The sequence below is a fragment of the Stenotrophomonas sp. GD03654 genome (genome assembly GCF_029845105.1).
GTDB lineage: Bacteria > Pseudomonadota > Gammaproteobacteria > Xanthomonadales > Xanthomonadaceae > Stenotrophomonas > Stenotrophomonas africana.
In genome coordinates, this window is record NZ_JAOCLC010000039.1 from 1 (window position 1) to 46,664 (window position 46,664).

The following is a 46,664-nucleotide window of genomic DNA, read 5'->3' on the forward strand; positions in this document are numbered from 1 at the left end:
CCGTTGCTGTTGCCGTTGCTGTTGCCGTTGCTGTTGCCCCCAGCAGGTGCAGGGCTGCAAGCCCTGCCGAACACCGCCCTTACTTCAAACGCAGCAGCAGGCTGCCGCCCGCACACACCACCGCCAGCCAGGCGACGCCGTGCCACCCCCATTGCGCCAGCGCCAGGCTGCCCAACGCACCGCCGGCGGCCATGCCGATGAACATGCCCGTAAACAGCAACGCATTGAGGCGGCTGCGTGCCGGCGGCACCAGGCCATAGACCAGGGTCTGGTGCGCCACCAGCGCCGACTGGAAACCGAAGTCGAACAGCAGCGCGCTCACCACCAGCAGCGGCAGCAGCGCGGCGGCCGGCAGCCAGGACTCGGTCAGCAACAGGCCGAAGCCCAGCAGCGCCACTGCAATCGCCAGCCGCGCCACTGCATGGCAACCCAGTCGATCAGCGAAGCGGCCGGCGAACGGTGCGGCCAATGCGCCGGCCGCACCGGCGATACCGAACGCACCCGCCGCCGCACTGCCCAGGCCCAGACGTGCATGCAGCATCAGCGCCAGGGTCGACCAGAACGCGCTGAAGCCCACTGCCAGCAACGACTGGCTGGCCACCGCACGGCGCAGCTGCGGCTGCTCGCGCCACAACGCCAGCAACGAACCCAACAATGCCGGATAGCGCAGCGTGCTGGTCGGTGCGAAACGCGGCAGCGCACGCGCCATCACCGCACCCATCGCCGCCACCGATACCGCGGCCAGCACGAACTGCGTGCGCCAACCCCATGCTTCGGCCACCACGCCACTGACCACGCGCGACAACAGGATGCCGAGCAGCAGGCCGGTCATTACCCGGCCGACGATCTGGCCGCGCTGTGCATCCGGCGCCAGCACCGCAGCGGCCGGCACGATGTCCTGTGCCAGCGTGGCCATCAGCCCGACCAGCAGGCTGGCCATCAGCAGGCCCGGCAGGTGCCCGGCCATCGCTGCGGCGCCCAGTGCCAGTGCCAGCAACGCGGACTTCAACAGGATCAGGTTGCGGCGGTCGAAGCGGTCGCCCAACGGCGCCAACAGCAGGATGCCCAGTGCATAGCCAAGCTGGGTCAGGGTCGGTACCAGGCCAGCGGCGCGTTCGCCTGCGCCGAGGTCCTGGGCAATCAGGCCCAACATCGGCTGGCTGTAGTAGAGCGAGGCGACCGAAAAGCCTGCACCGGCGGCCATCGCCAGCACCAGCGGGGTGGAGGGTGCGCTCGCGGGTGTGGCGGCGGCGGACAGCGAGGGGGTAGACATGGGGGAGTCCGGTGGAGGAAGTGGGCGTATCCTGCCCGTATTCGCCCAGCGTCTGTAGTAGGCTCTTGCACATAAACTTCATACGTGAAACGCATGAACGACCTCGCCACCGGCGCCGATCGCCTGGATCTGCTGCGCACCTTCCTGCGCATCGTCGATGCCGGCAGCCTGTCTGCTGCGGCCGTGCAGCTGGGCACCACCCAGCCGACGGTCAGTCGCCGCCTGCAGGCACTGGAACGGCAGCTCGGCCTGCGCCTGCTGCAGCGTTCCACTCACGGCCTGCAGCTGACCGAGGATGGCCTGCGCTGCCAGCGCCATGCGCAACGCGTGGTGGACGAATGGGAGTCGCTGCAGGCCGAACTCCACGGCGAGCCAGAAACGCTGCGCGGACGCCTGCGGGTGATGGTGCCGCACGCATTCGGCCAGGCGCAGCTGCTGCCGACCATGCTTGCGTTCCTCGCCCAGCACCCGCAGCTGAGCCTGGAGTGGATCCTGGAAGATCGACGCCCGGATTTCATCGCGGAAGGCATTGACTGCGCGGTGCGGGTGGGCCCCGTCGACGAACCGCGCATGGTCGCACTGCCGCTCGCCGAGGTACCACGCATCGTCGTAGCGGCGCCCTCACTGGTGGACGCCACAGCGGTCGGTACGCCCGAACAGGCACAGTCACTGCCGTGGATCTCGCTGGTCACCTACTACCGCGAACGCCTGCTGCTGCATGACGCGCAGGGGCGCGCGCATACCCTTTCAATCAGCCCGCGCCTGCTCAGCGACAACCTGTTCGTGGTGCAACAAGCCGCATGTGCCGGGCTCGGCGCAGCGGTGGTCTCGGCCTGGCTGGTGGCCGAGGACCTCGCACAAGGGCGGCTGGTGCAGCTGCTACCGGACTGGCAGGCGCCGGCACTGCCGGTACACGTGGTGTTTCCCGCCGCGCGCCAGCAGCCGCCACGGCTGCGCGCCTTCATCGATGCGATGAAGGCAGCGCTGCCGCAATTGCATGGAATGCGGCCGGCACCACGCTAGGTCACCGGCCGCATCACCCACGCGTGGCGTGGATCTGCCGAGGGTACGGATAGATCCACGCGATGCGTGGATTCCTTCCCCCCGCAATCAGTTGGCTTTGGCCGCCTCGGCATCCCACGTCGCAACCTTGGCCTTGGTGTCAGCCAGCATCTTGTCCAGCGCGGCGCGGTCATACACGTTGCCACGCAGGATCACGCTGTCGATCTTTTCGGTGGCGGCAATGTCATGCAGCGGGTTGGCGGTCAGCAGCACCAGATCGGCCGCCTTGCCCTGTGCAACACCACCGTAACGGTCCATCTGGCCGAACCAGGCCGGGCCGGAACGGGTTGCGGCCGACAGCGCCTGCGGTGCGCTCAGGCCCTCCTTCACGAACAGCTGCAGCTCCTGGTGCAGGGCGATGCCCGGGAAGTTGAACGAGTTGAGGAAGCCTGCATCAGTGCCGGCGATGATCGTCACGCCGGCCTCCTGCAGCATCGGCAGCACTGCGGCCACCTGGTGGTACTGCGCGTGGCGCGCTTCGATCTGCGCCGGCGTGGCCTTCGCCGCGCGGTCCACGCGCCACTGGTAGGTCGCGCGCAGGCCAGGGCCGATGTAGGCCAGGTACGGATCTGTGGCGTGGTCATCCTGATCAAGGAAGTCGAGGATGCGGCCACCGTTGAGGGTCGGGGTCACGAATACGCCACGCTTGGCGAAATCGCGGTAGGCATGCATCGCAGTGTCACGGTCGAAGCTGGCGTCGAGGCGGCGGTTGGCTTCGGCGCGATCGATGCGGCCGGCACCGAAGTCGGCGGCGATCTTCGCTTCGTCCTTGCTGCCGGCCTTGAATGCGTAGTCCAGATGCTCGATCGAAGCCAGGCCGGCATCGACCGCCTGCTCCACGGTCAGCGCCATCGGAATGTGACCCGAGGCCTTGAAGCCGGCCTTGCGCGCAGCACTGGCCGAGTACAGGAACAGCTCCGGCTTCAGCGTGCTGTCGGTGATCTTCACGAAATCGACCTTGTCGTGCTGCAGGCGGGCGATCGCCTTGTCGGCGTCGGCCTCGCTGCCCACTTCGATCGTGCCCTTCCAGACCGGCTTGATGCCTTCGATCTTCGCGCCCGAACTGAGCAGGCGTGGGCCGAACAGCGTGCCCTTGGCGATTTCGCCACGCCACTGCAGCACCTGCTCGGGCAGATCGCCGGAACAGTCGCGCACGGTGGTGATGCCGTGCGCGATGTACAGCGGCAGCAGTGCCTTGTTCTCTTCGATCAGCGCCGGGCCACCACCGAAGTGCACGTGCATGTCCCACAGGCCCGGGATCAGGTACTTGCCCTCGGCATCGATCTGGCGGGCCGCGCTCCACTGGCTGCGCAGCCGCGCGTCCGGGCCGACGGCGACGATGTCCTCGCCACGGATCACCACGCTCTGCCCGGCCAGGGTGCTGGCGTGCTCGACATCGACCACGGTGGCATTGCGGATCAGCAGGTCGGCGCGCTCGGCGGCAGACGCCGACAGAGGTGCTACCGCAAGGAGGATGGCAAGGGACAACGGACGGGAACGGAACATGGACAGCATCCTGGTGGGCACGCCCAGCGTGCGGGTGGAAGGGGTTTGCATTCAGCGCACCGCGCCGTGCTGGCGCAGCAGGGTTTCAATTCCGGTATAGCCGCGCTGGCGCGCATGCGCCAGCGGCGTCACGCCGTCGCCGTCGGCCAGCTCCGGGTCGGCGCCGGCCTCCAGCAGCAGCTGCACGATCTGCACGTGACGCGCACCGCCGTCGCCGAGCAGGATCGCTTCCAGCAGGGCGGTCCAGTGCAGGCGGTTGACATGATCGACCGCCACGCCCGCGCGCAGCAGTGTACGTACGGTGGCGACGTGGCCGCGCTCGGCAGCCGGAATCAGCGCGGTGCCGCCATAGCGGTTGGTACTGCGCAGATCGGCGCCATGCGCCAGGGTCATCGCCAGAATCTCGTCCAGGCCGCGCGCACCGGCATACAGGTAGGCACTGTCCTGCAACGCATCCTTGGCATTGACGTCGGCGCCGGCTTCGACCAGCTCACGCGCGGCATCAACATTGTTGCCATGCGTGGCCAGCAGCAGCGCGGTGCGGCCCTGGCCATCGCGCGCCTCCAGCGCGGCGCCATCCTCGATCGCCTGACGCACCGCATCGGCGTCGCCGCGGCTGGCGGCATCACGCAGACATCCATCGACGTCGGTTCTGGACGTTGCGGTGCAGGCCGGGGTGACCATGGCCAGCAGGCACAACAGCAGCGCGCGCGCGAACGGCGCAGGCCAGCCAGGGGAACGATGGACGCGCATGACAGTGTCTCCTCATGTCCTTCGCCACGGAACGCCGTGCGACGGTAGCAGCAGCCGGGCATTGCCGGCCCCTGCCCCGCATGGTAGAAGTCGGCCCGGGTATCCAGAAGTGAAATGTTCAAATGCAAGACAGTGCCAAATCGAATAGAACCCTGTTCGAACTGGACCTGCTGCGGGCGCTGGTGATGGTCGCCGACTGCGGCAGCTTCACGACGGCGGCCACGCGCCTGCATTCGACCCAGTCCACGGTCAGCCAGAAGGTACGCCGGCTGGAGGAACTGGCAGGGCATCGCCTGCTCGAACGCGGCCACCGCGACGTGCACCCCACTGACGCCGGCCACACGCTGCTCGGCTACGCGCGGCGAATGCTCGACCTGAACGAGGAAATGGCGCAGGCGCTGGCCGGCGCGACGGTGGAAACCGCGGTCCGCATCGGCGTACCCGAAGACTTCGTCAACGCGCAGACCACGCGCATGCTGGCCGCCTTCAGCCGCCGCCACCCGCAGGTGAAGCTGGAGATCAGCAGCGGCCTCAGCCGCGACCTGGCGCAGGGCTTCGATCATGGCGAATTGGACCTGGTGCTGGTCAAGCAGCGCCGCAACAGCCGCCAGGCCGTGCACTGCCGCCGCGAGCCGATGCACTGGATCGACAGCCTGCGCAGCAGCTGCCTGCAGCAGGACCCGCTGCCGCTGGTCACCTTCCCGCCGCGCGGGCTGTACCGCGATGAGATGATCCATGCCGTGGAAGCGCTGGGCCTGCGCTGGCGCATCGCCTTCACCAGCTCGTCGCTGAGCGGCATCCAGGGCGCGGTGGCCGATGGCATCGGCATCAGCCTGCTGCCGCGCCGCGCGGTCAACCGCGATCACCGCATCATCGATGGCGAGCGCGAGCTGCCGGTAATCGACAACTACGAGATCGGCCTGCTGCATCGCGCGGACGCCGATGATGCCGTGCGCGCACTGGCCAGCGAGCTGTGGCGGCAGGTGCAGCGCGAACCGGACTGACCACAGTCGACCCACGCCATGCATGGATGCCGTTCGCGCATCAGGCATCGAAACATGGTCAGTCCGGCCGCACGGAGGGCAACGTCGCCTCGTAGAGTGCCTGTTGTTTCCGTGTCCCATACGGCGCCTTGCCATGTCCGATGAAATCCCCACCCGCTTCGATCCCCTGCCCGCTGCCCTGCAGACGCATCTGCAGCACCAGCGTTCGCTGATCGCCGCGCGCGTGGCCGCCGGCTTCCCGACGTTGCCGGTGCAATGGCCGCTGGCGGCCACCACTCTGCAGCGCGTGGTCGATGCCGAGCTGATCGACCGTGACGACTGCGATGGCTGGGAAGCGCTGGGCGTGGCGTTCGGTGACACCCTGGCCCAGCGCGTGCCGGGCCTGGCCTGGATGCAGGTTACCGATGCCTGGGGCATCGACGCGGTGCTGCGCTATGCCGACAGCAGCCTGCAGATCGGCGCCAGCACGCTGCTGCTCAAGCGCGTCGAGCAGGGCGAGATCATCGACATCGCCCACCTGCTGGCCTGGCTTGAGGAATTCGTCGCCACCCGCGCCGACGATTACGTCTGAAAGGCCGCCGAGCATGGCTCGGCACTACAGGGGATTGCGCGGCGTGGATCTACAGCCAGCGGCCGTCGACCACCACCCGGCGCTCCACCGGCACCGCTGCCACGGCAGCCGGGCCGTGGTCGGCACGCACCGCCACGAAAGTGGCTGGCTGGCCTTCGGCAATACCATGCTGCGGCAGGCCGATCGCCTGCGCGGCGTGGGTGGTGACCATGTCCAGCGCCAGCATCAGGTCGGCATCGGTGTAGAAGCCGGACCGGTAGCCCAGCAGCATCGCTCGCTGCAGCAGGTCGCCGTTGCCGTACGGCCACCAGCAGTCACGGATGTTGTCGTTGCCTGCGAACACGCGCACGCCGGCATCATGCAGCGCGCGCAGCGGCGGGAATGGATGATCGCCCGGCGCGTTGCTCATGATCGCCACACCCGCCGTGGCCAATGCTTCGCCCACCTGAAGCGCGCGCGCCAGCGGCACCTCGCCCAGTGCATAGGCATGGCTGACCGCAACACGCCCCTGCAGACCGGCGGCCCGGGTACGCGCAGCGATGCGCAGCAGCTGGGCCAGGCCGGTTTCGCCGGGCTCATGCAGATGGATGTCCAGCTGCACACCGTAGCGCTCGGCCAGAGCGAACAGCAGCGCCAGTTGGCCTTCGGCGTCACCATCGAGCGTGGTGGGGTCGATGCCGCCGAGCACTTCCACGCCCGCAGCAAGCGCCTGCTCCAGCACGGTGGCGGTACCCGGACAGGACATCACCCCGGCCTGCGGGAATGCCACCAGCTGGATGCGCATGATGTCGGCACAGCGCAACGCCGCCTCGCGTACTGCCTCGAGATGGCCAAGCCCAGTGCTGGCGTCGATATCGACGTGGCAGCGCATCGCCACCGTACCGAACGCACTGCACTGGCGGATCAGCGCCTCGGCACGGTCCACCATCGGTGCCGCACCCGCCACCGCCGCCTTCTCCACCGCCAGCCGCTCACGCAGGCTGTTCACCGGCTGATGCGGGTGCCAATGGTCGCCAACGAAGCTTTTGTCGAGATGGATGTGCCCGTCGACCAGCCCCGGCAGCATCGCGAACCCCTGCAGGTTGACGCATTCCGCCCCTTCGGCCGGCGCGGCCTCGCCATTCAGGCCGCTGATGCGGCCATCACGGATATGGAAATGCAGTGGCGCGCCGTCGCGGTCTACACCGCCATGGACGAACTGGAGGGTCATCGGGGACTCCCGGAATGCCAAGAAGGGCGCCATCGTGCCCCTCGCCGCAGCTATCGGCCAACGAAATATCTGGATGGCACGCATTCATCATAACGATGGCTACTCCTGCGACAACCGGTCGCAGCCACGCCGTGCACACCCCTGAACGGGTAACATGGGCGCCTGTCTCCGCTGTGAAGCCGCATGGGCCCGTCCGACCGCCACGATCGTCTCCGCCGCTGGCAGGCCGCGTCCCTGCTTGCCGCCGCCCCGATCGCCAGCCTGTCAGCCACTGATGCTGCGGCGGCTGCGCCGCTGCAGTCCCCGCCGGGCCAGCAGCGCATCGCCCCGGCTGCACTGGTCGAGCGCCTGCACCAGCGCGTGCTGTCCGGGCAGAGCGCCACCGCCACGCTGGAACACTGGTGCGCCGAGCACGGCCTGGCCGAACAGGCGCGGGTGCGCGCCGTGCGCATACACGGCCAGGACAAGCCCGCGCCCGCCGACGTGCTGCAGGCGCTGGGCGTGAAGCCGGGTGCCGACCTGCGCTATCGCCGCGTGCAGCTGGTCTGCGGCAGCCGCGTACTGTCCGAGGCCGACAACTGGTACCTGCCCGGCCATCTCAGCCCGGCCATGAACCAGGTGCTGGACAGCACCGATGAACCGTTCGGTCGCGTGGTCGGCCCGCTGGGTTTCCAGCGCCAGACCCTGGCCGACCAGACGTTCTGGCCGCCGCGGGGCGAAGGCGATCACGGCGTGATCCTGGAAGTGCGCGCCCTGCTGCGCGACCGCCAGCACCAGCCTTTCAGCTATGTCATCGAGTCGTACCTGATGCAGGCGCTTCCCTAGCTTGATGTATCGCCGGGCGTGGTCCGGCGCTACCGCGTCGTAATGCCATTCGCCGCCGGGTCGGTGGAAAACACGAAACGGCCGATCGACTGCCCCCCGCCCTGCAGGAATTCGCCACTCATGAACGCGTACTGTGGCGCGGCACTGTCGTCCCCGAACGTTCTGGTCCAGTGGCTGAATCCGTCGGCATTCCCGTTGTGGATTTCGCCCATGCACAGGCTGTAGCCACAAGCGAAGGAGGCCAGCGCCATGTCCGGCCCCAGCGTGCGTGCCACTGCCGCGCGGTACAGCGTGGTCAGATCCTGCGCTTCGGGATTGCCCGCGGCATCACGCTCGAACTGCAGCAAGGCCCGTGCATAGGCCTTGCTGGAGCCGATGACCTTGCCGGCCTCCTGGTCGGACAGTGCACCCTCACTCATCAGCATGTTTTCACCGTCCAGGCTCCCCCGTGTCGTGGGCTTCCTGCCATGGGCGGTCAATGCAGGTGGTGCAGCACCGAGCGTCTGGTCTGCTGCCTGCGCCGAAGCCGCCGGTCCCGCATCGGGCATGTTGCCCAACGGTGCCTTCGACGCAACGGCTGTTGCCGATACCGGCGCTGCGGCAACATCAGCACTGCCCACGGCCGCCCCGGCATTGTCACCGCTGCACCCCGCTGTCACCAACAGCACCCCCGCCAGTAAACACGCTCTTCCTGCGCCCATGACTGCCATCCTTGGTCTTGATGGCCGAAGCATGCCAGCTCGCGCGCCTTCGCACATGTGCACACGCACAAAGAAAAGCCCGGCAATGCCGGGCCTTTCGTTCGCCTGCCGGATCAGCGGAACCGGTAGTCCAGCTGCACCCAGTACTGGCGGCCATACGGGTCGTAGTTGCCGACCGGGTAGAACGGCCAGCCGCCACCGTTCTTGTCCGCCGGCGGGCGGCTGTCACGCAGGTTGTTGACGATCACGCCCACCGACAGGTTCTCGCCGAACTGGCGGAACACGCTGGCGTTGTAGGTCATGTACGGCGCGATGCGGCCACTGCCATCGGTCTTCGGCAGCGAGCCGAAGCGGTTGCCGTACAGCGTTGTGGTCCAGTCACCCTGGTTCCAGGTGATGCTGCCGTTGGCCTTGCTGCGCCACTGGTAGTCATCCAGCGAGTTGCGGATGTCACGCTCCGGATCATCGGAGAACTGCCGGTATTTGTGCTCCAGTACCACGGTGTAGGCCAGGCGCGTGGTGAAGCGGCCGTAGCGGCCGGCATCGAAACGCCAGTTGCCCTTCAGGTCCAGGCCGCGCACCGATTCGGAGGCGGCGTTGATCGGGTTGATCAGCACACGGGTCACCTGGTCCGGCTGCACGGTCGCATTGGACGGGTTGCGGATCACCCGCGACAGCGCGTCCTGGCACAGCGGTGAACCGATATCGCGCGCTTCGCCGCCCAGCGTGCGGCCCAGGCGGCAATCGGCCTCGTCACGCAGGATGCGGCTGGTATCGAGGCTGGTCACCTCGTTGTCGATGCGGATGTCGTAGTAGTCGGCGCTGAAATCCAGGCCGGACAGCGGCGACCAGACCACGCCGAAGCCATACGACTTGGCAGATTCCGGCTGCAGCTGCGCATTGGCGCGGTTGCTGTAATCGATCGACAGGCCGTTGTAGTCGCAGTTGTCGTACGACTGGCCTGCGGTGCGGCAGCGCCAGTAGTCGGTCATGCCCGGGTTGTAGCCGCGGGTTTCGGTGGCGAACACGTAGTTCATGTCCGGCGCACGGAAACTGGTCGCCGCCGTACCGCGGATCAGCAGGCTCTCGACCGGACGGAACTCGACGCCGAAGCTCCAGGTCGCCTTGCCGATGTGCTCGCCACCAGCACGGTACTGGTCATAGCGACCGGCCAGCGTGGTGGTCAGCGACTGCAGCAGCGGCAGCTGAAGTTCCACACCTGCGGCATAGCGGTCACGCTCGCCGCCGGCACCGATACCGGCGCTGGTATTCCAGAACTCGCCGCTGCCCAGGCGCGGGTCCGGGCGGTTGCGGTAGCCTTGGCTGCCGGCTTCGACCACCGCCGCCAACGCCGCATCGCCCCCAGGCAGCGCGAACAGGCGGCCGTTGACGCTGGCACTGAAGGTCTGCAGCCATGCCGCATTGCGGCTTTCCTGGTAGTCGGACAGCCCCTCGTACTCGTTCGGGGTCAACGGTTTGAACAGGCGTGCCGGGTCGGGCGCATAGATCTCAACGCCGTTGCGTACGCCCAGCTTCGGGCCGAGCAGGTATTCGTTGATGCCAGCCAGCAGCACCGGGCGGCGGGTGCGGTTCTCGTAACGCGAGCGGCTGTAGACCGCCTCATAGTCCCAGCCACTGTCGCCAATCTGGCCACGTGCGCCGACATTGAACGACCACGAGTTTTCCAGGAAGCGGTTGGCATTGCGCGGCAGGCCGCCGATTTCCTCCGGCGCGAAGCGGCGATACCAGCTTTCCAGGTTGCCGGTGGTCTGGTTGTAGAAGTAGTTGCGGGCCGAGGTCCAGGTCGGTGCACGCGTGTTGTTGTAGATCCCCGCGCTGCCCACGGCGACATCGGCGAACAGGTCGGTGGTCTCGTTGACGTGGAAGGTCAACAGGCCGTAGCCGTTGAGGTTGCGCTTCTCGGTCTGCACCGTCCAATAGCTGGCCGCTGCCTCATTGCTGCCGCAGTACCAGCCCTGGCGCGGGTTGTTGGCGCGGAACACACTGCCGCCATAGATGTCCGACGCTGCCTCGCAGCCGTTGACGCCCGGATCGATGTTGCGACCGGTGGCAGCATTGCGGCGATAGGCGATCGCGGTCGCCTGCGGCGCCTTGCCGGCCGGGTCATCATCCAGCGAATCCATGAAGTCGCGCTGGCGCGCATGGATCGCCTTGCGCACATCGAACTCGAAGCCGAACAATGCATCCCAACGCTCGCCGGAACTGCCACCGACCACCTGCGCGCGCTGGTTGTCACCACCGCCCTGCTGGGTGCCGCCGGCGCGCACGTTCACGTCCACACCCTCAAAGCGGTCCTTGAGGATGATGTTGACCACGCCGGCGATGGCATCGGAGCCGTACACCGCCGACGCACCCGCAGCCAGCACCTCGATGCGCTCGATCAGCGCGCTGGGAATGTTGGCCAGGTTGACCACGTTCACCGAGCCCTCGTAGGCCAGCGGGTAGTCGGCCTGGCGGCGGCCGTTGACCAGCACCAGCGTGCGGTTCGGGCCCAGCCCGCGCAGGTTGATGGTGTTGGCGGCCGGGGTGAAGGTATTGCCGAAGTCCTCGCCCTGCACGTTGCCGGTATTCTCGGTCAGCGCGCTCAGCGCATCGAAGGCGTTGCGGTAACCCTGCGCGTCGATCTGCTCGCGGCTGATCACCGTCACCGGCGACGGTCCCTCGACACTGGCACGTGGAATGCGCGAGCCGGTGACCTTCACTTCCTGCAGTGAGACGGGTGCGCTTTCCTGCGCGAAGGCCGGCAACGAGACCAGCATCAGGGACGACAGCGCGAGCACCAGCGGACGCGGGCGCAGCGCCTTGTGAAAGGCGGACATGGGCTTCCTGGGGGAGTGGGTGGTGGTACGGGAGCAGCGGCCTGAGCGGCGCATAACGATCCCGTAACGAAAGTGTCCTGAATGGATGGTTTCAACGGAAATGACCAGCCCTGATGGGCTTATGCCTGAACCGAATCAGGGCCGGCCCGATGCCCGGCATGTTTTTGCAATGTTTTGAATGGTCTGGCGCTGCTGGCACGGTCATTGTTGCTGGGATGACGACCCCGTACCCGACCCCCGCTCTTCCCCCGCTGCGCCCGGTGCAGCGCCGCCATCTGCTGCAGCTGCAGGCGGCGCCGGTCACCTTGCGTCCATTCCTACGCACCGATCTGCCACGCTGGCGCTTGTTCGATGACCGCCGCCGGCGCGGCCGCCGTCAACCCGGCGACATCGACGAAGAGGCACGCTTTCTCGCCCACATGCATCGCTCACGGCTGGAGCAGGACAACGATCAGCTGCTTCTGGGGGTGTTCGACGACGAACACGGCACGGTGCTGGATCAGCTGCATATCCGCCTGCAGTCGCTGCACGCGCGCAGTGCCGAGTTGCTGTCGCTGCAGCACTGGCACCCGCATACCGACGCCGCGCTGCGGGCGCTGTGCCCGTTCCTGTTCGAGGATGTCGGCCTGCATCGCCTGTTCGTGATGCTGCCACCAGACTGCAATGACCCGTTCGCCACTGCGCTGCACGCCTTCGGCTTCGAGCAGGAAGGCCTGCTGCGCGACCATCATCTGGATCTGGATGGCTGGCAGGATCGCCAGCTGCTGGCATTGACCGCGCCGATGTGGCGCGGCCAACATCGCGTGCTGGACTAGCGCACCCGCTCCAGCGCATTGCCGGCACCGGTCAGCACCGAACACGCGTGGTCCTGCAGTTCTTCAGCGCTGGCCTCGTTGCCGGTTCCGGCGTCCACGCGGGTGGCCAGCAGAATGAAGCCCGGACCGCCCTGCACGGCGTCCCGGCCGGCCACGACCAGGCTCCACTGGCCCACGTCGTCCACGCCAGCGAGGTCATAGGCCAGCAGATTGAGCGGATTGGCGGTCAGTTCCTCGCCCGGCAGCAGGCGGGCCTGGTACTGATGGCCGCGCAGCAGCACCGGCAACGGTGCCCAGCGGCTGCCGACGGCGGCAGCATGCGTGTCCAGCGCCTGCAGCACGTCGGCACGCAGGCAATCCACATGGATATGCAGCTGGTGCTGCGAACGGCCGTGCGGCGAGTTCAATGCCAGGCTGGCGACGTTGCGCGGCAGCGGTTGCCGCAAGGCCTGTTCGGTGTGGCTGCGCGCCTGCCAGGCCGCAGCGAAGTAGTTCGGTGCACCGCGCTGGTACAGGCTGCGGTTCTCGATACCGCTGACCTTGTCCAGCGGCATCAGCAGGAACTGGTAGTCGCCGTGCGCGTCCTTGACCAGCACATCGCGGCGGTCTGCGGCCGTCTCCACGCGCAGGCAGTCGCCGCGTGGACCTTCGGCGCCCCGGCAGTCACGTTCGATCAATCGCCACAATGCATCGGAATGGGCCGGCGCCGGCGGTGGCGCGCTGGCACAGGCGGACAACAGCAGCAGGGACGGCAGCAGGAAGGAGCGCAGGGACACGGAAACGACTCACGGAGCAGGCACGGCAGACAGCGCCGCGCTGCATTCTAGCCAGTGCAATGCTGCAATCAGTAGGTGCCGAACGGCACTTCAACCACGATCGGGGCGGCACCCTCGCCGGCCTGCAGGCTGTAGCGGTCCAGCGCGCCGTCGTCGTCGGCGTGCGGCTGGCGCTGGAAATGCAGCGGGTAGCGGGTGTCCCCCAGGCGCACGGCGCTGCCGTCGGCCTCCAGCGCGGCGCCTTCCGGAATCAGCAGCCCGCCCAGATCGCTGTACGCGCCAGGCACATCGGCGAAGCTGTAGTCGGCCAGCTCGTCCACCCGCTGCATCGCATAGACGTGCGGCACATAGGGGCGTGCGGGGCTGCGGCCATTGCTCAGGTCGGTCACCCAGGCCTGCGGCAGGTGGTACTGCTCACGCAGCGCAGCCACGCCCAGCGAGGGACTGGCCACCTGCAGGCAGCACACCGTCCGCTTGCCTTCACGGTCGAGGATGGCGAAACGATCGCCTCGGGTCGCCGCCTGCGGCAGCATGGCAAACGCCAGGTTGCGCTGCGCAGGCTCGTAGCCCGCTTCGGTCTGCAGGTTGCGCCAGGCACCGAATACCGGGGTTTCGAGCGGCGCGGGTTCCGGATCGGCAGCGGAGGCGGCAAACGCCACGCCCAGCAACGACAACACCAGCGCCGTCATCGTCCTGTCTTTGCCGCGGAAACTGCCTGCCGTCATACCGTATCCAACACCTGCGCCGGAAAGGCCCGGCCTGCCCGCCGGCGTTCTGCCAGCCATCCCTCCCACTATGCAATGGCCGCGCTGTGCCGGCAATGACCGGGACGCTGACGTCTTTCGCACGCCGAGTGCTATCGTTCCCGCCATCATCCCCTGCGCAGGAGCGCTCGCATGTCTGCATTCCGTCTGTCCCTGTTGCTGCCGGCCTCCGCCCTGCTGCTGTCGGCCTGTGTCAGCACGCCTGGCCCGGAAGTCAAAGGCAGCGGCCGCTGCGACGCCAGCCAGCTCGGCTGGGCGATCGGCCAACCGGCCAATGAGCCCAACATCCGCCGCCTGTCCCGCGAGAGCGGTGCCGGCCTGGTCAACCCGATCGGCCCCAGCACCATCACCACCAAGGACATTCGCCAGGACCGCCTGCGCGTGTTCGTGGACAAGGACAACATCATCACCGCCACCCGCTGCGAGTAAGCGCCGCCACCGCTCTTGTAGAGTCGAGCCATGCTCGACTGGCTTTTCGTGCGGCCCATCCGAAGACCAGTCGAGCATGGCTCGACTCTACATTTCAGGGTTCGGTATAGCCGGCACAGTCCGGCAGCGCCTGGTCAGGATGGAACATCCCCTCCGCGAAGCGGAACAGCCGCGTGTAGCTGCACGCCGGATCCTGCTCGGTGCGCAGATCCTTCTTCTTCAGCGGCCCCTTCGCCAGCGAATCCTCGAAGCGTGAGACACCGGCAGGAAACCGTGTCGCCACGGTCTGGTAGCGCAGCACCGGCATGCCCTCGGCAGCCGTATCCAGCGCCAGCTTCGCCGAGAAGCCGTATTCGTCGTGGCAGGCACCCGCGCGCTGTTTCACGTCCTGCTCGCTGAAACAGGCGCGGATCATCGCATTGCCCAGCCATGGCACGGTCAGCACGTCGTCGTCCACCTGGATGTCGTCCTGCAGGTGGCGTACGCGTGCCAGCTGCAGGGTGGACGCGTCAGCACCTCCACCGGAGTACATGGTGCTGAACGTGACGATGCCACCCACCAGCACATTCTGGCGGGTGCGCTGCTGCGGATCGGTCACTGGTTCACCGCTGCCCACGCCTGGGGCCAGCCGCACGATCTACGGCCACAGTGACAGCTCGCTTTCCTGCGGCACGTCGATGCTGACGTGGTAGGTGTGCGGCTTGCCCGGGCCCGGCGCCTTCTCAAGCACTTCCAGCACGGTCGGCCGGTCACCCTCCTCGGCGACCGGCTGCACGCGCACGCACCAGTTGCCGTCCCGCGTGCAGTCATAAAGCCCCGACGGCCCGGTCTCACTCGCGATCAGCACCTGCCCCAGCGGCTCCATCACGTTGCCGGCGGCATCGCGCTGCTGCGGCAGGATCGAGCCTTGGGCCAGCACCAGCACCGGGGTAGCCAGCAGTGCAGCGTACAGGGTGGCACGGGCGGTAGCGGTGGGCATGGATGGCTCCTGCGGCTGGGCTTTCGATGGTAACCGTTGCCCGCCATCACCTTTGTAGAGTCGAGCCATGCTCGACGGCTGTTTGTCGGGAAGAGCAGCCGAGCATAGGCTCGGCTCTACATCATCCGCAGTCGCAGCTCCCCCAGCCCTTGGCTTTCGACGTCTGGCCGATGCCCGGATTAAAGGTATTGCTCGGGTCCAGCTGCTTGTAGAACCCGGCCAATGCGGGCTTGGCCGGGTACAGGTGGCCGACGTTGTGCTCGGCCGGATACTCGGCGCCACGCCGGTCCAGCAGCGCCCACATCGCGTGCTCGATCGCCATCGGGTCTTCGCCCTTGCGCGCGATGTAGTCCTGGTGGAACACGTGGCACAGGAAGTGCCCGTAGTACAGCTTGTGCAGCAGGCGGCCGTCGATATCGGCCGGCAACTGCTCGAACCAGTCGGCATCATCTCGGCGGAGGGCAATGTCCAGCGCCACGATGTCCTGCACCTGGTCGCGATGCACTTCGCGGTAACGCACCGCGGCACCGGCCACGGCGAAGCGATGCAGGAACGCCTTGCGCCCCTCCTCCGCCGTGCAGTGGAAATAGCCACCTTCGTGGCCAGCGAAGAAGTCGCGCAGCCAGGCCTCGGTTTCTGCTGCATCCTGCGCGGAGACCTTCAGCAACAGATGATGCTCATAACGCTGGCGGAACTCGCCCATGCGCTTGGGCAGGTGCGAAGGCAGCAGGCCGGTCAGCACCTGCATCACCCGGTCGGTCACCCCACGCAGGCCCAGCCGTTCGAACCAGCCGTCGACCCGGCTCTTCAACGCGAACGCGGCGGGCACGCGGGAAGTGCCAAGGCGGTCGATCAGCAGGAAGCTGTCCTTGCCGTAGCGCTCGCCGATGTCATAAGCATCGCGGTGGATGTACTCACCGGCAATCGGCAGGCGCTCGAATCCGGTCAGCAGCTGGCGCCGGATCGCGGTCAGGCTGTCGGTGCGGTTGCTGCCGATGTAGAAGACCTCGGCGGCCTCCTTTTCGAAGGTATCCAGGCGCACCGCGAACACCGCCAGCTTGCCGGCCGAACCGGCCGCTTCGTAGTGGCGGCTGGGATCAGCGTTGAAGCGCGCCGGGGTATCGGCATCGACCCGGCGCACTTCGTCGGCGTAGCGTGGATCGGAGGCCGCGCGGCCGTCGCCGTCACCCACGTCGGCAGCCGCATAGTCGCCAGCCTGCAGTCGCTGCAGGATCTGCTCGGGTGTATCACCCAGCGCGATGCCCAGATGGTTGACCAACTGCAGCTGGCCCTGCGCATCGACCTGCGCGTACAGGGCCAGCTCGGTGTAGGCAGGGCCACGGCGCACCAACGCGCCGCCGGAGTTGTTGCAGATGCCGCCCAGCACCGAGGCGCCGATGCAGGATGAGCCGATCACCGAATGCGGTTCACGGCCCAGCGGGGCCAGCGTCTGCTCCAGGCGGTCCAGCGTGGCGCCCGGCAGGCACAGCACCTGGCGGCCCTCGTTCAACAGCTGGATGCCGGTCAGGCGCAGCGTGCTGACCAGCACGATCGGCCGCCCGTAGTCGTTGCCATCCGGGGTCGAGCCGCCGGTCAGGCCGGTATTGGCCGCCTGCAGGATGATCGCCGCCCCACCCTGCACCGCCACCTGCAGCACGTGCCACAGTTCCAGGAGGGTACCCGGACGCACCACCGCCAACACGGGGCCATCACCGAAGCGGTAGCCGCGACGGAAGCGGCGCGTGGCCTTGTCACCGATCAATACATGGCGGCTGCCGACCGCGTCGCGCAACTGCGCCAGCACGGCATCGTGGCCAATCATGGCAGGTTGACCAGTGAATCGCGGCCGATGTCGGCAATACGGTGCGCACCGGTCAGTGTCATCGCCACGCGCATCTCCTTGGCGATCAGGTCCAGCAGGTTGGCCACGCCGGCTTCGCCCTGGGCGGCCAGTGCATAGACGAAGGCACGGCCCAGCAGCACGGTGTCGGCACCCAGCGCCAGCATGCGCACCACGTCCAGGCCGGTGCGGATGCCCGAATCGGCGAGAATCTTCAGGTCGCCCTGTACCGCGTCGGCAATCGCCGGCAGTGCGCGTGCGGTGGACAGCACGCCATCCAGCTGGCGACCACCGTGATTGGAGACCACGATGCCATCGGCACCGAACGTGACCGCATCGCGCGCGTCATCCGGGTCGAGGATGCCCTTGATCACCATCGGGCCTTTCCAGAACTCGCGGATCCACTCCAGGTCCTTCCACGAAATGGAGGGATCGAAGTTGCTGCCCAGCCAACCGATGTAATCCTCCAGCCCGGTCGGGTTGCCGCGGTAGGTGGAAATATTGCCCAGATCGTGCGGGCGGCCGAACAGGCCCACGTCCCACGCCCAGTGCGGGTGGGTGATGGCCTGGCCGATGCGGCGCAGCGAGGCGTTCGGGCCGCTCATGCCCGAGTGGGCATCGCGGTAGCGCGCACCCGGTACCGGCATGTCCACGGTGAACACCAGCGTGGTCACGCCCGCGGCCTGTGCGCGCTCCAGCGCATTGCGCATGAAGCCGCGGTCGCGCAGCACGTACAGCTGGAACCACATCGGCCGCTGGATGGCCGGGGCCACTTCCTCGATCGGGCATACCGATACGGTGGACAGGGTGAACGGGATGCCACGACTGTCGGCCGCGCGCGCCGCCTGTACTTCACCGCGCCGGGCATACATGCCGGTCAGGCCGACCGGCGCCAGCGCCACCGGCATCGCCAGTTTTTCGCCGAACAGCTCGGCTTCCAGGCTCAGGTCGGACATGTTGCGCAGGATGCGCTGGCGCAGCGCGATGTCGGACAGATCGGAAACGTTGCGCTTCAGCGTGTGCTCGGCATACGCGCCGCCATCGATGTAGTGGAACAGGAACGGCGGCAGCCGGCGCTCGGCAGCAGCACGGTAATCGGTGGAGGCGGAGATGATCATGGGGTCAACCGTGTGGGGAAGGTAGACGCGAGGCCCGCGCACGCCGGGCTTCGTTGTCATCGAGGGTGCGCAGCGTGGTGTGCACGAACTCGAGGTGGGCATGCGCGGCGGCGCGCGCGCGTTCGGGGTCGCCGGCCAGCACCGCGTCCATCATCTCGCGGTGCTGGTCGGACAATGGCGAGAAGGTCCTCGCCGAGGTGTAGAGCTTTTCGCGGCTCTGCGAGATGTTGGTCTGCAGCAGTTCGAACAGGCCGCGCATCACCTGCAGAAGGACCAGGTTGTGCGAAGCCTCGGCGATGGACAGGTGGAAGGCCGCGTCGGCCTCCGCTTCACCGGTGGGGTCGTCCTTGCCGTGCGCGTCCATCATGGTCTGGAAGGCCTGCGCGATGCGCGTGCGGTCCTCGTCGGTGGCACGCAACGCTGCATGCCATGCAGTGGCACCCTCCAGCGCGTGACGGATCTCCAGCACGTCGAAGCGATACTCCGGGTCGCCCTGGAACAGCGGCAGATACGGCGCCAGCGGTTCATCCAGCGCCTGCCGCGCGCGCGCCGCAGGTTCGGCCACGTAGGTACCGCCACCAACCCGTGCGGTCAGCAGACCCTGGCTGGCCAGCTGCGCGATGGCCTCGCGCAGCGCGGTGCGCGAGACCCCCAGCTGCACCGCCAGGGCGCGCTCGGCCGGCAGCCGGTCGCCCGGCTGCAGCCGCTGTTCCTGCACCAGGCCGCGCAGCTGCGCGGCCACCTTGTCCGAAATACGTTGCGTGCTCATGGCGCCATTGTGGCCCGAAGCGCGCAGCAGAGGGTCAGGCCGCGCGGCATGGCTCAGGGAATCATCCAGGTCAGCCAGTAGGCCTGGGCCAGGGTGATCAGGCCGACCATCGTAGTGAAGATCAGGCTGTGCTTGACCGTGAAGCGGAACAGGTCCGATTCCTTGCCGGCCAGGCCGACCGCAGCACAGGCAATGGCGATCGACTGCGGCGAGATCATCTTGCCGGTGACGCCGCCGGTGGTGTTGGCCGCCACCAGCAGCACGTCGGACACGCCGATCTGCTGCGCAGTGGTTGCCTGAAGGGCCGAAAACAGCGCATTGGACGAGGTATCCGAGCCGGTCAGGAACACGCCCAGCCAGCCCAGGAACGGCGAGAAGAACGGGAACGCGTCACCGGTGTGCGCCAATGCCAGCGCCAGCGTTGCCGACAGGCCCGAATAGTTGGCGATGAAGGCAAACGCGAGCACCATGCCGATCGAGTAGATCGGCATGCGCAGCTCACGCACGGTTTCGCCGAAGGTCTGCAGTGCCGACCGCGCCGGCATGCGCAGCGCGATGATCGCGATCACTGCGGCGAGGATGATCGAGGTGCCGGTGGCCGAGAACCAGTCGAATTTATAGACCGCCTCATAGCTGAGCGGCGCGTCCACGATCGGCGGCATCTTCTGCACCCTCTGGTCGAGGCCGGGCACCGGGAGCTTCAGCACCCAGCTTTCCAGCGGGCCGCCCGCCGCGAACAGCGACTTGAACGGCTTGATGCTCCACAGCGTGACCATCGCGGTGAGGATCAGGAACGGCGACCACGCCTTGGCGATCTGGCCCACGCTGTAGCGCGGCGCCTCCAGTGCCTGTGCGGCCGCCTCGGCGCTGGTTTCGGTATCGAAGCGGAAGATTCGTACCGGCTTCCAGCGGCGCAGGAACAGGGTCAGGCAGACCAGCGACGCCAGCGAAGCGGTGATGTCCGGCAGCTCCGGGCCGATGAAGTTCGAGGTCAGGTACTGCGCGATGGCGAACGAGCCACCGGCCACCAGCACTGCCGGCCAGGTTTCCTTGATGCCACGCCAGCCGTCCATGATCGCCATGATCCAGAACAGCACGATGAGGGTCAGGAACGGCAGCTGGCGACCGGCCATCTGGCCGATCTCGAATGCATCCAGGCCGGTGACCTGCCCGGCCACGATGATCGGAATGCCCATCGCGCCGAACGCCACTGGCGCGGTGTTGACGATCAGGCACAGGCCGGCGGCATACAGCGGCTTGAAGCCCAACCCGACCAGCAATGCCGCGGTGATCGCCACCGGCGCACCGAAACCGGCCGCGCCCTCCAGGAAGGCACCGAAGGCGAAGCCGACCATCAGCATCTGCAGGCGCTGGTCTTCGGTGACCGACAGGATCGAAGCCCGGATGATGTCGAACTGACCGGTCTTGACCGAGACCTTGTAGAGGAACACCGCGCCGATGATGATCCAGGCGATCGGCCACAGGCCGTAGACGAAGCCGAAGCCGGCCGCACCCAGCGCCTGGGTCAACGGCATGCGGTAGAACAACAGGGCCACGCCAAGCGCGATGGCCACGGTGATCGTGCCGGCCAGCCAGCCCTTCATGCGCAGCACGGCCAGGGCAACGAAGAAGAACGCGATCGGCAGCAGCGCGATCAGGCTGGACAACCACAGGTTGCCGGCGGGGTCGTACAGGTGTTGCCAGGGCTGCATGAAGACTCTCGACTGGATGCGGAAGGTGCCCCACCGCAGGCGGTGGATCGCCGTGGTCACCCATTATTGGTACTACCAATAATGATTTCGATCAGACCACTTGCGGCGGATTTAACCGCCACTCCGACGAAGAGCCTATTAGACCATAGAGCTAGATGGCGTATTGGTACGACCATTAGGGTAGTCACCGTAGTGCCGGCCTCTGCCCGGCAACTCGGGCTTCCCTAAGAAATCCTTTTCTCCAACCGCCGCATCACCGCCAGCACCAGCACGCACAGCACGCTCACCCCGATGGCGATCACGTACTTGCTGATCCCCACCGCAATCCCGATGGCCGCCGCCATGATCAGCGAGCTGGCCGTGGTCAGGCCGCTGACCTGGTCTTCGCGCGAGCCGCGCAGGATGGTGCCGGCAGCAACGAAACCAACGCAGGCCACCACCGCCTCGATCAGGCGCACCGGATCGACCTGCAGCAGGTCGCGGTAGCGCTCCTGCTGGAAATGCTCGGCCACCGAGTCGCCCAGGCCGACGATCAACGCGGCAGCCCCCGCGATCAGCATGTGCGTGCGCAGGCCGGCGGCGTGCTTGCCCATCTCGCGCTCGACGCCGAGCACGCCGCCGAACAACATGGCTGTGGCCACGCGCAGCAGGATCGAGACGTCCTGGGTAAGTTCCATGGGAAAGCTCCGGGATTTTCCCGGAGCGTCGCTCGGCAGCCGTGGCACAACGGTGAAGGTGGCACCACAGCGCGTTCACCTGATAGCGCCAGGCATGCCCGGCGTCATCGTCGCCTGCGATCACCGCATCATTGCGCCAGATAGCCACCATCGATGGCGTAGTACGCGCCGGTCGCGAACGAGGCATCGTCGCTGGCCAGCCAGGCCACCAGCGCCGCCACTTCCTCGGCCGTACCCAGCCGCTTCAAGGCGTGGCGGCCTTCCAGCGTGGCGCGCACCTTCGGGTCCATCTTCTCCAGCAGCGGTGTGCTGATGAAGCCTGGACCGACCGCGTTGACACGGATGCCGTCGGCGGCATGCTCCCACGCGGCGGTCTGGGTCAGCCCGACCACGCCGTGCTTGGCCGCCGCATAAGCGGTGGAACCGGCATAGCCCACCTGGCCCAGGATCGAGGCCATGTTGATGATGCTGCCGCCGGTTCCAGCAGCGCGCATTGCCTGGATCTGCGCACGCTGACACAGGAACACGCTGGTGAGGTTGACGTCGATCACGCGCTGCCAGCCATCGATCGGATAGTCACCGCTGCTGGCGGCTGGCCCACCGATACCGGCGTTGTTGACCGCCACATGCAGGCCGTCGAGCTCCTTGATCGTGCGCTGCACCGCTGCCTCCACCGCAGCGTCGTCGGTGACGTCCAGCGCGATGCCGATGGCCTGCGCACCGGCATCGCGCAACTGCGCCACGGTCGCATCGACCGCATCCTCCTTCAGGTCCCAGACCGAGATCCGCGCGCCGGACGCGGCCAGCGTCTGCGCCACGGCCAGGCCGATTCCAGATACGCCGCCGGTCACGATCGCGGTCTTGCCGGTGAGCTGGTAGTCAATCATCTGCGTTCTCCATCAGTGGGGGTATCGAAGTGGCCTGCAACAGCCAACTGCCCCACCCTACGCGTGCGCCCGTGATGACCTGGCTGACATCGCGCCTACGGATGATCGTTCCAGCCATGAAACCTCAACTCAAGTTGATGTATGGAATTGCGTACGGATATGCATGCAAAACGCCGGCGTATGTTCGGCGGCATTTTCACTTTGGCCGTAATCGTCAATCGTTTTGACCCTATTTAAATCAAAAGCGCGCGAATCGAGGCGACAATGTGAAACGTTTCCAGTTTCTGCGACACATTCCATTCAATCTGGTGTTCCCCCACCATCCGGAGTGCCCACGCCACTGCCTTCCAGCACGTCTGCACGGGTAATGACCGGATCTGCATCTGCGTTGCAGAGCGCGTGGGCGAGGTAATGCCAGCGTCCACCTCCAAAGCACGTGCCGAGCGATGTCCCGATATTTCACTTTTGCCGATTACCGCCGCTTCGGCCACCGTCATGGCTTCGATTACCGCGCCGACCCGGAACACCTGCGCGACGACCAGTGGGCCGGCCATGGCGAGGTCAACGAGCAGTTCCTGCGCGGCGGCATGAGTCTGATCGCCTCCGACGTCCATAATCGCTTTCCATATGTCGCCACGGCCCAGCAGAGTCCCGGCCTGGCCATCCGCGTGATGCTGCTGGGCGAGGTCGATGTGCGCGTTCCGCGACGCGCTGGTTTCACCCTTCGCGCTGGCACGGCGATGACCGCACACCACCGCGAGGAGGTCGAGATGACTGGTACGCATCCCGGCGAAACGCGCATGCGCGGCGTCAGCGTCATGGTGCCCGGCAAGATCGATCCGGACCTGTTCCATCTGCCGCAGCTGGAGACCGCGCTCAACACCCACCTGGAATGCCGCCATTGGGCCATTCCGCATACCCTGCTGCCGGTGCTGGGCCAGCTGTTCGACAGCCCATGGGAGGACGGCATCGACGCGTTGTGGCGCGAAGGCGTCGCACTGCAGCTGCTGGCCGTTGGCCTGAAGGCCGAGGATCTGCAGACCGACCCTGTACGAACGCTGCGGGCCGGCCAGCGCGAGCGGCTGGAACGTGTGCGTGCCTACCTGCATGATGACCCCAGCCATGCCCACAGCCTGGTCGAACTGGCCCAGCTGGCCTGCATGAGCCCGAGCTCGCTGCGCCGCCATTTTGCCCAGCAGTACGGCTGCTCCGTGTTCGATTACCTGCACGAACAACGCATGCGCCACGCCGAACAGGGCCTGCGCGAGGACGGATGGACGGTTGAACAGGCCGCCGCCGCCAGCGGTTACCGCCACCCCAGCAACTTCGCGGCTGCATTCCGCAAGCGTTTCGGCCTGGTGCCCAGCCGCTGGCGCACGGGCCCCTCGAAGGTGGGCTGAAGGCTGGTGTTCTGGTAGGTGTCGACCTTGGTCGACACGCTCCTGCCCCATCGCGGATGCCGGCCAGCGGCCGGCACTACCACGTGCTGCCGGGCTATGCCCGGCGTCGTCCTCTCCGCCTCAGTACACCGGCAGATCGATGTAACTGGCCTGCGCCGCGCTATGCCAGACCCGCTGCGTGGCCTTCTGGTAATCGCCTGGCTTGGCCAGGTAGACGTTAGGCACGTAGGTCTGCGGGTTGCGGTCGTACAACGGGAACAGGCTGGACTGCACCTGCACCATCACCCGATGCCCCTTCTGGAACGTGTGGTTGGCGTTGGGCAGGTCGAAGCGATACGGCAGCACCTGGTTGGCCGCCAGCGGCTTCGGATCGCTGAAGCTCTCGCGGTAGCGGCCGCGGAAGATCGCCAACGACACCGGCAGCTCATAGCCCCCCATCTCCGGCGTCGACGCTTCCTGGTCCGGATACACGTCGATCAGCTTCACCACCCAGTCGCTGTCGGTGCCACTGGTCGAGGCCTGCAGATGCACCACTGGCGCGCCGCCGATGCGCAGCGGCGCGGTCAGCGGTTCAGTGATGAAGGTCAATACGTCCGGGCGACCATCGACAAAGCGCTGGTCCTTGACCAGCCAAGTGGTCCACATGTCGCGGTCACCGAAGCGGACCGGACGCGGCACGAACGGCACCGGCTTGGCCGGGTCGGACACGTACTCCTCGAAGTCGCCCTCGCCCGCCGCCGGCGCCTGGAATGCCAGCTTGCCGCCGGCCCGCAGGTACAGCGGCTTGCTGCTGGCGGCACAGCCCTTGTCGCAGCTGCGCGGCCAACCCTTCAGGCGATCCCAGTGGTTCTCGCCGGTGTTGTAGATCAGCACCGGCGGCGTGTCGGCCTTCGGCGCACCGTCCACCAGGTACTGGTCGAAGAACGGCTTGAGTACATCACGGCGGAACTGCAGCGCGGTATCGCCGTCGAACTTCAGCGCGCCCAGCTCGCTGCCGCTGTAGTTCACCTGGCTGTGCCGCCACGGGCCCATCACCAGGTAATTGCGGTTGTTGCCACTGTCGCGCCCTTCCATGGCCTGGTAGGCGTGGTTGGCACCCCACATGTCCTCCTGGTCCCACAGGCCCTGCAGCCACATGGTCGGCACCTTCAACGGTGTTTTCGCCATCACCGCGTCCAACGCCTGGCCCTGCCAGAAGCCGTCATAGGCCGGGTGCTCGACCAGCTTCTTCCACCAGGTCAGCTGGTCCACGCCGGTGAAGCGCGCGTAGTCGCCAGCCGAACCGATCCGGAGGAACGTGCTGTAGTCGTCGTAGCCGAGGCTGGGCAGCGGCGTACCCTTGCCGCGCTTCTCGGTCTGCATCGCGAAATAGTTGAAGTTGACCTGGCGGAACGCGCCGTAGTTGAGCCAGTCGTCCCCCATCCAGCCATCGACCATCGGGCTCTGCGGTGCCGCCACCTTCAGCGCCGGATGCGGGTCGGTCAGCGCCATCACCACGGTGAAACCCTCGTACGACGAGCCGAGCATGCCGACCTTGCCATTGCTCTCCGGCACGTTCTTCACCAGCCAGTCGATGGTGTCCCAGGCGTCGGTGGAGTGGTCGACTTTGGTGTTGTTCAACGGCCCGCGCAGCGGCCGGGTCATCACGTAATCGCCTTCGGAGCCGTACTTGCCACGGATGTCCTGGAACACGCGGATGTAACCGCCGTCGACGAACACCTCGTCGCCCTGCGGCAGCAGGTCGCGCATGCGCGGCGAATCACTGCGGCTGGCGCGGCCAGCGGCATCGTAAGGCGTACGGGTCAGCAGGATCGGCGCGTTGCGGGCACCCTTGGGCACCACGATCACGGTATGCAGCTTGGTGCCATCACGCATCGGCACCATCACCACGCGCTTGTCGTAGTCACGACCGACATCGGGGGCAACGAAGGGCTTGCCGCTGATGTCCGGGGTCATCGGCGGGGTATCGGCGGCCAGCACGGTGCTGGACAGGCAAAGGGCAATGGCTACAGCGACGGCACGCACATGCATGGACAACCCCTCCCGGCAGGAAAGCCTCAAGCCTACTCCTGCCCCGAGCCGTGAAGTGTGGGCGGGCTTTGCATTCTGGGGCGGATGCAGGCAGGACTGATGGCACATGTGCCCCCGGTGCCGCTGCGCTCACCGAAGACCAGTAGTGCCGACCGTTGGCCGGCAACTTCATGATCCCGGGGTGCGTTACGCGGTTGCCGGCCAGCGGCCGGCACTACCGGTCAGGCCACCGGCACTTCATGCAGCGCCAACCAGCGCCAGCGACCCTGCTCCTGCCGCAGCACGGCCAACGATTCGCGCCATGTGAGCTGACCGCTATCGAGCGAATGCCCTTCGCGATAGCGCAGCACCGCCAGCGGTGATGGCGCTTCCACCGCCTGCACGGCGTCGATGGAAATCTGCAGTCCTGGACGCGCGCCATGACCGCCCGCGAACAGTGCCTGCACGGCCTTCCGGTCCAGCCTGCGACCCGCGATGCCGACCATGCTGAAGTCTGCACAGAAGTGCGCCATCAGATCCGCCAGCGCATCGGCGCCGACATCGGCACGGAACCAGGCCTGCAGCTTGTCGTGCAGGTGGTGGACTTCATGTTCTGCGGTGATATCCATCAGGCATTCTCGGGTTGCGAAAGGGAAACAGAGTGCGAGTGGCGCAACAGCGCCATCGGCAACAGCGTCATTGCGGCGGCAAGACCCAGCGCCACGCTGGTGGCGCGTGCTGGCAGCCACTGCATGGCCAGCGCCAGCAACAGCGCAATGGCGGCAGTACCAAGGCAGAAACTGAGCTGACGGTTGAGGTTCCAAAGGGCACTGGCATCGCCCAACGCTTCACCCTCCACGCCGTGGAAAGCCAGTGTCTGCGCGGTACTGCTGCACAGGCTGCCACCGGCGCCCATCAGCGCGAACAACAGCGCAGCCAAGGCGAAGGCCGGCTGCGGCAACAGCGCCATCAACAGCAGGCCGCTGGCCTGCAGCAGCATGCCGGCACGCAGTAGCGTGGCCGGGCCGAAGCGAGCCAGCAGGCGCTTGCTGGCGGTGATCGCAATGGCCGAGGCCAGCGCCCACGGCAGCATCAACGCGCCGATGCGTGCCGCGCTGTAGCCGGCCTGGTGCAGCTGCAGGGTACTGACCAGCTGGCTGCCGATGAATACACCGGGTACGGCCAGATAGATCAGCATCGCCAGCCGCAGCCCGCGATGGGCCAACAGCGACCAGCGCAGCAGTGGCTGCGCCTGCCGACGTGCGTGCCGCAGGTGGGCCGCCGCCAACAGCATTGCGATCAACAGCAGTACGGCACCGGCGGCCCGATGGCCGGGTTCACCCAGCCAGGTCAACGCCAGCAGCAGCGCGCCCAGCGCCAGCATCGCGGTGGACAGCGCATAGGCCTGCAGGCGCGGCGCACTGCGCGCGCCATCGGTCGGCATCCAGGCCAGCACCAGTCCGATCGCCACCACCGCCACGGGCAGGCTGGCCCAGAGCACGCCGCGCCAGGACAACCACTGCACCAGCAGCCCGCCCAGCGCGGGCGCCAGTGCCGGCACCAGCAGCGCCACCAGCAGGATGCGCCGGGTCAACGCGCCACGCTGCTCGGGCGTGCACTGGCGGTAGGCCGCGGCCTGGGCCACTGGAATCAGCAGGCCGCCGGCCAGCCCCTGCAGCAGGCGCCAGCCCAGCAGCCAGCCGATCCCCGGTGCGGCGCCGGCCAGCGCAGCGGCAACCGCGAACAACAGCAACGCCACCAGCAGCAGGCGACGCTCGCCGCAGCGCGCAGCCAGCCAGGGCGCCAGCGGAATCACCACGCTCAAGCCCAGCATGTAGGCGGTGCCGACCCAGGCCAGGGTACCGACATCAGCGTGCAGTTCCGCTGCCAGTGCCGGATAGGACACCGTGGCGATGAACATGTTGACCAGATCCAGTGCGAACACCAGCAGGAAGATCGCCTCATGGCGCAGGCGGGGGGACGGCATCGGCGGCGCTCCAGCGGAGAAGTCGCCAGCATGCCGTGCGGGCCTTGTTGGAAAAACACGACGACAGCTGCAACACTGTCAAATCTGTTTTGACAATGGATCGCCATGGTCAGCCTCGACCGCTTCGATATCTTCCGCGCCGTGGTCGAGGCCGGCAGCCTGACCGCCGCCGCCGATCGCCTCGGCCTCAGTCGCGCGGTGGTCAGCTTCAACCTGAAGCGGCTGGAACAGGAGCTGGGCGTGACCCTGCTGCTGCGCAGTACCCGCCACCTAGCGCTGACCGAGGCCGGTGAACAGTTCCTGCAGCACTGCGTGCAGGCACTGGATGCCGCACAGGCAGCCATCGATGCCGCGCGCCGCGACCAGCATCAGCTGCAGGGCGTACTGCGACTGACCACTACTCCGGAATACGCGCAGCTGCGCCTGATCGCAGCGCTGGAGGCCTTCCGTGCGCGGCACCCGGCGCTGCAGCTGCACCTGTCGACCTCACCGGCACCGGCCGACCTGATTCCCGAACGTTTCGACCTGGCCATCCGCCTGGGCCGCCTGCCGGATTCAGGCCTGCATGCCAGCGAACTGGAACGGCATCCGCTGTGCGCGGTGGCCGCGCCCTCGTTGCTGGCCCGGCTGCCCTCCGCGGATGCAGCCGATGACCCGGTGCAGCTGGGCGCCCTGCCCCGCCTCGGCTACCCGCGCCTGGCCGATGTACCGGTGGTGGCGCCGGATGGCAGCGACGCATTGTTCGCCACCAACCCGGGCAATGCGGTGGTGCGCGTAGATGGTGCCAGCAGCCTGCGTGCCTTCGCCGTGGCCGGCGCCGGGGTCACCGTGCTGCCACGCTGGCTGATCGAGGACGACCTGGCCCAGGACCGGCTGCGCCCGGTACTGCGCCAGCACCGCTTCCCGCAGCAGAGCGTGTACGCGGTTTACCCGCACAGCGCGCAGCCCTCACCGAAGATACGGCAGCTGATCGATTTCCTGCGCGACCGGTTTGTCAGCCCGCCGGTGTAGAGCCGAGCCCATGCTCGGCTGCTCGTCGGCTCAGCCTTCACTGTTCATCAGCCGAGCGTTGGCTCGGCTCTACAGAAGCAGCACAAACAGACACGGCCCTGTGCGGGCCGTGTCTTCAGGCATCAGCGCAGCACCTGCTCCACCAGCTGCACGTCCACTGTCTGCAGTGGCTCGGCCGCATTGCGCGACAGCTGCACCTGGTAGGTGCCGCCGTCGATCTTCCACTGGCGCGCCTGTGCATCGTAGTGGGCCAGGGTCTTCGGCTCGGCTTCGATGCGGATGCGGCGCTGTTCGCCCGGCTGCAGGTTCACCTTGTCATAGCCGATCAGGCGGATCGGCGTGGTGCTGCCGGCGGGCAGCTTCAGGTACAGCTGGGCCACATCGGCACCGGCGCGCTTGCCGGTGTTGCGGATGTCGACGCTGGCAACCAGGCGCGAGCCTTCCACGCTCACCTTCAGGTTGTCATAGGCGAACGAGGTGTAGGACAGACCATGACCGAACGCGAAGGTGGGCGTCAGGCCCTTGGCCGCCATCCACTTGTAGCCGACGTTGGCGCCCTCGATATCGAAATCGAATACATCACCGAACGGCTTGGCCGGCTTGAAACCGAGGCCGTCGATGTGCGGGCGCGGCAGCTGCGATTCGTCCGTCACCCAGGTCACCGGCAGGCGGCCCGACGGATTGACCTGGCCGGTCAGCAGCGCGGCGATGCCTTCGCCACCGCGGATGCCCGGGTACCAGGCCTGCAGCATCGCCGGCACCTGCGCCAGCCACGGCGTGCGCACCGGGCCATTGGTTTCCAGCACCAGCACGGTCTTCGGGTTGGCCTTGGCCACCGCCGAGATCAGCGCGTCCTGGTTGTCAGGCAGCTGCATGTCCGGCAGGTCCACCGATTCGGCGGCCCACTGGGTAGCGAACACGATGGCCACGTCGGCCTGTGCTGCTGCCTCGGCCGCAGCGGCGGCATTGGTGCCATCCACATACGCAATGGTCGCGTCCGGGCGCGCCGCACGCAGCGATTCCAGCGGCGAGGACGGGTGGAAGATCACCGGGCCCGGCCAGGTGGTCGGCATCACGCCCGGTACCGCGTTGGTGCCCTTGGCGGTCACGCCCACCATCGACGAACCACCGCCACCGATCACGCCCTTGTCGGCGTGGCCGCCGATGATGACGATGCGCTTCACGCTGTCGGCCAGCGGCAGCAGGCTGCCTTCATTGCGCAACAGCACGCTGCCCTCTTCCACCGTCCGCTGGGCGACGGCGAAACCGGCCTCGGCATCGACCTTCTGGTGCTGCGGCGGGTTGTCGAAATTGCCGTGCAGGAACATCGTGCGCAGGATGCGCGCCACCATGTCGTTCAGGCGCGCCTGCGGCACCACACCGCCGTGCACGGCCAGGCGCAGCGGCTCATCGAAGAACACCGCCGCATCGAACACTTCACCGGCCGACTGCTGGTCCAGGCCGGCCAGCGCCGCCTTCGAACCGCTGTGCACGCCGCCCCAGTCGGACATCACGAAACCGGGGAACTTCCATTCCTGCTTCAGCACCTGGTTCATCAGGTAGCCGTTTTCGCAGCCGTAGGTGCCGTTGATCTTGTTGTACGAGCACATCGCCACGCCCGGGCGGCCGGCTTCCAGCGCGATTTCGAACGCCAGCAGGTCCGACTCGTGCATGGCCTGTTCGCCGATGCGCACGTCGTGGAAGTTGCGGCGGGTCTCCATGTCGTTCAGCGCGAAGTGCTTCATCGAGGAGATCACGTGCTGGCTCTGCACGCCCTGGATCAGCGCGCCGACCATCGAACCGGCCAGCAGCGGGTCTTCACCGGCGTATTCGAAATTGCGGCCGTTGCGCGGGTCGCGCTGCAGGTTGACGCTGCCTGACAGCAGGATGTTGAAGCGCTGCTGCCATGCCTCACGGCCCATCGTGGCGCCACCGGCGAAGGCCACTTCGCGGTTCCAGCTGGAGGCGGTGGACGGGCCGGACGGCATGGCGGTGGCGAAGTCACCCGGACGGATACCACCGGGATTGGTCACGCCGACGCCGGCATCGGCCGACTGCTGCGACGGGATGCCCAGGCGCGGCACTGCCGGCACGAAGCCGGCCGAACCGACCGCACCTTCCGGCAACGGGCCACCGTCCTTGCCCAGCCCGAAGTAGCTGTGCAGCATCTGGAACTTCTCATCCTCGGTCATCGCCTTCAACAGCAGCGCAGCGCGTGCGTCGGCATTGAGGGTGGTGTCCATCCAGGGCTTTTCGCTGTGCTTGTCGGCGGCATAAGCCAAGGTCAGCAGGGTGGCGTGCAGGGTGCTGCCTTCCACCTTGAACGGTGCGCTGCTGGCGGCCTGGAAGCCATCGCTGAAATAGCTTGCGTCGGCTTCCAGCGCCACACGCGCCGGATCGAAGCCTGCGGCCTTGGCCGATTCACCGGCCACCGCGCCGAGCAGCACCGCCGGTGCACCCAGCCGCGAACGGGTGACCAGTGCCGGCAACTGCGCGGCGCCTGCACCGGCATCGGTATAGACCGCCACCGTGTGGCGCCCATCATCCAGGCGCAGGTAGTTCAGGCCCGGCTGGTCGGGGCCGGATTCAGCGGCGATCGGCAGCCGGGTCAGCACGGCCTGGCCGCGCTGGGTCTGGCCATCATCCTTGCCGGCAGCAATGAAGCGGTACTCGTAGCCCAGGCCATCGGCCAGCACCTGCAGCGGATCGACCTGACCGATGCCGCGCTGCACCTGGCGCACGCTCACCGCGTCCACGTTCAGGCTCTTCAGCTGCGCGGCCAGGGCCGGCATCGCCTCGGCGTTGGGCGCCTGTTCCAGGGTCAGCACAGTGAACGCGGCGGGGTCGGCCCAGGCCGGAGCGGCCAGTGCGGCAGACAGGGCCAGGGACAGTGCAAGCGGCTTTGTAAACGTTTTCATCGGCAGGCGTAATTCCGTTGCCAAGGCAATCGGTCCAGGGAAAGTGCCGCCGAAGGGTGCAGCGTTCATGCCGCGCAGGGGTTGCCAGGCAACGTCCCACAGGCCGAAGGACGGGCCGGTCTGCGCCTGGGACCCTCCTCCCGGCGTGACAACCTGCCTGTCCGGGCCGCGCAGGGCGACCCAATCCTGTGAAGATTGTGCGAGGGCGTTCACACCTGTCAACAGGACCTAAGTCACAGGGGCAACCCGGCCAGCAGTTATCAGGCCATCACCGGCGGTCATCAGCAGGCCGCGTGGGGCTGCCGATAATGGAGATCCCTGGCCACGAACCGAGCCCATGACCGTCCACCGCGACTTCGACCATCTCTGGCGCGACCGCTGCGATACATCCAGCCAGCGTGCGCCGCGCGTGCTGATCCGGGTGTTCGTGGCCCCCGGTGAGCTGGAACGCAGTGTGGCCTTCTACGAGCAGCTGCAAGGCGTGGTGGCCGATGCGGGGTTCCCGTTTCCGGAGGCCGGGCTACGTCTGGCGATGGTCGGTGCGTTCCTGCTGATCGAGGGCAGCGAGGCGGCGCTGGCGCCGTTCACTTCGACCACGGGGACACTGCTGGTCGATGACGTTCGGCCCTATCACGACAAACTGGTCGCGGCTGGCGCCGAGATCATCTTCCCGTTGCAGGTGGTACCGACCGGAGCGGCGTTCAATGCGGTACATCCCGATGGCACGGTGGTCGAGTACGTGCATCACCGGCCCGACCCGCACGGGCGGTGAGGGTACGCACGGCCGGGCTGCGCCCGGCACCCGCAGAGGCAACGGCCGAAGCAACAGCAGAAGCGAAAGCTGGGCTCCTGTGGGGTGGCGGGGTGGGTCCGGTTGCGGGGGACGCCGTGAATCCATCCATGGAGGCTCGGTCGCCGCTTGCTCGTGTGCGCTGTCCTGCGCACACGGCAAGACCGGGGTTGGGCATCCTGCCCAACCCGCCCGAGGCATGCCTCGGGCCCATGGCGCTCACGCCCCCGCAACCGGACCCACCCCGCCTTCGACAATTCCCTGCACAGCCTGCTGTAGAGCCGAGCCCATGCTCGGCTGCTCTTCGTTCAACTGTCGGAATATTCGATTTCGATGGAGATTCATCCACGTATGACGTGGATCTACAATCCCTCCATGTCCTCTCCCGCCCTGCCCTGGAATGGCACGCTGCTGCTGGATGCTCACGTGGCTGTGCTGCAAGGCCACGCTGGTGGCAGCGATACGCACGCGCACTACGCCCATCAACTGTTGCTGAGCGAAGCCGCTCCCTGGCAGGTCGAGATCGACGGCGTACGGCAGCAGGGCCAACGGCTGTGGCTGCCGTCATTCCAGCCGCACGCAATCCTGTCGGCGCCGGAAGCAGGCTGCACGGTATTCCTCGAACCCGCGCATGCCAATCCCGAACAGATCCAGCAGCACCTGCACTCGCTGCCCGGCACTGCGATGGAACTGCACGACTGGCTTCCACGACTGAGCCGCCCGCAACCGCTGGACCGCCGCGTGCAGGCGGCGTTGGCCCGTATCGCCCAGCACTTGCCTGGCCCGGTGCCGGCTGCCGACATTGCCGCAGCCGCGCATCTGTCGACCAGCCAGCTGCACCGGCGTTTCCAGTCCGAGCTGGCGGTCACCCTGCGCGGCTGGGTGCTGTGGCAGCGGCTGCGCAACGCGCTCATGCATCATCTGCGCGGGCACAACCTGACCGACAGTGCGCATGCCGCTGGATTCGCCGATCTGGCCCATCTGTCACGCAGCCTGCGCCGCATGTTCGGCATCGGTGCCGCGCAGCTGCAGGGCCTGCAGCTGCACGCGGCCTGACACGGCCCATCATCCGCGCCTGCGCAGACCTTCCGGCAGCTCCGGCACCTCGCCATGCGGCAGTTCGCGGAACGGCGCCAGCAGCTGCCCCGGATAGTCGCGCGGATAGTCCGGTTGGCTGCCGATGCCGAGGTCGCGCTGCTGCAATCGATAGCCTGGCGCGTCGAAGACGGTCCCCAGCAGGTGATCCCAGACGGTCAGGAACAGGCCGAAGTTGACGTCGCCAGCGGTGCCGTAACGCATGTGATGGAAGCGGTGCAGCGGCGCCCAGGCCATCATCCGGCCCAGCAGGCCGGGACGCATATCCACGTTGGAGTGCTGCAGCAGCAGCTGGATGGCAATGGCGAGGGCCAGCACCGCAGCGACCGGCATCGGCAGGCCCAACAGCAGCAGCGGCAGTACGCCGCCCACCGCTTCGGCCGCCTGGTGCAGCGGGTGTTTCATCAGGCCGTTGAAGCCGTACATGCGGGTGACGCTGTGATGCACGGCATGCAGGCGCCATAGCCAGCCGATGCGATGGCTGGCGTAGTGCACCAGGGTGATGCCGAGATCAGCGCAGACGATGGCCAGCAGCACCTGCAGCGCGAATGGCCACTGCAGCGGCCAGGCCTGCCATGGAATGATTGCCGCCAGCAGCGGCACCGCCGTGATCGACAGCAGGTTCAGGCTTTCATTGACCAGTGCATGCAGGGTGTCACGCAGGCTGTCGCCGTGGTCGTGGTTGAACGCGGGATCGTACGGCCAGGCCCGCTCGGCGGCGAACGAGACCGCGATGGCGGCCGCCAGCAAGGCCAGCAGCCACAACGGACCACCGTGACAGTGGCCGACCCAGACGACGGCAGTGGCAACGAAACCCAGCAGGAACAGTGGGGCATACAGGCGGAGCATCCAGTGCTTCATGGGCAACCCGGAAAGTGAGGGGCCTGCATGCTGGCGTGGCATGCGGGTTGGCGGCTTGAACAAACGGCGCAAGCGCGTGCCGCGGGTGGATGCCGATCTTGGTCGGCGCCGTGTTCCTGTATCCACGCACGGCGCGGCTCTACAATGGCGCCCTCATCGCGCCCGGGGCCGGCATGGATTCCTTCAACCTGATGCGTGCCTTCCGCCGCATCGTCGAACGCGGTGGGCTGGCCCGTGCCGCCGAAGACCTCGGCATGTCGCCGGCCGGCCTGAGCAAGCAGTTGCGCACGCTGGAAGCGCATCTGGGCGTGGTACTGCTGCAGCGGACCACGCGGCGCATGAGCCTGACCGAAACCGGCCACGCCTATTACCGCGAATGCTGCCGCCTGCTTGACGAACTGGAGGCGCTGGAACGCGGCATCGCCGAACAGCGCGGCGACGTGGCCGGGCGCCTGCGCGTGAACGCGCCGCAGTCGTTCGCGCTGAGTACGTTGTCGCCGTTGCTGCCACGCTTCCTGCAGCAGCATCCGCAGCTGTCACTGGACCTGGTGATGGAAGACCGCCTGCTCGACGCGGTCGGCGAAGGTTTCGATGTGTCGCTGCGGCTGCGTGCCGAGCTGGATGATTCACGCCTGGTGGCACGCCGGCTGGCCTCGCTGCAGCAGGTGCTGTGCGCGGCCCCGTCCTACCTGCGGCAGCATCCGGCACCGCAAGCGGTGGACGATCTGCAGGCGCACAGCGTGCTGGCCTACAGCCTGTCCGACTCGCCCGGCAGCTGGCCGCTGCTCGGCCCCGATGGCCAGGTAACGATCACCCTGCCGGCGCGTGTCACCGTCAACAACAGCCTGCTGCTGCGCGACCTGCTGGTGGCCGGCATGGGCATCGGTGCCCTGCCCTCGTTCCTGGCGGCACCGGCGCTGGCCCGTGGCGAACTGCAGCAGGTGCTGCCCGACCACCGCTATCCGCCGCGCTTCGTGCATGCGGTCTATCCCACGTCGCGCCACCTGCAGCCCAAGGTACGCGCCTTCATCGATTTCCTGCACGCCGAGCTGCCCGGCTGCGCCGGCCTGGATTCGTAACCGCCAGCGAAAACTGAGCTGCCCGCGGCGTGCTGTTTCGGCCACGCCGCGCTGCCTAACCTGCCGCCTCCCCTCTCACCGATGGCAGGCAGATGTCTTCCGTTCCTTCCCCCGCCACCGCAGCGCCGGTGGTCGATTTCTTCCACGACGTGGTCTGCGGCTGGTGCTTCGTGCTGGCCCCGCGCCTGCAGCAGGTCTCGGCCGAACTCGGCATCCAGGTGCGCCACCGCAGCTTCGTGCTGCAGGACTCGCGCGCGCAGATGGTCGAGGTGTTCGGCTCGATGGAGCGCGCCAAGGCGATCATCCTGCGCCACTGGACCGACTGCGCCGCGCATGAAGACACCGCGCGCATCGATATCGAAGGCATGCGCGCACAGGACTTCGAGTATCCGTCCGGCTGGCTCGGCGCACTGGCCTGCCAGGCCGCCGGCATGCTCGGTGGCAACGACGCCCATGGCGCGATGTTCGATGCCGTGCAGTGGGCGCACCTGCACCAGCACCGCAACATCGGCGATGCCGAAGTCCTGCTGGATATCGCCGAATCGCTGGGTCATCCACGTGGCGCCTTCGCTGACCACATGCGCAGCGACGCAGTACGCCAGCGCGTGCAGGCCGACCGTGCCGAAGCCGCGACCCTCGGCATCCGTTCCATTCCCACCGTGATCGGCGGCAACGGCCTGCGCCTGCAGACCCTGCCGCTGCCACACCTGCGCCAGGCCCTGGCGCACCTGGTCGCGGCCTGAGCCGCACCCTCCCCCACCCTGCAAGGAGATTCCCCATGACCCCACGTACCCTGGCCACCGCGCTGGCCCTGCTGCTGGCCGGCACCACCGCTTCCACCACCGTGTCCGCGCACGAACGCGTTCCCTCCGGCCAGCAGGTCGGCACCAGCCCCTGGGGGCCGAAGGACGAGATCGGCCGCCTCAACCTGATCACCGAGGCCTCGCGTGCGGCGATCCTGTCGCGGGTCAGCGGCGGCAAGGCCTATGACCTGGCCACCGACTACTACGTCGGCATGCCCAGCTGGCAGGATGCCGGCGACCCGCACTACCAGTTCTGGATGACCCACACCCCGCGCGGCACGGTGATGGATGATCCGATGGGCGTGGGTGACACCATGAACCTCACCCGCAGCTACACCGGCACCGCGTTCTCGATGTACAGCCATACCGGCACCCACATCGATGCGCTGAACCACTTCGGCATCCACGGAAAGATCTGGAACGGCTTCGAGGCCGACAAGCATCTTGGCGACCGTGGCTGGAATGTCACCGGCATCGAGAAGTTCCCGCCGCTGATCGCGCGTGGCGTGCTGATCGACGTGGCCGCCGCCAAGGGCGTGGACATGCTGCCGGACAGCTACCGCGTCACCCGCCAGGACCTGAAGGATGCGCTGGCACGCCAGAAGGTGAAACTGCAGCAGGGCGACGTGGTGCTGATCCGCACCGGCCGCATGCGCCTGTTCGAACAGCCCAAGGCCTACATGGCCAACCCGCCGGGCATGGGCCTGGACGCGGCACGCTTCCTGGTCGAGGACAGCGGCGCGATGATCGTCGGTGCCGACAACCTCAGCTTTGAGACCTTCCCCTCGGAGGTGTCCGACGACTACGTGCCGCTGCACACCTACCTGCTGGCCCAGCAGGGCGCGCCGATCATCGAGCTGGTGGCGCTGGACGAACTGGCCCGCGACAAGGTCTACGAGTTCGCCTTCATCGGCGGCCCACTGAAGATCCGCGGTGGCGATGCCGCGCCGCTGCGTCCGGTGGCGCTGCCAGTCCGCCCGTAACCGGGCCTGTGGGTGCCGACCCTGGTCGGCACTCCTTACCCCCTTCAGCAACCTGAAACCGGACCCTCCGATTTCATTAGTAATTCTACTCACAAGGCGAGTAGCATGTCCGGTCTCAGCCCCTGATACCGGCCTGTCGATACTCGCGCCATGCCCGCCGTTTCCGCCCGTTCCTGCCGCTTCCAGCCCACCCGGCGCCTCCTCTGGAGGACCGGCTGATGGGTGCGGTCGTCGCCCTCGACCGGCTGCTGGACGGGCGCCAACTGTGGCGCGGCCCGGCCCGCCAGGGGCCGGCCAGCGACCACTTGGCCAGCGGCCACCCGGCACTGGACGCACGCCTGCCCGGCGGTGGCTGGCCCACCAGCGGGCTATGCGAGGTACTGCAGGCGGCGCCCGGCGTCGGTGAGCTGGCGCTGGTCTGGCCAGCGCTGGCCAGGCTGAGCCAGCGCGACCGCCCGATCGTGCTGGTCGCCCCCCCCTATCGCCCGCATGCCCCGGCCTGGGCCGCGGCCGGGCTGGATCTGGCCCAGCTGCAGATCATCCACGCTGCGCCGAAGCAGGCGCTGTGGGCCGCCGAACAATGCCTGCGCTCTGCCGCCTGCGCGGCGGTGCTGTGCTGGCCGCACCAGGCCGACGATCGCGCCCTGCGCCGGCTGCAGGTCGCCGCCGACAGCGGCCAGTGCCTGGGCTTCGTGTTCCGCGAGGCGCAGGCAGCGCGCAACCCCTCCCCGGCCAGCCTGCGCCTGCAGCTCGACCACGGCCAGGTGCGGGTGCTGAAGTGCCGAGGCGGCCTGCCGCCGGCGCAGCCGTTGCCGCTGGCCATCGCCCACTGAGGTCGCGCCATGCACTGGGCCTGCCTGTTGTTGCCGCAGCTGGCGCTGGACAGCGTGCTGCGCCTGCAGCCGGATCCGCAGCGGCCACTGGTGCTGCTGCAGGGGCCGGCACAGCGTCGCGTACTGCGTGCGGTCAGCCCGTCGGCACGCGCAGCGGGGCTGCGTCCGGGCATGCTGCTGTCGGCTGCGCAGGTGCTGGTGCAGGACATGCACCTGCACGATTACGATCCCAATGCCGAACAGCACACCCGGCAGCTGCTGGCCAGCTGGGCCTACGCCTACAGCTCGCAGGTCAGCCTCGATTTCCCGCATGCACTGGTGCTGGAGATCGGCGCCAGCCGCGCCCTGTTCGGTGACTGGCTGACGATCCAGCAGCGGCTGCGCAACGAACTGCACGAACTCGGCTTCCGTCACCGTCTGGTGGCCGCACCGACCCCACAGGCCGCGCGCGTGCTGGCCAACGTCCACGACGGCCTCGGCATCGATGCACAGCAACTGCCAGCGGCACTGGCGCAGCTACCCTTGCCGCGCTGCGGCCTGCCCAGCGACGCGGTGACCGTGCTCGGCCGTTCCGGCCTGCGCACGCTGGGTGCGGTGCTCGAGCTGCCGCGTGACAGCCTGGCCCGGCGCTTCGCACCGGAGGTACTGCAGCAGCTGGATGCACTGCGCGGCCTGCCCACCGCGCCGCTGCGCTACTACCAGCCACCGGACCGTTTCGATGCGCGCATCGAATTCGAATACGAGATCGAATCCAGCCAGGCCCTGCTGTTCCCGCTGCGCCGCCTGCTGCTGGACCTGGCCGCCTTCCTGTGTTCGCGCGATGGCGGCGTGCAGCGCTTCGACCTGCATTTCGAGCACGACCTGCTGCCGGCCAGCGTGCTGACCATCGGCCTGCTGGCCCCCGAACGCGATCCTGCGCTGCTGTTCGAGATCGCACGCAACCGCATGGAAGCGTTCGCCCTGCCGGCCGGCAGCCGCGCACTGCGCCTGCAGGCCGAGCAGCTGCCACCATTCGTGCCCGCCGCGCGCGACCTGTTCGATACCCGGCCGGCGCAGGCGATGCCCTGGAACCAGCTGCGCGAGCGCCTGCGTGCGCGGCTGGGTGATGACGCCGTGCAGCCGCTGGCGGTGCAGGCCGACCATCGCCCCGAACGCGCCAGTGGCACCCAGCCAGCGGCCAAGCCCCCGTCGTACTGGCCACTGCGCCCCGGCTGGTTGCTGGATACGCCGCAACCGCTGCGTGATCCGAGGCTGCGCATCGTCACCGGACCGGAGCGGATCGAATCGGGCTGGTGGGACCAGGCCGACGCGCGCCGCGACTACTACGTGGTGGAAACCGCGCATGGCCAGCGCGGCTGGGCTTTCCGTGACCGCAACAATCCACATGCGCCGTGGATGCTGCACGGCTGGTTCGGCTGAGCCGCCATGCACAGCGAACTGCCCGGCTACGCCGAACTGCACTGCCTGTCGGCCTTCAGCTTCCAGCGCGGTGCTTCGATCGCCGAAGAACTGTTCGCACGCGCCGCCGGCCAAGGCTATCGCGCGTTGGCCATCACCGACGAATGCTCGCTGGCCGGCATCGTGCGTGCCTGGCAGGCGGCGAAGACGCATGGCGTGGCGCTGATCGTCGGCGCCGAATTCCAGGTCGAGGACGGACCCAAGCTGGCCCTGCTGTGCACCGACCAGGCCGCCTATGCAGGGCTCTGCCAGTTGATCACCACCTGCCGGCGGCGCGCGGCCAAGGGCGAGTACCGCTGCCTGCGCGAGGACCTGCTCGGCCTGCCCGACGGCCTGCTGTGCCTATGGCTGGACCGGCAACCGGCGGCCACCGATCTGGAACTGCTGCGCGCCGGCTTCGGCGATCGCCTGTGGCTGGCGGTGGAACTGCACCACGAACACGACGACGCACGCCGCCTGCAGCAGCTGCAGGCCTTCGGCGAACGTCACCGCCTGACGCTGGTCGCCAGTGGCGATGTGCACATGCACGTGCGACGCCGCCGCGCCCTGCAGGACACGCTGACCGCGATCCGCCATCGTTGCAGCGTGGCCGAAGCCGGCTGGCGCCTGTTTCCCAACGGCGAGCGCCACCTGCGCCCGCGCACCGCGCTGGCCCAGCTGTATCCCGCCGAACTGCTGGCCGAGACCCTGCGCATCGCCGAACGCTGCCACTTCACGCTGGAGCAGCTGCAGTACACCTATCCGCGCGAGCTGGTGCCCGAAGGCCACGACCCGGACAGCTGGCTGCGCGTGCTGGTCGAGCGTGGCATCCCGTGGCGCTGGAAAGGCGGCATCGAACCGGCGCAACGCAAACAGATCGAGCACGAACTGGCGTTGATCAGGCAGAAGAACTACGCCTCCTACTTCCTCACCGTGCAGGACATCGTGCGCTTCGCGCGCAGCCAGGACATCCTCTGCCAGGGCCGCGGCTCGGCGGCCAACTCCGCGGTGTGCTTCGTGCTGGGCGTAACCGAGATCGACCCGGCACGCAGCAACCTGCTGTTCGAGCGCTTCATCTCCGCTGAGCGCGATGAACCACCGGATATCGACATCGATTTCGAGCACGAGCGCCGCGAAGAAGTACTGCAGTACGTGTTCAAGCGCTACGGCCGCGAACGCGCCGCACTGACCGCGGTGGCGATCAGCTACCGTGGCCGCAGCGCGATCCGCGACGTGGCCCGTGCGCTCGGCCTGCCGATGGACCAGGTCAACGAACTGGGCGCGGCAATGGATCATTGGGGCGGCAACATCCCACTGCCGGAAACCCTCCGCGAGCGCGGTTTCGATCCGGACACACCCTTGATGCGGCGGCTGCTGGCATTGACCGCCGAGCTGATCGACTTCCCACGCCACCTGTCTCAGCATCCGGGCGGTTTCGTCATCTCCGAGCATCCGCTGTCGACCCTGGTGCCGGTAGAAAACGCGGCGATGGCCGACCGCACCGTCATCCAGTGGGACAAGGACGATCTGGATGCCACCGGCCTGATGAAGGTCGACTGCCTGGCGCTGGGCATGCTCACCGCCATCCGCAAGTGCCTGGCGATGCTGAAACAGCATGGCCTGCATGAAGGACGCATGGATGCGATCCCCGATGAAGACGGCCCGACCTACGACATGATCTGCGCCGCCGACACCATCGGCGTGTTCCAGATCGAGTCGCGCGCGCAGATGGCGATGCTGCCACGCATGCAGCCACGCGAGTTCTATGACCTGGTGATCGAGGTGGCGATCGTGCGACCCGGCCCGATCCAGGGTGACATGGTCCATCCCTACCTTGAGCGGCGGCGGATCCTGCGCGAACAGGGACCGGACGCGTTGAACGACCCGGACAATCCGCTCTACCCACCACAGCTGGAACGCGTGTTCGCACGCACGCTGGGCGTGCCGCTGTTCCAGGAACAGGTGATGCAGCTGGCAGTGGAAGCAGCTGGTTATGAACCCGGCGAAGCCGATGCATTGCGCCGCTCGATGGCCGCCTGGAAGCGTCGTGGCGGCTTGGAACCGCATCGCGAAAAGCTGCTGACGGGTATGTTGAAAAACGGCTTCAGCCTGGAATACGGCGAGCACCTGTTCGAGCAGATCAAGGGGTTCGGTGATTACGGTTTCCCGGAAAGCCACGCGGCCAGCTTCGCCCTGCTCACCTATGCCAGCTGCTGGCTGAAGTGCCATCACCCGGCCGCGTTCACTGCCAGCCTGATCAACAGCCAGCCACTGGGTTTCTACAGCCCCGACCAGCTGCTGCAGGATGCGCGCCGGCATGGCATCACGGTGTTGCCGGTGGACGTGCGCCACAGCGGCTGGGACTGCTCGTTGGATTTCAGCAAGGGCCCGGCGGCGATCCGGCTCGGCCTGCGCCTGGTCGAAGGCTGCAATGAAGCAGCCGTGCAGGCCATCATGCGCGAACGTGCGCGGCGCCCGTTCGACGATGTGGGCGACCTGTGCCAGCGCACCGCCCTGGATCGCCGCCAGCAGGGCCTGCTGGCCGATGCCGGTGCGCTGCGTGGGCTCAGTGGCCATCGCCATCGTGCACGCTGGGATATCTCCGGCGTGGAAAACCGGCTGCCGCTGTTCGACCAGGCCCGCGCCACCGCCGAAGCCCGCGTGCCATTGCCGCTGCCCAGCGCATGGGAGGACATGCAGGCCGATTACCGCAGCACCGGCACCACCCTTGGCCGCCACCCGATCTCGTTCCTGCGTGCGCAGCTGCGCAGCCGTGGCTGTCTGGATGCCGCACAGCTGGTGGACCACGGTCATGGCCGTCGCGTGCGCATCGCCGGCCTGGTACGCATGCGCCAGCGCCCGCAGACCGCCAGCGGCGTCACCTTCCTCACGCTCGAAGATGAGACTGGCATGGTCAACGCCGTGGTCTGGCGGCACCTGGCCGATCGCCAGCACCGGGTGCTGGTCGATACCCAGCTGATGCAGATCGATGGCCGCCTGGAACGCGTCGATGGTGTGCAGCATGTCATCGTGCAGCGCATGCACTGCCTGGATGAGCTGCTGCAGGGACTGCGCAGCCATAGCCGCGATTTCCACTGACGCCGGGAATCACCGCGTAACGGCCACTGGGTGATGTCGACCAGGTAGAGGTAGAGCCGACTGTCAGTCGACCTGCGCGCGTCAGTGCGGGAATTTCCGTGATCTGATCGAACAGCAGTCGACTGACAGTCGACTCTACCCATCCCCTTTTGCATCCGCTATCGTCGGCACATCCAAGGAAGGACGACGCCATGCCCCGCGCACTGCTGCTGACCACGCTGGTGGTCTCCACCCTCGCCCTGCTGGTTTCCGGCTGGACCGCCTGGAGCCTGCATCGCAGCCAATCGCCACAGCGCATCATCGAAGCACGCGGGCTGGTCATCCACGATGCAAGCGGCCAGCCCCGGGTGATCCTCGGCGCACCGGTTCCCGATCCGCTCAGCCAGGGCCGTACCCAGGGGCCGCGCGCCACCGCCCTGTCAGGCCTGATCCTGCTCGGCCCCGATGGTTCCGAACGCGGCGGTTACGGCACCAGCGACCGCGGCGGCGAAGCCCTGTTGACTCTGGACGATGCCACCGGCACCACCGAAGTGTTCAAGGTGGTGGCCAACCCGGATCGCGGCGCCAGCCTGATGGTCAAGCACCAGAACAACACCGGCGCCATGCTCACCTCCTGGCAGGGCAAGCCGGAACTGATGTTCGTCGATGACAGCGGTCAGTCCTATTACGTGCGCCCCGGCGCCAATGCCGCGCCCTGATCTGCTTCTGTAGAGTCGAGCCATGCTCGACTGCTCCTACCAACGGCAGTCGAGCATGGCTCGACCCTACATGACCGGCAGCCGAGCATGGCTCGGCTCTACAAAGGCGAAGCAAAGTCGAGCATGGCTCAGCGCTACAGACCGCACACCGCCGCCAGGTCATCCGCCAGCTGCCGCAGCTGCGCTGCCCCCAGTGCCGCGCAGGTGATGCGCAGGCCATGCCCCGGCGCCGTCACCGCGAAGACTTCACCCGCCCGCACATGCCATCCGCGCGACGCCAGTGCCAGCACCTGCGGATGGCTGTCGGTTTGCAACGGCAGCCACAGGTTCAATCCTTCCATCGGCTGCGGCGTCGGCATGCCACGCGCGCGCAGCAGCTCCTGCAGCGACCGCAGTCGCTGCTGGTAACGCTCACCTGCCGAGGCGATCTTCGCCCGCTGCGTTGACGACGCCAGCACCGAGGTTGCCGCGTCCTGCAGCAGGTGACTGACCCAGCCGATGCCGGACGCCAATCGCAGCCGCAGCCGCATCGCGGTTTCTTCATCGCAGGCCAGCCAGGCAAGCCGCAGGTCCGGGCCGAGAGGTTTGGACAACGAGCGCAGCAGCGCCCAGCGCCGGCCATCCAGCGGCAGCACCGAGTGATAGGCCTGCTGCGAGAGCAGCGCGTAGTGATCATCGATCAGCACCGCCACCTGCGGGTAGGCCGCCAGCAACTGGCGCAACGCCCTTGCCCGTTTCGCATCCAGGCTGGCGCCGGTCGGGTTGTGCGCGCGCGGCGTCAGCAGCACCGCGCGTGCACCTGCCTCCAGTGCCTGTCGCAGCGAATCGACCTGCATGCCATGCGCGTCCACCGCCACTGGCAACGGCGCATGACCCACGGCGTTGAGCACGTTGAGGCTGCCGAGGAAGCACGGATCCTCCACCGCGATGCGATCCCCCGGCAGCAGCCACGCCGCCAGCAGGCGTTCAATGCCATCGACCGCCCCATGGGTCAGCTCCAGCGCATAGCCCTCAGGGCAGTCCGCATCCAGCGAGGCGCGCGCCAGCGCCTGCAACCTCGGGTCGACCGTACCCACGCCATACAGCCGAGGTGCGGCCGGAGCCAGGCGCAGGTTCGGCAGCAGGCGCGGATCCGGGTTGCCACCGGCCAGGTCCTGCAGGGCCAGCCCGGGCGTACTGCCCTCGCGCGCCAGCGTCGGCGGCAGGCCACGCACCACCGTACCGCGGCGACCCGCCGTGCTGGCCAGGCCCGCCGCATCCAGGCGCTTGTAGGCCGCAGCCACGGTGTTGCGGTTCACTCCCAGCTGCTCGGCCAGTTCACGCACCGGCGGCAGCACGCTGCCAGCCGGCAGGCGGCCCTTGCCAATGCCATCACGGATGCTGTCGAAGATCGACTCGGCACTGTGCCCGGTGATTTTCATTTTGTCCTATGCCAAAATATATCTTGTCCTGTGCCAGTGTATCCCACCCTGGCCGCCCTGCATTGGAGGTGCCCGCATGCCCCTTGCCGCTGCCGACTGGCCCGTCGCCCAGTCCGTTGAACAGATCGCCGCCAACCTGATCACGGTGCGTCAACGCATCGCCGATGCCTGCGCCCGCGTCGGCCGGGATCCGGCCAGCGTGCGCCTGCTGCCGGTCAGCAAGACCGTCGACGACGCCCGCATCCGCATGGCGGTGGCCGCCGGCTGCCACGAACTCGGCGAGAACAAAGTGCAGGAAGCACAACGCAAGGCCGAGACAATGGCCGACCTGGGCGTGCACTGGTCGGTGATCGGCCATCTGCAGACCAACAAGGCGCGCTACGTGGCGCGCTTTGCCAGCGAGTTCCAGGCCTTGGACAGCCTGCGCGTAGCCGAGGCCCTGCAGCAGCGCCTGCAGCTGGAAGACCGCACGCTGGATGTGTTCGTGCAGGTCAACACGTCCGCCGAACCCAGCAAGTACGGTCTGGAACCCGATGCTGTCGAGGCCTTCGTGCAGCAGCTGCCGGCCTTTGATCGCCTGCACGTGCGCGGCCTGATGACCCTGGCCATCTTCACCCCCGAGGTCGAGCGCGTGCGTGCCTGCTTTGTGCGCCTGCGCGAACTGCGCGACCAGCTGCAACGCACCGCCCCGCCCGGCCTGGACCTGTCGCAGTTGTCGATGGGCATGTCCGGTGATTTCGAAGTGGCCATCGAGGAAGGTGCCACCGTGGTCCGCGTCGGCCAGGCCATCTTTGGTGCACGTGCCACCCCCGACAGCTTCTACTGGCCTAGCAGTGGAGGCCCGGCATGAAGCACGCGGTCGTCCTGCAACATGTGGCTTTCGAAGACCTCGGCACCCTGCAACCGTTGCTGCTGGCGCAGGGCTGGCAGCTGCAGGTGCTGCAGGCTGGTGTAGACGCACTCGATCCGGCCGAAGCGGCTGACCTGCTGGTGGTGCTGGGCGGCCCCATCAGCGTCAATGACACAGAGATCTATCCCTTCGTCAATGACAGCATCACCCTGCTGCAGCGCCGCCTGCGGCAGCAGCGGTCGACTCTCGGCATCTGCCTGGGTGCACAGCTGATGGCACGAGCACTCGGTGCCAGCGTTGCTCCCAGTGGCGGCAAGGAAATCGGCTTTGCGCCACTGCTGCTGACCGATGAAGGCCAGCGTTCACCGCTGCAGTGCCTGCAGGGCATTCCGGTACTGCATTGGCATGGTGAGGCGTTCGAACTTCCGGCCGGTGCACGCCGCCTGGCCAGCACGCCGGCCTGCCGTCACCAGGCGTTCGCCATCGGCCACCACGCACTGGCCCTGCAATGCCATCCGGAACTGGACGCCCGCCAGTTCGAGCGCTGGCTGATCGGCCACACGCTGGAGCTGACCCAGGCCGGCATCGATCCCACCGACCTGCGCGCGCAGGCACGTCGCTATGGCGCACCGCTGGCTGCGGCCGCCACCGCGATGTTCGACCATTGGCTGCAGGACCTGCCGGAGACACCGCGATGAACTACCGACTGCAGATCCACCGCGATGGCGCCCATTGGGGCCACTTCGACTGCAGCGGCCCCGATGCCCTGCGACGCATGGACGCCATCGCCGCACAGCTGCCTGCCGATCAGGGCTTCCAGCTGAAACGGCAGAAAGGTGTCGGCGAAGAGCGCATCCTGTCCAGCACTGCCGATGGCC

40 protein-coding genes and 1 pseudogene are annotated in these 46,664 nt (G+C 67.4%); 20 read left to right on the plus strand and 21 right to left on the minus strand.

The window, feature by feature from the left end; all coding sequences use genetic code 11:
- Nucleotides 1–79: 79 nt before the first annotated feature.
- On the minus strand, nt 80–1,273 hold the full coding sequence (locus N5J73_RS14800; RefSeq protein ID WP_049445874.1) for an MFS transporter: 1,194 nt from the start codon (nt 1,271–1,273) through the stop codon (nt 80–82).
- A gap of 93 nt (nt 1,274–1,366) precedes the next feature.
- Here N5J73_RS14800 and N5J73_RS14805 point away from each other — a divergent pair, with 93 nt between their 5' ends.
- Nucleotides 1,367–2,296 carry a LysR family transcriptional regulator gene (locus N5J73_RS14805; RefSeq protein ID WP_049445876.1) on the plus strand — a complete coding sequence of 310 codons (930 nt, stop codon included), beginning with the start codon at nt 1,367–1,369 and terminating at the stop codon, nt 2,294–2,296.
- 87 nt (nt 2,297–2,383) lie between these two features.
- On the opposite strand, the gene N5J73_RS14810 is transcribed toward N5J73_RS14805, so the two are convergent.
- Nucleotides 2,384–3,841 (minus strand): amidohydrolase family protein, encoded by a 1,458-nt coding sequence (locus N5J73_RS14810; protein WP_049445916.1) that lies wholly within the window; start codon nt 3,839–3,841, stop codon nt 2,384–2,386.
- A 51-nt stretch (nt 3,842–3,892) separates the two neighbouring features.
- Nucleotides 3,893–4,594, minus strand: coding sequence for an ankyrin repeat domain-containing protein (locus tag N5J73_RS14815; protein WP_049445877.1), 702 nt, complete (start codon nt 4,592–4,594; stop codon nt 3,893–3,895).
- A gap of 122 nt (nt 4,595–4,716) precedes the next feature.
- On the opposite strand from N5J73_RS14815, the gene N5J73_RS14820 reads away from it, so the two are divergent.
- Together N5J73_RS14820 and N5J73_RS14825 are read left to right on the plus strand one after the other, a co-directional pair.
- Nucleotides 4,717–5,598 (plus strand): LysR substrate-binding domain-containing protein, encoded by an 882-nt coding sequence (locus N5J73_RS14820; protein ID WP_049445879.1) that lies wholly within the window; start codon nt 4,717–4,719, stop codon nt 5,596–5,598.
- Between the two features lie 133 nt (nt 5,599–5,731).
- The gene (locus N5J73_RS14825; RefSeq protein WP_012511367.1) at nt 5,732–6,169 is read left to right on the plus strand and encodes a DUF3806 domain-containing protein; all 438 of its coding nucleotides are present in this window, start codon (nt 5,732–5,734) and stop codon (nt 6,167–6,169) included.
- A gap of 49 nt (nt 6,170–6,218) precedes the next feature.
- Here N5J73_RS14825 and N5J73_RS14830 read toward each other — a convergent pair whose 3' ends face one another.
- Entirely contained in the window at nt 6,219–7,379 is a 1,161-nt protein-coding gene (locus tag N5J73_RS14830; protein ID WP_049445882.1) for an amidohydrolase family protein, read from the minus strand.
- A gap of 183 nt (nt 7,380–7,562) precedes the next feature.
- Between N5J73_RS14830 and N5J73_RS14835 the strand changes: the two genes are divergently transcribed.
- Entirely contained in the window at nt 7,563–8,204 is a 642-nt protein-coding gene (locus N5J73_RS14835) for a hypothetical protein (RefSeq protein WP_049445883.1), read from the plus strand.
- 29 nt (nt 8,205–8,233) lie between these two features.
- Here N5J73_RS14835 and N5J73_RS14840 read toward each other — a convergent pair whose 3' ends face one another.
- Together N5J73_RS14840 and N5J73_RS14845 are read right to left on the minus strand one after the other, a co-directional pair.
- On the minus strand, nt 8,234–8,629 hold the full coding sequence (locus N5J73_RS14840; protein ID WP_049445885.1) for a hypothetical protein: 396 nt from the start codon (nt 8,627–8,629) through the stop codon (nt 8,234–8,236).
- Between the two features lie 389 nt (nt 8,630–9,018).
- Complete coding sequence (locus tag N5J73_RS14845) at nt 9,019–11,745, minus strand: TonB-dependent receptor (protein WP_049445887.1); 2,727 nt, start codon at nt 11,743–11,745, stop codon at nt 9,019–9,021.
- 215 nt (nt 11,746–11,960) lie between these two features.
- Here N5J73_RS14845 and N5J73_RS14850 point away from each other — a divergent pair, with 215 nt between their 5' ends.
- Nucleotides 11,961–12,560: a GNAT family protein gene (locus N5J73_RS14850; RefSeq protein ID WP_049445889.1), complete on the plus strand. Its 600-nt coding sequence runs from the start codon at nt 11,961–11,963 to the stop codon at nt 12,558–12,560.
- Here N5J73_RS14850 and N5J73_RS14855 read toward each other — a convergent pair.
- Both N5J73_RS14855 and N5J73_RS14860 read right to left on the minus strand, forming a co-directional pair.
- Nucleotides 12,557–13,336 (minus strand): CDP-diacylglycerol diphosphatase, encoded by a 780-nt coding sequence (locus tag N5J73_RS14855; RefSeq protein ID WP_049445891.1) that lies wholly within the window; start codon nt 13,334–13,336, stop codon nt 12,557–12,559. The two genes, N5J73_RS14850 and N5J73_RS14855, sit on opposite strands and share 4 nt — an antisense overlap.
- 68 nt (nt 13,337–13,404) lie before the next feature.
- Complete coding sequence (locus tag N5J73_RS14860) at nt 13,405–14,061, minus strand: decarboxylase (protein WP_049445893.1); 657 nt, start codon at nt 14,059–14,061, stop codon at nt 13,405–13,407.
- Nucleotides 14,062–14,232: 171 nt separating this feature from the next.
- Between N5J73_RS14860 and N5J73_RS14865 the strand changes: the two genes are divergently transcribed.
- Nucleotides 14,233–14,529 (plus strand): I78 family peptidase inhibitor, encoded by a 297-nt coding sequence (locus tag N5J73_RS14865; RefSeq protein WP_049437761.1) that lies wholly within the window; start codon nt 14,233–14,235, stop codon nt 14,527–14,529.
- A gap of 94 nt (nt 14,530–14,623) precedes the next feature.
- Here N5J73_RS14865 and N5J73_RS24225 read toward each other — a convergent pair.
- The 7 genes and pseudogenes from N5J73_RS24225 to N5J73_RS14905 form a co-directional block, all read right to left on the minus strand.
- Nucleotides 14,624–15,508 (minus strand): annotated as a pseudogene (locus N5J73_RS24225) (hypothetical protein).
- A 121-nt stretch (nt 15,509–15,629) separates the two neighbouring features.
- Nucleotides 15,630–17,330 carry a D-lactate dehydrogenase gene (gene dld / locus N5J73_RS14880; RefSeq protein WP_049445895.1) on the minus strand — a complete coding sequence of 567 codons (1,701 nt, stop codon included), beginning with the start codon at nt 17,328–17,330 and terminating at the stop codon, nt 15,630–15,632.
- Nucleotides 17,327–18,466, minus strand: a complete 1,140-nt coding sequence (gene lldD / locus N5J73_RS14885) for an FMN-dependent L-lactate dehydrogenase LldD (protein ID WP_049445897.1) — start codon at nt 18,464–18,466, stop codon at nt 17,327–17,329. Before lldD ends, dld begins: the two co-directional genes overlap by 4 nt.
- A gap of 4 nt (nt 18,467–18,470) precedes the next feature.
- Nucleotides 18,471–19,235, minus strand: a complete 765-nt coding sequence (lldR, locus tag N5J73_RS14890) for a transcriptional regulator LldR (RefSeq protein WP_008264563.1) — start codon at nt 19,233–19,235, stop codon at nt 18,471–18,473.
- A 53-nt stretch (nt 19,236–19,288) separates the two neighbouring features.
- A complete protein-coding gene (gene lldP, locus N5J73_RS14895) occupies nt 19,289–20,947 on the minus strand; it encodes an L-lactate permease (protein ID WP_049445917.1) in 1,659 nt (552 codons plus the stop codon).
- A 224-nt stretch (nt 20,948–21,171) separates the two neighbouring features.
- Nucleotides 21,172–21,624, minus strand: a complete 453-nt coding sequence (locus N5J73_RS14900) for an MgtC/SapB family protein (protein WP_049445899.1) — start codon at nt 21,622–21,624, stop codon at nt 21,172–21,174.
- A 128-nt stretch (nt 21,625–21,752) separates the two neighbouring features.
- Nucleotides 21,753–22,511 carry an SDR family NAD(P)-dependent oxidoreductase gene (locus N5J73_RS14905; RefSeq protein WP_049445901.1) on the minus strand — a complete coding sequence of 253 codons (759 nt, stop codon included), beginning with the start codon at nt 22,509–22,511 and terminating at the stop codon, nt 21,753–21,755.
- Between the two features lie 446 nt (nt 22,512–22,957).
- On the opposite strand from N5J73_RS14905, the gene N5J73_RS14910 reads away from it, so the two are divergent.
- Entirely contained in the window at nt 22,958–23,911 is a 954-nt protein-coding gene (locus tag N5J73_RS14910; protein ID WP_049445903.1) for an AraC family transcriptional regulator, read from the plus strand.
- A 120-nt stretch (nt 23,912–24,031) separates the two neighbouring features.
- On the opposite strand, the gene N5J73_RS14915 is transcribed toward N5J73_RS14910, so the two are convergent.
- From N5J73_RS14915 to N5J73_RS14925, 3 genes are all read right to left on the minus strand, one after another.
- A complete protein-coding gene (locus tag N5J73_RS14915) occupies nt 24,032–25,942 on the minus strand; it encodes a CocE/NonD family hydrolase (protein WP_049445906.1) in 1,911 nt (636 codons plus the stop codon).
- A gap of 221 nt (nt 25,943–26,163) precedes the next feature.
- Nucleotides 26,164–26,550 carry a DUF4440 domain-containing protein gene (locus N5J73_RS14920; RefSeq protein ID WP_049445908.1) on the minus strand — a complete coding sequence of 129 codons (387 nt, stop codon included), beginning with the start codon at nt 26,548–26,550 and terminating at the stop codon, nt 26,164–26,166.
- On the minus strand, nt 26,550–27,908 hold the full coding sequence (locus N5J73_RS14925) for an MFS transporter (RefSeq protein ID WP_049445910.1): 1,359 nt from the start codon (nt 27,906–27,908) through the stop codon (nt 26,550–26,552). The genes N5J73_RS14920 and N5J73_RS14925 overlap by 1 nt, the downstream gene beginning before the upstream one ends.
- 105 nt (nt 27,909–28,013) lie before the next feature.
- Between N5J73_RS14925 and N5J73_RS14930 the strand changes: the two genes are divergently transcribed.
- Entirely contained in the window at nt 28,014–28,919 is a 906-nt protein-coding gene (locus tag N5J73_RS14930) for a LysR family transcriptional regulator (RefSeq protein ID WP_049445912.1), read from the plus strand.
- A gap of 122 nt (nt 28,920–29,041) precedes the next feature.
- Here N5J73_RS14930 and N5J73_RS14935 read toward each other — a convergent pair whose 3' ends face one another.
- The gene (locus N5J73_RS14935) at nt 29,042–31,837 is read right to left on the minus strand and encodes a glycoside hydrolase family 3 C-terminal domain-containing protein (RefSeq protein ID WP_080354830.1); all 2,796 of its coding nucleotides are present in this window, start codon (nt 31,835–31,837) and stop codon (nt 29,042–29,044) included.
- A gap of 337 nt (nt 31,838–32,174) precedes the next feature.
- Between N5J73_RS14935 and N5J73_RS14940 the strand changes: the two genes are divergently transcribed.
- The gene (locus N5J73_RS14940) at nt 32,175–32,609 is read left to right on the plus strand and encodes a glyoxalase/bleomycin resistance/dioxygenase family protein (protein ID WP_021204492.1); all 435 of its coding nucleotides are present in this window, start codon (nt 32,175–32,177) and stop codon (nt 32,607–32,609) included.
- Between the two features lie 369 nt (nt 32,610–32,978).
- On the plus strand, nt 32,979–33,683 hold the full coding sequence (locus N5J73_RS14945; RefSeq protein ID WP_049449243.1) for an AraC family transcriptional regulator: 705 nt from the start codon (nt 32,979–32,981) through the stop codon (nt 33,681–33,683).
- Between the two features lie 9 nt (nt 33,684–33,692).
- Here the strand turns inward: N5J73_RS14945 and N5J73_RS14950 are convergent, their stop codons facing one another.
- Nucleotides 33,693–34,571: a sterol desaturase family protein gene (locus tag N5J73_RS14950; protein ID WP_239508900.1), complete on the minus strand. Its 879-nt coding sequence runs from the start codon at nt 34,569–34,571 to the stop codon at nt 33,693–33,695.
- 185 nt (nt 34,572–34,756) lie between these two features.
- Here N5J73_RS14950 and N5J73_RS14955 point away from each other — a divergent pair, with 185 nt between their 5' ends.
- The 7 genes from N5J73_RS14955 to N5J73_RS14985 all read left to right on the plus strand — a co-directional run bounded on the left by N5J73_RS14955 (nt 34,757) and on the right by N5J73_RS14985 (nt 43,515).
- The gene (locus tag N5J73_RS14955) at nt 34,757–35,662 is read left to right on the plus strand and encodes a LysR family transcriptional regulator (protein ID WP_049449289.1); all 906 of its coding nucleotides are present in this window, start codon (nt 34,757–34,759) and stop codon (nt 35,660–35,662) included.
- 92 nt (nt 35,663–35,754) lie between these two features.
- Complete coding sequence (locus N5J73_RS14960; RefSeq protein ID WP_049449247.1) at nt 35,755–36,405, plus strand: DsbA family protein; 651 nt, start codon at nt 35,755–35,757, stop codon at nt 36,403–36,405.
- Nucleotides 36,406–36,440: 35 nt separating this feature from the next.
- A complete protein-coding gene (locus N5J73_RS14965; protein ID WP_049449248.1) occupies nt 36,441–37,448 on the plus strand; it encodes a cyclase family protein in 1,008 nt (335 codons plus the stop codon).
- A 218-nt stretch (nt 37,449–37,666) separates the two neighbouring features.
- The gene (gene imuA, locus N5J73_RS14970; RefSeq protein ID WP_057501426.1) at nt 37,667–38,281 is read left to right on the plus strand and encodes a translesion DNA synthesis-associated protein ImuA; all 615 of its coding nucleotides are present in this window, start codon (nt 37,667–37,669) and stop codon (nt 38,279–38,281) included.
- Nucleotides 38,282–38,290: 9 nt separating this feature from the next.
- Entirely contained in the window at nt 38,291–39,700 is a 1,410-nt protein-coding gene (locus N5J73_RS14975; RefSeq protein WP_049449250.1) for a DNA polymerase Y family protein, read from the plus strand.
- Between the two features lie 6 nt (nt 39,701–39,706).
- Nucleotides 39,707–42,817, plus strand: coding sequence for an error-prone DNA polymerase (locus N5J73_RS14980; RefSeq protein WP_049449251.1), 3,111 nt, complete (start codon nt 39,707–39,709; stop codon nt 42,815–42,817).
- Between the two features lie 191 nt (nt 42,818–43,008).
- On the plus strand, nt 43,009–43,515 hold the full coding sequence (locus tag N5J73_RS14985) for a hypothetical protein (protein ID WP_019336451.1): 507 nt from the start codon (nt 43,009–43,011) through the stop codon (nt 43,513–43,515).
- A gap of 134 nt (nt 43,516–43,649) precedes the next feature.
- Here the strand turns inward: N5J73_RS14985 and ptsJ are convergent, their stop codons facing one another.
- A complete protein-coding gene (ptsJ, locus tag N5J73_RS14990) occupies nt 43,650–44,936 on the minus strand; it encodes a transcriptional regulator PtsJ (RefSeq protein WP_057501429.1) in 1,287 nt (428 codons plus the stop codon).
- A gap of 76 nt (nt 44,937–45,012) precedes the next feature.
- Between ptsJ and N5J73_RS14995 the strand changes: the two genes are divergently transcribed.
- The 3 genes from N5J73_RS14995 to N5J73_RS15005 form a co-directional block, all read left to right on the plus strand.
- Complete coding sequence (locus tag N5J73_RS14995) at nt 45,013–45,786, plus strand: YggS family pyridoxal phosphate-dependent enzyme (protein WP_049449256.1); 774 nt, start codon at nt 45,013–45,015, stop codon at nt 45,784–45,786.
- The gene (locus tag N5J73_RS15000; protein WP_049449258.1) at nt 45,783–46,484 is read left to right on the plus strand and encodes a glutamine amidotransferase; all 702 of its coding nucleotides are present in this window, start codon (nt 45,783–45,785) and stop codon (nt 46,482–46,484) included. Before N5J73_RS14995 ends, N5J73_RS15000 begins: the two co-directional genes overlap by 4 nt.
- On the plus strand, nt 46,481–46,664 hold a 184-nt coding region (locus N5J73_RS15005), incomplete at its 3' end, for a hypothetical protein (RefSeq protein ID WP_279941154.1). The genes N5J73_RS15000 and N5J73_RS15005, both read left to right, overlap by 4 nt.

Excerpts from the sequence above, each read along its gene's own strand:
- lldP (WP_049445917.1), bottom strand. The coding sequence starts at position 20,947 with ATGCAGCCCTGGCAACACCTGTACGACCCCGCCGGCAACCTGTGGTTG.
- N5J73_RS14835 (WP_049445883.1), top strand. The coding sequence starts at position 7,563 with ATGGGCCCGTCCGACCGCCACGATCGTCTCCGCCGCTGGCAGGCCGCG.
- N5J73_RS14800 (WP_049445874.1), bottom strand. The coding sequence starts at position 1,273 with ATGTCTACCCCCTCGCTGTCCGCCGCCGCCACACCCGCGAGCGCACCC.
- N5J73_RS14900 (WP_049445899.1), bottom strand. The coding sequence starts at position 21,624 with ATGGAACTTACCCAGGACGTCTCGATCCTGCTGCGCGTGGCCACAGCC.
- lldD (WP_049445897.1), bottom strand. The coding sequence starts at position 18,466 with ATGATCATCTCCGCCTCCACCGATTACCGTGCTGCTGCCGAGCGCCGG.
- N5J73_RS15000 (WP_049449258.1), top strand. The coding sequence starts at position 45,783 with ATGAAGCACGCGGTCGTCCTGCAACATGTGGCTTTCGAAGACCTCGGC.
- N5J73_RS14820 (WP_049445879.1), top strand. The coding sequence starts at position 4,717 with ATGCAAGACAGTGCCAAATCGAATAGAACCCTGTTCGAACTGGACCTG.
- dld (WP_049445895.1), bottom strand. The coding sequence starts at position 17,330 with ATGATTGGCCACGATGCCGTGCTGGCGCAGTTGCGCGACGCGGTCGGC.
- N5J73_RS14915 (WP_049445906.1), bottom strand. The coding sequence starts at position 25,942 with ATGCATGTGCGTGCCGTCGCTGTAGCCATTGCCCTTTGCCTGTCCAGC.
- N5J73_RS14950 (WP_239508900.1), bottom strand. The coding sequence starts at position 34,571 with ATGCTCCGCCTGTATGCCCCACTGTTCCTGCTGGGTTTCGTTGCCACT.
- N5J73_RS14860 (WP_049445893.1), bottom strand. The coding sequence starts at position 14,061 with ATGACGGCAGGCAGTTTCCGCGGCAAAGACAGGACGATGACGGCGCTG.
- N5J73_RS14910 (WP_049445903.1), top strand. The coding sequence starts at position 22,958 with ATGTCCCGATATTTCACTTTTGCCGATTACCGCCGCTTCGGCCACCGT.
- ptsJ (WP_057501429.1), bottom strand. The coding sequence starts at position 44,936 with ATGAAAATCACCGGGCACAGTGCCGAGTCGATCTTCGACAGCATCCGT.
- N5J73_RS14920 (WP_049445908.1), bottom strand. The coding sequence starts at position 26,550 with ATGGATATCACCGCAGAACATGAAGTCCACCACCTGCACGACAAGCTG.
- N5J73_RS14945 (WP_049449243.1), top strand. The coding sequence starts at position 32,979 with ATGACGTGGATCTACAATCCCTCCATGTCCTCTCCCGCCCTGCCCTGG.
- N5J73_RS14850 (WP_049445889.1), top strand. The coding sequence starts at position 11,961 with ATGACGACCCCGTACCCGACCCCCGCTCTTCCCCCGCTGCGCCCGGTG.
- N5J73_RS14865 (WP_049437761.1), top strand. The coding sequence starts at position 14,233 with ATGTCTGCATTCCGTCTGTCCCTGTTGCTGCCGGCCTCCGCCCTGCTG.
- N5J73_RS14845 (WP_049445887.1), bottom strand. The coding sequence starts at position 11,745 with ATGTCCGCCTTTCACAAGGCGCTGCGCCCGCGTCCGCTGGTGCTCGCG.
- N5J73_RS14925 (WP_049445910.1), bottom strand. The coding sequence starts at position 27,908 with ATGCCGTCCCCCCGCCTGCGCCATGAGGCGATCTTCCTGCTGGTGTTC.
- N5J73_RS14955 (WP_049449289.1), top strand. The coding sequence starts at position 34,757 with ATGGATTCCTTCAACCTGATGCGTGCCTTCCGCCGCATCGTCGAACGC.
- N5J73_RS14985 (WP_019336451.1), top strand. The coding sequence starts at position 43,009 with ATGCCCCGCGCACTGCTGCTGACCACGCTGGTGGTCTCCACCCTCGCC.
- N5J73_RS14940 (WP_021204492.1), top strand. The coding sequence starts at position 32,175 with ATGACCGTCCACCGCGACTTCGACCATCTCTGGCGCGACCGCTGCGAT.
- N5J73_RS14930 (WP_049445912.1), top strand. The coding sequence starts at position 28,014 with ATGGTCAGCCTCGACCGCTTCGATATCTTCCGCGCCGTGGTCGAGGCC.
- lldR (WP_008264563.1), bottom strand. The coding sequence starts at position 19,235 with ATGAGCACGCAACGTATTTCGGACAAGGTGGCCGCGCAGCTGCGCGGC.
- N5J73_RS14905 (WP_049445901.1), bottom strand. The coding sequence starts at position 22,511 with ATGATTGACTACCAGCTCACCGGCAAGACCGCGATCGTGACCGGCGGC.
- imuA (WP_057501426.1), top strand. The coding sequence starts at position 37,667 with ATGGGTGCGGTCGTCGCCCTCGACCGGCTGCTGGACGGGCGCCAACTG.
- N5J73_RS14840 (WP_049445885.1), bottom strand. The coding sequence starts at position 8,629 with ATGCTGATGAGTGAGGGTGCACTGTCCGACCAGGAGGCCGGCAAGGTC.
- N5J73_RS14965 (WP_049449248.1), top strand. The coding sequence starts at position 36,441 with ATGACCCCACGTACCCTGGCCACCGCGCTGGCCCTGCTGCTGGCCGGC.
- N5J73_RS14810 (WP_049445916.1), bottom strand. The coding sequence starts at position 3,841 with ATGTTCCGTTCCCGTCCGTTGTCCCTTGCCATCCTCCTTGCGGTAGCA.
- N5J73_RS14830 (WP_049445882.1), bottom strand. The coding sequence starts at position 7,379 with ATGACCCTCCAGTTCGTCCATGGCGGTGTAGACCGCGACGGCGCGCCA.
- N5J73_RS14980 (WP_049449251.1), top strand. The coding sequence starts at position 39,707 with ATGCACAGCGAACTGCCCGGCTACGCCGAACTGCACTGCCTGTCGGCC.
- N5J73_RS14815 (WP_049445877.1), bottom strand. The coding sequence starts at position 4,594 with ATGCGCGTCCATCGTTCCCCTGGCTGGCCTGCGCCGTTCGCGCGCGCG.
- N5J73_RS14975 (WP_049449250.1), top strand. The coding sequence starts at position 38,291 with ATGCACTGGGCCTGCCTGTTGTTGCCGCAGCTGGCGCTGGACAGCGTG.
- N5J73_RS14935 (WP_080354830.1), bottom strand. The coding sequence starts at position 31,837 with ATGAAAACGTTTACAAAGCCGCTTGCACTGTCCCTGGCCCTGTCTGCC.
- N5J73_RS14805 (WP_049445876.1), top strand. The coding sequence starts at position 1,367 with ATGAACGACCTCGCCACCGGCGCCGATCGCCTGGATCTGCTGCGCACC.
- N5J73_RS14995 (WP_049449256.1), top strand. The coding sequence starts at position 45,013 with ATGCCCCTTGCCGCTGCCGACTGGCCCGTCGCCCAGTCCGTTGAACAG.
- N5J73_RS14825 (WP_012511367.1), top strand. The coding sequence starts at position 5,732 with ATGTCCGATGAAATCCCCACCCGCTTCGATCCCCTGCCCGCTGCCCTG.
- N5J73_RS14960 (WP_049449247.1), top strand. The coding sequence starts at position 35,755 with ATGTCTTCCGTTCCTTCCCCCGCCACCGCAGCGCCGGTGGTCGATTTC.